Origin of the sequence: Brevundimonas sp. SORGH_AS_0993 (genome assembly GCF_030818545.1) — a bacterium.
Taxonomy (GTDB): Bacteria; Pseudomonadota; Alphaproteobacteria; order Caulobacterales; family Caulobacteraceae; genus Brevundimonas.
The window spans coordinates 2925487-2983157 of sequence record NZ_JAUTAH010000001.1 but is presented as its reverse complement, the minus strand read 5'-3'; the positions used below and the strand labels follow the sequence as shown (position 1 = coordinate 2983157).

Below are 57671 nucleotides of genomic sequence, written 5' to 3'. Positions count from 1 at the left end.
CGAGGCCGACGCTTTGGCGGCCCAGGGGCTCTATGCCGAAGCCTCCCACCTGCTGTTGCTGCGCAGCGTTCAGGACATCGAAAAGCGTCAGCCCCGCACCCTGCGCGCCTCCCTGACCACGCGCGAGATCGCGGGCCTGAAGGCCTTGCCGGAGGCCGCCCGTCCTGCCTTCGCCCAGATCGGCCGCGTCGTGGAGCGCAGCCTGTTCGGCGGCGCGCCGGTCGAGGCGAAGGACTTCGCCGCCTGTCGCCGGGCCTATGAGGCTTTCGCCCTGCCGGAAGGCTGGCGCGCATGAGCCGATCGAACAGGGCGGCCAGCGCCGCCTTCTCGCCCACCGTCATTCTCGTGGTTCTGCTGGTCGGGATGGTGTCCCTGGCCGGGATCGGCGTGCTGTCGGCCTATGCCCCTGAACTGAAGTCCGGCAACGACGGCGGGACACACGCGCTGTCCCGGTCGTCCGTCGGTTTCGGCGGCCTTACGGTGCTGCTACGCAATCTGGGCGCGCCCGTGCTGCTGAACCGCGGCGTGCTGACCGAAACCTCGGACGAAAGCCTGCTGGTTCTGACGCCGCGTCCAGACACCAAGCCCGAGCAGATCAAGGACATCAAACATTACGGCGCCACTCTGGTCGTTCTGCCGAAATGGAATGCGGCGCCCGATCCCAATCATCCGGGCTGGGTTCGCACGGCCGGCCTTATCCCCGCAGAGGCGGCGCTGTCGCCGCTGAACGCTGATCTGCGCAAGACCAGCAAGCTGACCACCCGTTCCGACAGGGCGCGTCTGGTTCTGCGCCGGCCCAACGGGAGCGCCTTAGGCGCGCCAGTAGAGACAATGCAGCTTCGCACCCTGGAGGGCCCCGACTGGATTCCCGTCGTCATCGACGATCAGGGGCGATCCGTGCTGGCGATGGATAGGAAAAGCCGCATCTATGTGCTGGCCGATCCCGATCTAATCAGCAACGGCGGACTGAAGACCCTGGCCGGCGCCCGCACGGCCCGCGACCTGATCGCGATCGTTCGGCCCAGCGGCGCGCCGGTAGTGTTCGACCTGACGCTGAACGGGTTCCAGCGGTCGCGCAATTTGCTGCGTCTGATGCTTGAACCGCCGCTGCTGGGTCTGACGCTGGTTCTTGCAGCCCTGGCGGCCCTGGCCGGATTTCACGCGGCGGTACGGTTCGGGGCGCCGAAGGATCGCAGTCGGATCATCGCTCTGGGCAAGCGCGGCCTGGCCGACAACACCGCCGGCCTGGTCCGTCTGGCCCGGCGCGAGCCGCACATGGCGGTTCCCTACGCCCAGATCATGCGCGCCGCCGTCGCCCGCGCCATCGGCGCGCCCCGCGCGCTCGACGACGCCGCTCTGGACGCCTTTCTGGACCGCGTCGGCCGCACCGTCGGCGCACAGCACGCTTATTCCGCCCTGGTCGAACAGGCCAGGGCGGCCAAGACGCCCGGCGATCTTATCAAGGTGGCCGCCGCCCTCTATCGCTGGAATCAGGAGATGACCCGTGGACGTCAATGAGGTGAAGGCGCTGGCCGCGCGCATTCGCACCGAGATCGCCAAGGCGGTCGTGGGGCAGGACGATGCAGTCGATCTGCTGCTGACCGCCCTGTTCGCCGGCGGCCATGTGCTGCTGGAAGGCCCGCCGGGCACGGCCAAGACCCTGCTGGCCCAAAGCTTCGCCCAGGCGGTCGGTCTGGACTACGGCCGCATCCAGTTCACGCCCGACCTGATGCCGGGAGACATCATCGGCTCCAACCTGTTCAACTTCCAGACGTCCAGCTTCACGCTGACGCGCGGGCCGATCTTCTGCGAACTCCTGCTGGCGGACGAGATCAACCGCACCCCGCCCAAGACCCAGGCGGCCCTCCTGGAGGCGATGCAGGAGCGCCAGATCACCATCGACGGCGATCCTCATGCGCTGAGCCCGCGCTTCACCGTCGTGGCCACCCAGAACCCGATCGAGCAGCAGGGCACCTATCCCTTGCCCGAAGCCCAACTGGACCGCTTCCTGTTCAAACATGTGCTCGACTACCCTTCGGTCGATCAGGAGCGCGCCATCATCGCCGCCCATGGTTCGCGCGCGGGTCAGATGCATCCCGACGCCCTGGGCGTGGCGAGGGCGGTCGACGCCGAAGCCATCAACGCCGCCGTCGATTCGGTCGCGGGCGTCCGTCTGACGGACGAGGTTGTCGGCTATATCGTCGGCCTGGTTCGGGCCACGCGGGTTTCGGCCGATGTGGAGACAGGCGCCTCCCCCCGCGCCGGCGCCATGCTGGCGGTCGCCGCCCGCGCCCGCGCGGCCTTGGACGGGCGCGACTATGTGATTCCGGACGACGTGAAGACCCTGGCCGTGCCGACCCTGCGCCACCGCCTTGTGCTGTCGCCCGCCGCCGAGATCGAGGGTCGACGGGTCGAACAGGTGTTGACGGGCCTGGTGGATCAGGTGGCGGCGCCTCGGTGATCTATCCCACGCGACGCGCAGTGACGGTCATGGCGGCGGGCGTTCCCGTCGCCCTGCTGTTCGGCGTGCTGACTCCGGCCGGCTGGCTGGCAGGGCCGATCTGGATTGCGGCCGTCGCGCTGTTCGCGGCGCTGGATGCGCTGATAGCCGGTTCGCGTGCGGGACTGAGCGTCGCCCCCCCCGAGCCCGTGCGGCCCGCCGTCGGGCGCCCCGGCCTGGTCGGATTGAGGCTGCGTTTCGCCCCCGCTGGCCCGGCCCCGAAAGCGGTCGAGGGCGCCCTGTCCGGCGAGGCGCGCCTGGGTCTGGACGGCGCCCCGCAGCGGTCCATGTTTCAGGCCCGAGAAGCGCGGCTGACCTTTCCTTTCACGCCGCACCGGCGGGGCGCGGCGACGATCGATGCCCTGTGGGTGCGCTGGCGCGGTCCTCTGGGCCTGGTCTGGAAGCAGAAGGTCTTCGACCTGGGCCTGGCGACGCGCGTCCTGACCGATTTCCAGGGTGTGCGGGACGAGGCCGTGCGTCTGTTCGCCCGCGACGCCCTGTTCGGCGCCAAGACCCAGTTGGAGATCGGCGAAGGATCTGAGTTCCAGGCCCTGCGCGACTACCAACCCGGCATGGACCGGCGCGCCATCGACTGGAAACAGTCCGCCCGTCACGCCGCCCTGTTGGCCAAGGAGTTCCGCACCGAGCGCAACCACAACGTCATCCTGGCGCTGGACTGCGGCCGCGCGGCCTGCGAGCCCGTGGGCGGCATGCCCCGCGTCGACCGTTTCATCCATGCGGGCCTTCTTCTGGCCTGTGCCTGTCTGCGCTCAGGCGACCGAACGGGCGTCTTCGCCTTCGATTCCCAGCCGCGCGTGTCCACCGGCGCCGTCGGCGGGATCAACGCCTTCAAAACCCTGCAGACGCTGGCCGGCCGCATCGACTATTCGACGAACGAGGCCAACTACACCTTGGCCATGGCGACCCTGTCGGGCCAGCTCCAGCGCCGATCGTTGATCGTGGTCTTCACCGACTTTACCGATTCGACCGCCGCCGAACTGATGATCGAATCGCTGGGCCGCCTGCTGCGTCGACACTTGGTTCTGTTCGTCGTGCTGCGCGACGAAGAATTGGAAGACCTGACCGCCGCAGAACCCACAACGCCCGAAGACGTGTCGCGCGCCGTCGTCGCCGGCGCCCTGTTGCGTGAGCGCGAGGCCGTCGTCGCCCGGCTGCGCCGCATGGGAGCGCACATCGTCGATGCGCCCGCCCGCCAGATTGGCCCGGCCGTCCTTAACGCCTACTTGGACCTGAAGCGGAGGGATCTGCTGTGAGCCGTCTGGAAACCGGCCTGCTGAAGAGCCAGCGCTTCCGCCGCGCGCGCGAGGACGACTGGCGACGGCTAGAGCGGCTGATGGACAAGGCCGAGAAGGGCTCGCTGTCGAAACTGACGGACGCCGAAATCCTGGCCGTCCCGACGCTCTATCGTTCAACCCTGTCGGCCCTGTCGGTGGCGCGCGAGACTTCGCTGGATCAGGGCCTGATCGACTATCTGGAGACGCTTTCTGCGCGCGCCTATTTCTTCGTTTATGGCTCTCGCTCGACGCTGCAGGATCGGTTGACTGCCTTCTTCCGCACGGATTGGCCTGCCGCCGTGCGTAATCTGTGGCGCGAGACCCTGGTGTCGACGGCCTTGATGCTGCTGGGCGCGCTGGCGGCGGCCTGGCTGGTATCGACCGAGCCCGAGTGGTTCTATGCCTTCGTGCCGGCCGAACTGAGCGGCGGGCGCGATCCGGCCGCCTCAACCGAAACATTGCGCGCGACGCTGGAAGGCGCGCACGACGCCAACGGCCTGTCGGTCTTCGCCGCCTTCCTGTTCACCCACAACGCCCAGATCGCGTTTCTGGCCTTCGCTCTGGGGTTCGCCCTGTGCCTGCCGACGGCGCTCTTGGTGCTTTATAATGGCGCGACTCTGGGGGCCTTCTTCACCCTGTTCGCCAGCCGGGGCCTGGGGGTAGAATTGGGCGGGTGGCTGTTGATCCACGGCGTGACCGAGGTGTTCGCCATCATTCTGGCTGGGGCTGCGGGCCTTCGCATCGGCTGGGCCATCGCCTTTCCAGGGCAGAGACGCCGGCTGGACGCGGTCATGGACGCGGGCCGCACGGCCGGTGCGGTCATGGGCGGCGTCGTGGTCATGCTGCTGCTCGCCGGGCTGCTGGAGGGCTTCGGGCGCCAGCTGATCGCCGACACGGCCCTGCGCTACATCGTGGCCGCCGCCACCGCCGTTCTCTGGGGCGCCTACTTCTACGCTCCACGCCGGGAGGCCGCCCGTGTCCGCTGATCGGGCCGCCCCCCGCACCGAACGCGCCTTCGTCACGCCCGAGGGCGTCGATCTGCGTCTGAACATCGGCGATGCGGGCCAGCGGGCCGGCGCCTTTCTGCTGGACGCCGCCATCATCATCGCCGTTCTGGTCGCCTTCACCCTGGCCGTCGTCTTCACCGGCATCGGCGCGGTCAGCGCGGCGGGGACCGCTGGCGCCGAGATGATGGCGGTGATCTGGCTGGTGGTCTTTTTCCTGCTGCGGAATTTCTATTTCACGGCTTTCGAACTGTCGGCGTCGGCGGCCACGCCCGGCAAGCGGATCATGGGTCTGCGTGTCGCCGCTCGCGACGGCGGGCGTCTGAAGGCGGAATCGGTCTTCGCCCGCAACGCCATGCGCGAACTGGAGGTCTTCCTGCCGATGTCCGTCCTGTTCGCACGGGCCAGCGAAGGCGGTGTGGACGGCTGGATCTATCTGCTGACCTTCATCTGGGCCGCGATCTTCGTCTTTTTCCCCCTGTTCAACCGCGACCGGCTGCGGGTGGGGGATCTGGTCGGCGGCACCTGGGTCGTGCGGACCCCGCGCCGCAAACTGACCCGCGACATGGCCGACGAAAGCGCGGGTCGGATGACGCACTACGCCTTCACCCCGGCTCAGGTCGACGCCTATGGCGCCAAGGAACTTCACGTCCTGGAATCGGTTCTGCGCCAGGGCGACCGCGCCAGCCTGCGAACGGTCGCCGAACGCATCATGATCAAGATCGGTTGGACGCGCGGCCCCTATGAGACCGACCGCGACTTCCTGACCGCCTATTACGCCGCCCTGCGCGGTCGACTGGAGCAAAAGCTGCTGATGGGCGTCAGACGCCGCGACAAGCACGACGTCTAATCGCCGCAGATCAATCGAAGATCGCCCTCAGATTGTCCGCGCCCACGCCTTCCTTGGCCGTCCGCAGCTCGTAATAGAGCGACGCCACGCCCGCTGACGCGACGACGGAAGACAGGATGTTCACAAGCGGCTGGGTGATCAGGTTGAACGCCAGGTTGGGCGTGCCTTGCATGAAGCTGCCGCCGGTGGCGACCCCCAGGCCGGCCACAGCGGCGCCGACGATCCAGGACAGGATTATGTAGATGACCAGCAAGCCGAACACCTGCCAGCGATAGCCGCGCGTCAGGTCACGACTGCGCTGCAGGCTTTCGAACACCCCGCGCTTCTCCATCACCAGCGCCGGCGCCGACACCGACCAGACGATCGACAGCAGAACGCCTGGCACGATCAGAAGAAGGTAGCCCAAGCCCGTCGCCAGACCCGCAGCGATGGCAAGGCCCAGCAGGGGCAGGAAGTACTGCACCCCCACGCCCAAGGCGTCCCGGAAGGTCACGCGCTTGCCGTTGAACCCGCCGACCGCCACCTTCACAACCATGCCTTGCAGCACAAAGACGCCGATCAGATACAGCACGATGCCGACCAAATAGACCACGACTCCGCCGATAACCGAAGAGGAAGACCGCTCTGTCGCCCCCGTCATGAAGCCGGCGCCGCCGAACGCGGTCAGCAGGCTCGGCACGCCGACCATGACGGCGGAAGCGCCGAAGCAGATGGCGGCGTTCTGTTTAACCGCTGTGAACGTTCTGGAGATCACCCCACCGAAGTCGAACTGGCCTCTGCCGCCGCCGGCCGAGGAGGGCGGGACATAGGCGGGGCGCATGGCGATGATGTCTTGGGCGCGACCGTCCGCGCCGGGCACGAAATCCACCCGTTGCCCCTGCTCTATGAAGGTCGCGCCACGCAGATCGGACGCCGCAAATCCGTAACGCACGCCGTCGTCTCCGGCGATCGTCCCCTCGCCCGTCGTCGCCTCGAATGTCAGAACCTCGCCGCGCACCGTCACCTCCGTCGATCGAGCGTAGGGTGTGGTTGTACAAGGCAAAGCTTGTTATCGCCAGCGGTCCCCGCGGGTCGCCACAAAGTGAAAAAAGCCCGCCGATCCTCGACCGGCGGGCCTTGCGTCGTCAAAACCGAAAAGGAGGGCGGCTAAGCTGGCTTTTCCTCGATCTCGGGGATGGGGTCCAGTTCGCCTTCCCACTTGGCGACCACGGCGGCGGCGACCGAGTTGCCGACCACATTGGTGGCCGACCGCCCCATGTCCAGCAGGTGATCGACGCCCAGAACGATGGCGATCCACGCCTCGGGCAGGCCGAAATAGGTCAGGGTCGCCATGATGACGACCAGCGAGGCGCGCGGCACCCCGGCGATGCCCTTGGACGTCACCATCAGCAGCAGCAGCATGAATATCTGCTGATGCAGGCTCAGATGCACGCCGTGCGCCTGCATGATGAACATGGTGGCGAAGGTGCAGTACAGCATCGACCCGTCCAGATTGAACGAATAACCCAGCGGAAGGACGAAGCTGACGATGCGGCGGCGCACGCCGACCTTGGGCAAGGAATCCAGGATGCGCGGATAGGCGGCCTCCGAACTCGCGGTCGAAAAGGCCAGCAGCGCCGGGGTGCGGATTTCCCGGAACAACGGAACGACCCGCTTGCCCAGCACCACGGCGCCGGCCAGGAACAGCAGCAACCACAGGGTGGCCATCGATCCATAGAAGCCCAGGACGAACTTGGCGTAAGTGGCCAGCATCTCCACCCCCTGGGTGGCGATGGTCGAGGCCAGGGCCGCGAAGATGGCGAAGGGCGCCAGCTTCATCACGAACTCCGTCACCTTCAGCATGATCGAGGCCGCCTGTTCGACCAGATGCAGCACCGCCGGCGCCTTGTCGTCCAGTGAGGCCACCGCCGTGCCGACGAAGACCGAGAAGACCACGATCTGCAGGATCTCGTTCTTGGCCATGGCGTCGAAGATGGAGGTCGGCACCAGATGGGCGATGAAGCCGTGCAGGGAAAAGGCGTCAGTGGACGCCGTCGTCGCGGCCGCGGCCGCTTCTGGCAGATGCATGCCCGAACCGGGGTGCAGCAGTTGCACCATGACCAGACCCAGCAGCAACGAAACCACCGAGGCGCCGATGAACCAGACCATGGTCTTGACGCCGATGCGGCCGACCGAGGCGGCGTCCTCCATATGGGCGATGCCCGCGACCAGGGTGGTGAACACCAGGGGGGCGATGATCATCTTGATCAGACGCAGGAAGATGTCGGTGACGAGATTCAGATTGCTCGCGGCGGCCTTGGCCTGTTCGGGCGACAGAAACTGATTCAGTCCCCAGCCCGCCAGAACCCCCAGAACCATCGCGCCGATGACGAAATAGGCGAACAATCGCTTCATGCAAAAATCGTCCCCGTTTCGACGCGGCGCGAAACCCGTGGCGCGTCATGAAAGAATGGGCGGCGAATACACGACTCCGCCGCCCCTTGAACATCTCTTCGTTCAGACCAGGCGAATCCCTGCCCCGCCTCAGAATTCCTTGCGGATCGTGGCGTACCACCAGCGGCCCCGGTTGGAGTGCAGACGGCCATCATAGCCGAATCGCTCATTGGCCAGCGGCGGCTCTTCGTTGGTGATGTTGCGGGCGCCGATCCGCAGCCGCGTCCCAGCCAGCGGACCATGCTCCAACTCGTACTGGACGTACAGATTGTGCGTCAACCAATGATCGACGACCCAATAGTTCTGCGATCCATCCGGATTCTTCTCGGCCATATAGGCCGAGGTGTCGAAGTAGTCGTCGACGTAGCTGGAATAAAGGCCCACGGTCCAGGCGTCCTTGCGCCAGGTCACGGTCGAAGTGATCTTCCACTCAGGCCGGCCGTTGCGACGCACCAGTTCTTCGACACCGCCCACTGCGACGCCGGAAATCACGCCGTCGCGCAGACCGTCCAGCAACAGCTGATAATCGGCGTTCGGTTCCTGATACATTTTCAGCCATTGGCTGGCGTTCAGCGTCCAGGTGAAACTGCCCAGCGGAGTACGACGCAGGCTGTAGTGCAGACGATAGTCCATGCCTTCAGACGTGCGCGGCTGAAGGTTCAGATAGACATCGTTGATCGAGAGCAGGTCGCCCACCGGCGCAAGGCCCGCCGCCTGCCCGTCCGCGATCTGCTGGGCGTCCGGCGCAGCCCGGACGACGTTCGGATTGGAACTGCCGATCTGGCGCAGATAGTAGTCCATGATCAGCTGGTTCGTGCCGCCGAAAATGCCCACCAGATCCTTCTGATCGATCCGCCAGTAGTCTGCGGTCGCGGTCAGGACGCCGTATTTCGACGGCCACAGCTTCGGCTCGAACACCACGCCGGCGGTGAAATTCTTCGAGCGTTCGGGATTGAGGTTCAGGTTTCCGGAGCGCCGCTCGACGCGGGATTCCGAAGTGCAGTATTCGTTGTTCGTCGTCAGCGTCGGGATCGCCACGATCTTCAGCTGCACGGCGCAGGCCGCATAATCACGCCGGGAGTTGGACCGCTCGAAATCGGGCTGGTGCAACTGCATCAGCGTTGGCGCACGGAAGCCCTTGGACCAGGCGCTTCGGAACATCAGCCACTCGGTCGGACGATAGGACACGGCGATCTTGGGCGCCCCGACCGTGCCGAACAGGGAATATTGCTCGACCCGGCCGGCCAGCTGAACGTCGATGGATCGGACCAACGGAACGTTCATCTCGGGCGACACCACGGGCACGGCCAGTTCCGCAAAGGCCGAATAGACGTTGCGCGCGCCCGAACTGTTGGGCGTGAAGGTCACGCCCATGATGTCGCTCTGGAAGGTCTGGCCGGTAAGGTCGGTGAAGTTGATCGTGCCGTTCAAACGGTCGTCGCGAGTCTCCTTGAAGGTCTCGCGGCGCGCCTCGACCCCGGCGGCCAGGCCAACATCCCCGCCGGGCAGTTGGAACAGATCCGGCCGCGACAGGTGGAAGTCCCATTGCATCAGCTCGGTGCGCGACGTGCGCCCCGCCTTGACCATGAAGCTGTTGATCGTGTCGGGATTGTTGACGGTGAAGTCGCCGTCCTTGGGACTGTTCAAATCTCCGCCCGCGAAGGGATTATAGGCGTCCGGCGTGGTCCGGTTGATGGCCGCCTGAAGGCCGGTCATGCTGACCGCATCCATGACGTCCTCGGTGCGGGACATCGAATACAGCAGCCCCGTCTCCCAGTCATAGCCGCGCCATTGGCCGCGCAAACCGCCGACAAAGCGGGTGGAGACGTTCTCCACATTCACCTCGCGGTTGCCCAGGTCGGCGAAGCGGAAATCCTGAACCTCCACCGCAGCGCCCGTGGTCGGCACCGAGGTCAGGCCCGGCAGGCGGGCCGTCACGCCCGCGGCGCCCAGCGGGTTCCAATAGGCTGTCCGCGACATCAGCACCCGCTGATAGTCCAGCGGCGCGTCCTGCTGGCGTTGCGACCAAGTCTCGGCCCAATAGTAGCCCGCCTCGCCGAACGCCTCGATCCCGTTGTCGAAGCGGTGATTCAGAAAGCCGAACAGATTGGCGCGTTCTACCGCCGAACCGATGGTGCGCATCGTGTCCAGGTCATAGCGCAGATTGGCGTCGTCGTTCGCGCCGCTGAGAGTCAGGACGCCGTCGTCGAAACAGGTGCCGGCGCGGAATCCATTGGCCACGCAGCCCGGATTGGTCGAGGGCTGGACATGAAAGGCGCCGGTCGAACTGGTCAGGCGGCGGCCGCTGACCGAAGCGGCGGTCTTGTCCAGCTGGTAGGTGTTCGGGTTCAGACGCAGCCCTTCGGCCCAGGCCGTGATCGTGCTGTAAGTGGTATAGTCCAACCCCGTCGCGCGATCCCCGAACCGAGAGGCGCGGCCTTCCACAGTAGCGTAGGGTCGCTCCCAGATGAACAAGGGGTCGCGGGTCAGATAGTCGCCCATGACCGAAATGTTGGTGCGGCCGTCGTTGAAGTTCCGGCCCGCCTGGAAATTGAAGGAGTATTCCTCCATCCCGCCTTCGTCGCGGCCCAGGCCGGCCTGGGCGGTGAAGCCCTCGAAGTTGCTGCGCAGGACAGTGTTCACCACGCCCGCGACCGCATCCGTGCCGAACAGGGCGGCGGCGCCGTCGGCCAGCACCTCCACACGCTGCACGCCCATCACGGGGATGGCGTTGGTGTTGACCGTCGTGACCGGCACGAAATTCTCGACCTGGGTGCCGGGGTGGTTCACCAGCCGGCGACCGTTCAGCAGGGCCAGGGTATTGCCGGTGCCCAGGCCGCGCAGATCGATGGAGGCCACGTCGCCGCGCGCATTGTTGATGCCGCCGTTGTCCGTGTCGGCGTCGTTGAAGTTCACGTCTCCTGCCTGGGAAATGGCGCGAAACAGGTCGTCGCCGTCCACCGCCCCCGCCGCGTCGATCTCGTCCCCGCCCAGGACCGTGACCGGCAGAGCTTCATTGATGCGGGTGCCCTTGATCCGGCTGCCGACCACGACCACGTCCTCTACCTGGGTCGCGCCGGCCGACGTAGGGCGCTGGCGTAGCACGAAGGTCGAACCTTCCCGGCTGACGACTTCCAGGTCCGTACCCTCGATCAGGCGGTCGACCGCCGTCGCCACATCCATCGCCCCCGTCAGGGGCCGCGAGCGGACGCCCGACAGGTGGCCGGTCGGCGCCGAAATCTGCACGCCGCCCTGGCGCGCCAGTTCCGTGATCGCCTGAGAGATCGGCTGGGCCGGCACATTGAAGGCGCGGCTCTGCGCCCACGCCCCGCCCGCCGCAAGCAGCAGCGCCATCCCCGCCGCGCCGCCCGCCAATCCCTGCTTCCAAGATATCGTCACGCCCGAACCCCCGTTCGTCTAAGTCGCCCGCCCCCGCGGGTCATGTCTGAGACGCAACGCCGTCGCATTTCCTCCAAATAAAAACGGCGGCCTATTCGACCGCCGCCCGAAGCTGGATTCGGCTGGGACGTCGCGGCCAGAAATTGCGGCCGGAAAATCGCGATTGTGTCAGACCCGCGCCAGAACGATCTGCTCGGCGTTCACATCGACCTTCAGGTCCAGGCTGCCCGCGGCGGCCTTGGCGAAGGCGACCGGATCGTTGGCGACGAACAACCCCGTTATCCTCAGGTCCGCCACGCCCGCGTCCGCCATGACGATGGGCGTGTCGCTGTAGCGCGCAAACTCCAGAGCCGCCTGCGACAAGGTTTCGTTTTCCAGCTGGATGCGGCCCCGCCGCCAGGCCAGTTCGCGGTCCGCATCCACTTCGCCGACGGATTGAGGACGCGCGCCCTCGCGCACCACCGCCTGGGTGTTGGCGGCCAGCTTCAGTCGATGGCCGACGTCGCCCTTGATCTCGACATCGCCGCCGAACGACACGACCTCCACTGGCTGGTCGCCTAAGCGACGCACCAGGAAGTTGGCCCCGTTTGCCATCACGGTGGTGTCGCCCGAACGGACGACGAAGGGCCGACCGACATCCGCGACCACGTTGAACAGGGCCTCTCCGGTCTTCAGCACCACCGTGCGGGCGCTTTGACCGTATCGGACGACGCCGGCGGACAGGGTGTTCACCGTCATGACCGAACCATCGTCCAGGGGCACGACCCGGGTTTCGCCCTTGCGCGTGCTGAACGGATCGGCGCTCTGCCGCAGCAGGGCCCAGGCGCCGACCCCGCCCAGGGCGGCCGGCACGCAGGCCGCGATCAGGGCGCGACGGTTCAGCTCCCCGCGCGGCTGGGACGACAGCGACAACGACCTCAGCGGCGTGCCGCCCGCCAGCCCGCCGGCCCGGCGACTGTGCACGGCCACGGCCCGCGCCCGCGCGAACGCGCCCAGGTGTCGGACATCGGCCGCCAGCCAGGCGTCAAGCCGCGTCCGATCCGCCGCCGGCAGCGGGCCGTCGTCGAGCCGCGCCGCCCAGAGGCAGGCGGTTTGATCAACGTCCTGGCTTTTCGGCTCGTCCATGCACACGTCCGTGTTTCTGTTTCACACCCCTAGACGTTGCAAGCCCTTCGAATCCTCCATTCGCATAAGCGGCCATCAACAGGGAAAATCCCTTGGCGATGTGTTTCTCGACGGTGCTTTCGGGATAGCCCGTCTGATGCGCGATCTCCTTTTGCGACAGGCCGGACACGCGGCTGAGCACGAACACCCTCTGGGTCTTTTCAGGCATCCGGCGGATGACGTCGCTCAGATGCTGCAGCGCGTTGCGGGCCATCAACTGGTCTTCGGGCGTGATCGTGTCCACGGCCGTCTCCAGCGCCTCGATATCCGCAAGAGACTGGATCGAAACCACATTCTTGCGTCGAAGCCGGCTGACCAGAACGGAATACGCGGTTCGGTAGAAATAGGCGCGGACATTGCCGATGCCTGCCACGTCCGGTGTCGTCACCAGCTTGGCGTAGGCCTCCTGCACGATGTCGTCGATGTCGAACTCGGCCTGACGGCTGCGACGCAGCCAGCCGCGCAGGCCCGCCTCATGCGGCATGACGTGGCTGGCCAGCCACTGCGCCCGTTCGTCCGATACCCCCATGCCTTGTCATGACATGGCAAAACAGACGGACTCAAGCCATCTGGTGAATTTCACCACCATCCGCCAACGTGGTGGAGGAAAATGGCGCGCATGCGCGTCCTGGATCGGGGTCGCGCAAATTGCGTCCCCGCCAGGAAAGGCCCACGTTGGGCGACGTTTCGCGCCGGCCCACCACAACGACCGCTTCAGGAGATCGCATGTCCCGTTCCATCGCCGGCCTCTCCGCCGGCTTGACCACCGGATTGGCGCTCCTGGCGCTGTCTTCCACCAGCACGCTGGCGCTGGAGGCGGCCGCCCCGCCGGTCGCCACGACGTCGGCGGCGCCGTCTTCCCACATCACAACCCCGCGCGAAGCCTTCGGCTTCGACATCGGGGCCGACTATCAGCTGGTGAACTACACCCAGTGGGAAGCCTATCTGAAGACCCTCGCCGGACAGTCCGACCGGATGAAGCTGGTGGAGATCGGCAAATCCTCAGAAGGCCGCACCCAGTACATCGCCATCGTCTCCACGCCCGAGAATCTGGCGCATCTGGACCGCTATCAAGAGATCGCCCGTCGCCTGGCCAAGGCCGAGGGCGTCAGCGAGGCCGAGGCCCGCGCCATGGCCGCAGAGGGCAAGGCTGTGGTCTGGATCGACGGCGGCCTGCACGCCACCGAAACCGTCCCGCCCCAGGCCCTGATCGCCACCGTCTATGAATGGCTGACCGCCCAGGATTTCGAGGCCCTGCGCGTCCTGAACGACACCATCATCCTGTTCGCGCCGCTGAACCCCGACGGAATGGAGCTGGTCTCCAACTGGTACATGCGAAACGCCGACCCGCGAAGGCGCGAGTTCGACTCCATTCCAGTCCTGTACCAGAAGTACGTCGGCCACGATAACAACCGCGACTACTATCTGTCGGCCATGACCGAGACGACCAACGTCAACCGGCAGTTCTTCCGCGAGTGGTTTCCGCAGATCATCTACAACCACCATCAGACGGCCCCGGCCGGCACCGTGGTGTTCATGCCGCCGTTCCGCGACCCCTTCAACTACAACTACGACCCCCTGATCATGAGCACCTTGTCCGAGGTCGGGGCGGCCATGCACAGCCGCCTGATCGAGGAGGGCAAGCCCGGCTCGACCATGCGCAGCGGTGCGAACTATTCCACCTGGAACAATGGGATGGAGCGGTCCGTCACCTATTTCCACAACGCTGTGGGCCTGCTGACCGAGATCACGGGTCATCCGACGCCCAGCCGCATCAGCCTGGTTCCCGACAACCAGTTGCCGCGTAACGACCTGCCCATGCCGATCGCGCCGCAGACCTGGCGTTTCGGTCAGTCCATCGCCTATTCCCAGTCGATCAACCGGGCCGTCCTCAACTACGCCTCGCGCAACAAGGACAGGCTGCTGTTCAACATCTGGCGCATGGGCCAGAACGCCATTGACAAGGGCAATACCGACACTTGGCGCATTACGCCCTCCGGGATCGAAGCGCTGGAGGCGGCGGCCGGCGACAACGCCCGTCGCATCGACCCCGCCCTTTACGAGCGTGTCCTGCATGCGCCGGAGCGGCGCGACCCGCGCGGCTACATCGTACCAGCCGATCAGGCCGACCTGCCGACCGCCGTGGCCTTCCTGAACAGCCTGATCAAGACCGGGGTGGACGTGGACCGCGCCACCCGCGCCTTCACCGTTCAGGGCAAGACCTATCCGGCCGGTTCCTATGTCGTGCGCACGGCCCAGGCCTATCGCCCGCACGTGCTGGACATGTTCGAGCCGCAGGATCACCCGCACGATCTGCAATATCCGGGCGGCCCGCCCAAGCTGCCCTATGACGCCACCGGCTACACCCTGGCTTTGCAGATGGGGGTGAAGTTCGACCGCATCCTGGACGGCTTCGACGCGCCGACCGAGCGGGTTCCCGACGTTATGGCGCCGCCGCCCGGCAGGATCGAAGGCTCCGGCCGCGCCGGCTGGCTGATCGACCACGCGCCAGTCAATGGCTACATCCTGTCCAACCGCCTGCTGGCGGCCGGCGTCCCGGTCTTCTGGCAAGCCGGCGAAACGCGGGCGGGCGCCGCCGCCTTGGCGCCCGGCGCCCTGTGGATCCCGGCCGACGACAAGGCACGCCCGATCGTGGAGGCGGCGGTGCGCGACCTGGGCCTGAACGCCTACGCCGCCGCGCGCGCGCCGGGCGGCGACAGGATCGCCCTGAAACCCGTGCGCATCGGCCTGGTGGATCGCTACGGCGGCTCGATGGCGTCCGGGTGGACCCGTTGGCTGCTAGAGCAGTACGAGTATCCGTTCCAGATCGTTTATCCGCAGCGCCTGGACGCCGGTGATCTGGCCAAGGATTTCGACGTCCTGGTCTTCGCCTCGGACATGATTCCCGCCGACCTTTCTGATCAGCGCGACCAGCCGGAGCCCGCGTCCATCCCGGCCGAGTATCGCCCCTGGCTGGGGACCATCAGCGCCGACAAGACCTATCCGCAGATCGACGCCTTCGTGCGCAGCGGCGGCAGCGTCGTGACCATCGGCTCGGCCCACCGTCTGGCGGCGGCCTTGGGGGCGCCGGTCCAGGACGTGCTGCTGGGCGCGAACGGCAAGCCGCCGGCCTCGACCGACTTCTTCATCCCCGGCGCCCTCTTGCGGACCGAGGTGGACAACCGCCGCCCCCTGGCCTTCGGCGTCACCGACCAGCTGGACGTCTTCTTTAACCGCAACACGGGCTTCCGCCATGCCGGGGACGGCGCATCCATCGTCCGCTATCCGGACCAGGTCGCGGTCTCCAGCGGCTGGGCCATCGGGCCGCAGAAGCTGTCGGGCGCCGATGCGGTGCTGGACCTGCCGCACGGCCAGGGGCGGATCATCGTCCTGGGACCGGACGTGGTGAACCGCGCTCAGGCGCGCGCCTCCACCCGCCTGCTGTTCAACGCTCTGTTCTACGGCCCGGCGGCCTCGCGCCGACCGTAAGTCTGCCACTCGCGGCGGGCGCCGGCCCGCCGCGACCAGGCCCAGCCTCAGCCGGCGTGGGCCTTCTGGGCCTTGGTCAGTTCGATCATCCCCTGGGCGGCGCCCATGTCCGGCACGATCTCGCCGGTGCGGTCAGAGATGGCGTCGAAGCGGGCGGCGACCTGTTCGGGCGCATCCGGGCCGGTGATGAAGTCGCCCTGGGTCAGGGTCACATAGGCCCGTTCGAAGCCCCCGGCGCCTGCCGCCAGGATGCAGCGCGTGGGCGCGTCCGCGCTGACCAGATACAATAGGCCCGGCGTCACCAGTTCCGGCCCCAGGGCCTCCAGCGGCAGAGCCGCGCCCAGGTCTTCGGTCATGCGGGTGTGGGCCGTGGGCGCCAGGCAGTTGACGCGGATGTCGTTCTTCTGGCCCTCGATGGCCAGGGTCTGCATCAGCCCGACCAGCGCCATCTTGGCCGCCCCATAGTTCGACTGGCCGAAATTGCCGTAGAGGCCCGAGGACGACGTCGTCATGACGATGCGCCCGTGGTTCTGGGCCCGCATGATCTCCCATACCGCCTTGGTGCAGTTGACCGCCCCCATCAGATGCACGTCCACGACGAAGCGGAAGTCCTCCAACTCCATCTTGGCGAAGGTCTTGTCCCGCAGAACACCGGCGTTGTTCACCAGGATGTCGATGCGGCCCCATTTGGCCATGGCGGCCTCCACCATGGCCTGAACAGCGGCGTAATCCGTGACGGAAGCGGCATTGGCCATCGCCTCGCCGCCCGCCGCGTCGATCTCGGCGACCACGGCTTCGGCCGCCGTCGCCGATCCGCCCGAGCCATCGCGCGCGCCGCCCAGATCGTTGACCACCACCCTGGCCCCCCGCGCCGCCAGCGCCAGGGCGTGTTCGCGCCCCAGACCGCCGCCCGCCCCCGTCACGATCGCCACCTGACCGTCAAACCGCATCGTCGTTCCTCCTGTGTCTTGGGGCGACAGGATCACCATGACCGTGCGTCAGGCAAGCCTGCCGCCCCAAGACACAGGAGGAAAACGGAAATGATCGGCCGCGCGAATTTCGCTCGCCGCCCAGGCCGACACCGGCCACTGTGGCGCGATGAACGACGCCGACGCCGCCTTCACGCCGTCGCCCCCGCGCGTGGGGCCCGGCTTCATCGCGGCCCTGACCTTGGCCTATATCGGCGGTTTCATCGGCTTCGTGCCGCTGCTGTCGTTGATCGTTCCGTTGCAGGCGCAGGCGCTGGCCTCGGGCGACAAGGTGGCCCTGCTCAGCCTCGTTTCCCTGTCGGGCGCAATGACGGCCAGCGTCGCCAATCTGGCGGCGGGCTGGGCCAGCGACCGGACGCGCAGCCGGTTCGGGCGGCGGCGTCCGTGGATTATCGCCGGTCTGGCAGGGGTGATCGTCGCCTATGGTCTGATCGCCTGGGCCCAGACGCCCACGGCCTTGCTGGCCGGGGCGGTCGCCTTCCAGCTGGCCTTCAACCTGATGTTCGCCCCGCTGAACGCCGTCCTGGCCGATGTCGTGCCCGATGTGCAGAAGGGCCGCGTCGCGGCTTTTCTGGGCCTTGGCCCGCCGATGGGGGCGGCCAGCGGTCTGTTGATCGCCCTGCCCCACGTCGGGGGCGCGACGACGCGCGTTGCGTTGCTGGCGGCCCTGGTCGTCGCCTGCATCCTTCCGCTTCTGTTGAGCTGGCGCGAACGGCCCTGGGCGCCGCCTCCACCTTCGGAAGCGTCAACCGACGAACCCAGGACACGCCTGTCGGCCGATTTCGGCTTCACCTGGGCCTCGCGGTTTTTGATGCAGATCGCTGCCAGCGTGGTGAACGCCTTCATGTTGTTCTACCTGGCCGACTACGCCCTTTACGGCGAGCGGTTTCCCGGGTCGACCGTCGAGAGCGGGCTGGCGCGGCTGATCGCCTTTTCGACCCTGCTGATCGTCGTATCGGGTTTCGTCGGCGGCTTGGCGTCGGATCGGTATCGACGGTGCCGCCTGTTCATCGTCCTGTCGGCCGTGCTGGTGGCGACGGGTCTGGGGGTGTTCGCCCTGTGGCCCCAGTGGCCGGGTCCGCTGATCGGCTACGCCTTCTACGGCGTGGGCCTGGGCCTCTATACGACGGTGGACGTGGCCTTGGTGGCGCAGGTTCTGCCGTCGCGCCGTCATACGGCGCGCGACCTGGGGATCATGAACCTGACCAACACCCTGCCCGCCGTCCTGGCCCCGCTTCTGGCCTTGGTCGCCCTGGGCCCCGACCGCCAGGGCTGGCCGCTGTTGATGGCCCTGTCGGCCGCAATCGCCCTAGCCGGCGGCTTGGCCGTGCTGGGCGTCCGGCGAGTCAGGTAAGCGTTGTCAATTTCGGAGGCTTGGGGCTAGGCTGCCAATCGAAGGAGCCTGCCGATGCGACCGTTCCCTGTTTCCCGCGCCCTGGTGCGGCTGGCGCTTCTGGCGCTCGCCCCCCTGTCGTTGATCTCCCTGTCGTTGGTTTCCGTGGCGCCCGCCTGGGCCGCAGCGCCGGCGGCCGTGACTGCCGCCCAGAACCCCACCGCGCGCGAGGCCGCCGACGCCATGGGCAAGGGCTTCAACCTGGGCCAGATGTTCGACAACACCCAGCATCCCGCGACACTGGCGACGGCCCGGCCCAAGATCGACGCCTATTATGCGCGCGGCTTCCGCGTCGTGCGCATCCCCGTCACCTGGACCGAAGACGTCGATGGCTCGACCCTGGCCGACCCCCAGACCGGGCGCGTCGATCGCAATGCGCCACGCCTGAAGGCGTTGAAGGCGGTCGTCGATTACGCCCTGGCCCAGCCCGGCCTCTACGTCGTGCTGAACGTTCACCACGAAAAGCGGCTGAAGCAGGACGGCCGCGCCGACGTTCTGGAACAGCTATGGACCGACATCGCCGACCTCTTCGGCGACCGCGACCACCGACTGATCTTCGAAATCCTTAACGAGCCCCATCTGGAGGGCGGCACGCCCATGGCGCCGGAAATGGTGCGTGAGATGTCGGGTCGCGCCTATCAGCGCATCCGCGCGCGCGACGCCCGCCGCATCGTGGTGATCGGCGGCAATCAGTGGTTCGGCGCCGACGAAATGGCCCGCACCTGGCCCGATCTGAAGGCGGTCGGCGACGGGGCCGACCCCTATGTCATGGCCACCTTCCACCACTACAATCCCTGGACCTTCGCCGGCGACAATCAGGGCGACTACGCCGATCCCTGGACTGAGGAGGATATGCAAAAGCCCATGCAGACCATGGCCGACTGGGCCACGACCGTGGGCAAGGGCATGCCGGTCTTCATCGGCGAATGGGGCGTGGGCTGGCACAGCACGCTGGCGACCATGAACTGCAACAATGTGCGCCTGTGGTATGCGCGTTTCCACGCCGCCCACGCCGCACCGATGCATATGCCCACCGCCGTCTGGGACGACGGCGGCTGGTTCCAGTTGTTCGACCACGCCCGTAACCGCTTCGGCGACAATCTGGTCGACTGCATCGGCGGCGAATGCGCCTGGTCGGGAACCGAGCGTTTCAACCCCGACTGCTACTGACCCGCTTCAATGCCAGTCGCCGCCGCCGATAGGCGCGCCCGGCGGCACGGGCTGGGCGACGGGCAAGGTCTCACCGAGGGCTTTCAATCCCTCGACCGGGCCGGTCAGGGCCTGAGCCAGATAGGCGCATTGGGCCGTCTCGTTCCGATCCCCTCGGCATCGTTTCAACTGATCGCCAAATCGGTTGGCGGCGTCGCGCACCACGCCTTGAGCCGTGGAGGACAGGTCCTTGCCCTGCATCAGGGCGGCCAGATAGGCGGCGTAACGGGCGCGGGCCACACGACGCAGTTCAGCCTGACGCGGGCCGAGGGCGCCGCCCGGCCCCACGGTCACGGCGATGCGGTCCAGCGTCTCTTGCAGACCCAGTTGCGAAGGGTCGCGGCGCTGCTGCTCCACCAGCCGGTTCAGTCGCTCGGGCGCCAAAAGAGTCTCATAAACCGGCTCCGTCGCGGCCCCAGCCGCCGACGACGGATCGAACACCGCATCGGTGCGCCCCTCGAACAGCTCGATATCGGTCTGGCGATCCGGCACGCCCGATTGGGCCGACGACAACAGGTCGATTACCCGATCCGGCAGGTCCAGGGTCTCGGGCGACAGGGCCAACATGAGCGCGTCCAGCGCCGCGCGCTGCCGCTCGGCCGAAACCGGATCGGCCTGCTCGCGCCCGTCGCCGCTGACGGAATAGGCATAGTCCACGCCCCCGATCTGACGCCCCACCGCCGTCGTCTGATAGCGGTGATACAGATAGATCGGCACGATCACGCGGCGCAGATCGGCCGCCGGCGCCCCGGCCGGCAGATTGTTCAGGCCGAATCGCGACAGGGCGATGCGACGCACCGCCAGGGTGTTGGCGAACTCTGCGGTCACGTCCGCGCCGTTGTCCCACATGGCGCCATAGGGCTGGAGGCTGCCCAGCGGCCGTGTGTCGGTGTCGTTGACGAAGCGATAGCCCCGCGCTTGGCTGTCCGCCGCCAGGGCCAGGCGGCGCGCCTGCGGGTCCTGCCCCGGCGCATCCCCATACAACCAGTCGACAACGAACCGATCCCAGGCGCCGACGCCGGTGGTGTAGACCCGGCTGAAGTCCAGACGGTCTCCGTCCGCGATCACCCAGGGCGCCGGATAGTCCATGACCGAGGCTCGCCCCTCGAACGTCGAGGCGGCGAAGTTATGGGCGATGCCCAGGGCGTGGCCGATCTCATGCGCCGACAGCTGGCGCAGGCGCTGATAGGCCAGACGGTCGGGGTCGTCCTCGGCCCCTGTCCCGCTGCGGTCGGCGCCGACCAGACCTTCGAAGATCATCTTGTCCTGGCGGTCGCGTAGGGAGCCCAGTTGCACCACCCCACGCACGATCTCGCCGGTGCGCGGATCGTTGACGCTGGTTCCGGTCGACCAGCCGCGCGTCTCGCGGTGGACCCACGACACGATGTTGTAGCGAGCGTCCATCGGATTGACGCCTTCGGGCAGAAGCTCGACCCGGAAGGCGTCGATGTAGCCGGCCCGGTCGAACGCCTGGGTCCACCAGTTTCCCCCCTCGATCAGGGCTTGGCGGATGGCGGGCGGCGCCGCGCGGTCCACATAGAAGACGATGGGTTTCCTGACCGGGGACCGGGCGGCGGTCGGGTCGGTCTTCTCCAGACGGAAACGTCGGGCCAGGCGCGTGACGACGGGATGGTCCAGGTCGGCGGCGAAGTCCGTCACCACGATCTGCGCCGAGGTGCCGGAGCGCGGATCGTGCGGCACGGGCTGGAAGCCGTCGTCCGGCAGGCGGATGAAAGAGTGATGCACCCCCAACGTCACCGCCCGCGTCTCGGGCGAGACACGCGACAGGTCGGCGCCCGGCTCGTCGCTGGTGAAGGTCTGGACCGTCTCGAACTCGACGTTCTCGGGGAAAACCAGCGTCTGGCCCGCGTCGATGAAGCTCAGCGTCGGCGCAGGCTTGAACGTCCCCAGGCGGGCGCGTTTGAGACGGCCGACGGCGTTGACCGCATCCCGCTCCAGAAACCCGGACAGATCGAAGGTGATTGCTCCGTCCACCCCCGTCTCGATCACTTCGCCGGACCAGACCACGGGCGCGGCGAAAGAGGCGGCGACGGCGTTCACCTGATCCGCATCGGCGTCTTCGGCGCGGAAGCGGTTGTTCTCGAACACGGCGAAGACGCGATTGCCGACCTTGCGAAAGACCACCACCTGGGACTGGCCCAGGCCCGACCTGTCCAACCCCGCCCCATCCAGGCCCAGCCCCGCCGACAGCCCCGGCTGATAGAGATATCGGCCCAGCACCCCATCGGGGCCTGGCGCGGGCAGACGCACCGTCACCTTGCCCTTTTGCGGATCGGTCCGCACGGCGAACAGGCCGCTACGCCAGGCCGCCGACGCCTCGGAGACGGCCGATGACGGGGCAGGCGTCGTCGACTGCGCCGCCGCCGGCTCGCCCGCGCCGATCAGAACCAGACCGGCGGCGCCCGCCATCAGAATCCCACGCATCCTCGCCCTCCCCTTCGTTTCGGCCGACCTCAGCGCACGCCCAGGGCCAGGGCGTCCGGCCGGCGCGTATCGGCGGCCCCCAGGAAGCGGTCGCCCTCGATCATGATCGACTGCGTGCTGCCCATGGTCATGGACGGTCGAACCGTATGGCCCCGCGCGCGCAGCAACCGCTCCACATCGGGCGAGAATCCGCCCTCAAGCTCCAGCGGGCTGTCGCCTCCGCCCTGGTTCAGGCGCGGCCGCATGGCGGCCTCGGCGATGTTCAGGTCGTGGTCGATGACGTTAGAGATCAGTTGGACCATGGTGGCGATGATGTAGCCGCCGCCCGGCGTGCCCGTGACCAGCCAGGGCTTGTCGTCCTTGAACACGATCATCGGGGTGATGGTGGAACCCAGACGCTTGCCGGGCGCAGGCGAGTTGGGCTGGCCCCGCGTACCCCAGGCGAAGTTGTCCAGATTGTTGTTCAGCAGGATTCCGGTCCCCTCCGGGGCGACATGCGCGCCATAGGAGTTGGACAGGGTGTAGGTGTTCGAGACGGCATTGCCCCGGTCGTCCGCCACCGAAAAGTGGGTCGTGTCCTTGCTCTCGAACGGATAGGGATTGCCCTCGGGAATGTCGGCGCCGCTCAGCGACCGATCCAGCGAAATCAACTTCACCCGCTCGGCGGCGTAGCCCTTGCTGGCAAGGCCGTGGGCCGGCGCGTTCCACTGGGGCGCCCCGCCGATCAGCCGACGATCGGACGAGGTGATCTTCATCGCCTCGGCGATCAGATGAAGACTGTCGACGCTGCCCCATCCCATGGCCTTCAGGTCGAAATGCTCCAGAAGGTTCAGCGCCTCGGCGACGCTGACGCCCGAGGCGGTCGGCGGCATATAGGCGATGCGATCGCCCCGATAGCTGCCCCAGATCGGTTCGGACACGTCGGCGCGATAGGCGGCCATGTCGGCCAGGGTGATGACGCCGCCGTGGGCCTGTATGCCCGCCACGATCTGACGGGCCAGATCGCCCTTATAGAATTCGTCGGCCCCACCGCGGGCGACCTTGCGCAGGCTCTCGGCCAAAAGCGGCTGGCGGAAGACTTCGCCTGCCCGATAGGGGGCGCCGTCCGGCTTCAGATAGGCCTCGCGCGCGCCCGGATCGTTGGCCAGAACCCGCGCCCGGCCGGCTGTGGCGTCCGCCTCGCCGTCCGACAGGACATAACCGTCCTCGGCCAGGCGGATGGCCGGCGCGATCAGGTCGGCCCAGGGCATGGAGCCGAAGCGCCGGTGCGCCTCCCACATGCCCATGACCGTGCCGGGCACGGCGACATTGATGAAGCCCGAGGGTTTGGAGCGGTCGAACTTGCCGTCAGACCCCAGCAGCAAGTCCGGCGTCGTCGCCGCAGGGGCCACGCCGTAGTAGTTTATGGCGATGTCCTGGGCCGGCCGATCCGCCGTCGCGGCCATATGCACGACCATATAGCCCGAGCCGCCGATATTGCCGGCGCGGGGCAGGGTCACGGCCTCCGCGAAGGCCACCGCGATGGCCGAATCCACCGCATTGCCGCCCCGCCGCAGCACGTCCACCCCGACCCGCGTGGCCGGATCGCTTTGGCTGACCACCATGCCGCCGCGACCGACGACCGGACTGTGAATCTGGCCGTAGCTGACAATGTCGCCGCCGCTGCCTGTCGCGGGACGAACCGGGGTAGAGACCTCTTGGGCGAAGGCCGGCCAGCCCGCCAGAAGCGCAGCGACAGCGACCGCCGCAAACCGCATTTGTGAACGCACGAACAACTCCCCACGACAAGCCAGCCGCCGGCCGGCAGCCAGAACACTACACCTTATCAGCGATAGCATTGCGCCAAGGCCGGATTCAACCCGCACAACTTGTGATTATATTGCTCAGAATATGCAACATATGTAAATTTTCACCTCGAATGGTTGACGCCGCCATTGTGGCGGTTTCTAGTCTTCTCTGCGGCCATTCGTCTGTGCGCGTCCTTCCCGGAAGCGGAAGGCAGCGATCTCACGCCGCATGAACATCGGGGGACACCGAGTTCGATGATCAGTAACCGGGGATACCAAGACCATGCGTACAACCTTCGCTCACCACAGTCTTAGGACGACCATGTTGGCCACGACGGCCCTGTTCGGGGCCGCCACCGCCGCCGTCGCGCAGGAGGCGGTCGACCCGCAGCCCGCCGAAGTCGAAGAGGTCGTGGTGGTCGGCTCTCAGATCCGGGGCGCCAAGGTGACGGCGGCCCTGCCCGTGACCGTCATCGGCGAAGAGCAGATCCTGGCGACCGCAGCCTCCTCCGGCGACGAACTTCTGCGCTCCATCCCGCAAATGGGCGACGTGACCTTCAACGCCAGCTACCTGCCGGCTTCGTCCAACTCGGCGCGCGGCGACACGGGATCGGTCAACCTGAGGAACCTGGGCATCGGCAACACCCTGGTCCTGCTGAACGGCCGGCGCGTCGTGGGCCATCCGACGTCTCAGGCGAACGAGCATTTGGTGCCGGTCCTGACCTACAACACCAACGCAATTCCGGTTTCGGGCCTGAAGCGTCTGGAGGTGCTGCGCGACGGCGCGGCCGCCATCTATGGCGCGGACGCCGTGGCCGGGGTGGTCAACACCGTCCTGCGCGACGACATGACCGACTGGACCGTCTCCAGCCAGTACGGCGGGGCCGAGGGCACGGGCCTGCGCGAGTTCAACTTCTCGCTCTACGGCGGGCAGGACATCGCCGAGGGACGCGGCAACGTCTCGGCCTTCTTCAACTACGACCACCGCAGCGAATTGACCACGCTGGAGCAGCCCTACACGGCCTCGGACGACAAGCGCCCGCTGTTCGCCGGGACCGGGTTCGAGAACAATTCCGGCTTGAACGGCCTGTCGTCCCTGACGCCCTGGGGCCAGTTCACCCTGGCCAGCGGCTCGGCCAGCTATGGCGCCGTGACTGGGTTCACCACCTTCACCATCCAGCCATCGACCCTTTCAGGATGCGCCGCTGCCTTGGCCAACGGCCTGTGCCTCAAGAAGACGACCAACATCGATCCGTCCCTGTTGGCCGACACGGCTCAGGAAAACCTGACCGTCATTCCCGAGGTCGACCGCTACAACCTGTTCCTGACCGGCCGCTACAAGATCAACGACGCAGTGGAATTCTTTGGTGAACTGGGCGGTTATCGGGCCCAGTCCCATGCCCGTCAGGCGCCGATCAACACCCTGTCGTCGGTGGTCATGACCATTCCAGGGACCAACTATTACAACCCGTTCCAGCGCGACGTTCGTCTGACCGGCTACCGCTTCAACGACCTTGGGCCGATCAACGTCGACGTCACCAATGAACAGTACCGCATTCTGGGCGGCCTGCGCGGCGACTGGCGCGGCTGGCGCTGGGAATCGGCGCTGGTCTGGTCCGAGGCCTCGGCCAAGGACGTGTCGGACAACATCTCGACCACGCGGCTGGCCGAATGGGCGGCCAAATCGACGCCCGACGCCTACAACTTCTTCAACGGCGGCGACCCGGCCAGTCCGCGTTTCGGCGATTCCACCCCGTCCAACCAGGCGGCGCTGGACGCCATCCGCGTGGACATGGTGCGAAAGACCAAGACGGAGCTGGGCCTGTGGGACTTCAAGATCTCGCGCCCCGACGTCTTCCAGCTTCCGGGCGGCCCCGTCGGCATGGCCGCAGGGATCGAGTTCCGCACCGAGAGCCAGCTGGACGACCGCGACAGCCGCATCGACGGCACGATCCGCTACACCGACAAGTCGGGCGCGACCTATAGCGACCTGATCAACTCGTCCGAGAACCCCGACACCTACGGCGAACGCGACGTCTTCTCGGCCTATCTGGAGGTCGCCGCCCCGCTCGTCTCGCCCGAGATGAACATTCCGCTGGTGCATAATCTGGAGGTCCAGCTGGCGGGCCGGTTCGAGAACTATTCGGACTTCGGCGACGTGGCCAAGCCCAAGATCGCCGGCGCCTGGGACATCGTGGACGGGTTCCGCATCCGCGCCTCCTGGGCCCAGGGCTTCCGCGCGCCCAACCTGGAGCAGATCAACGCCACCGTGATCACGCGGTCCAACAGCTCCAACGACTACATCTATTGCGAGGCCCTGCTGCGTCGCGGCGCCATCACCAATATGAACCAGTGCGGCGCCAGCACAGTGTCGCAGATTCCCAACACCTTCGCCGACAAGGCCAACGCCACCCAGACCCACGTCCGCAAGCTGACGGCCGAGCGGCGGTCGGGCAATCCGAACCTTCAGCCCGAAGAGTCCGAAACCACCTCGGTCGGCGTGGTGATCCAGCCGCGCTTCCTGCCCGAGCAACTGGGGGAGTTCACCGTCACGGCGGACCTGTGGAAGGTCGAACAGACCGGCATGGTCGGCCTGTTCCGGGGGCAGAACGCCCTGATCCTGGACTATCTGCTGCGCAAGAGCGGCGGCTCAAACCCCAATGTCATACGCGCCGATCCGACGGCGGCGGACCAGGCCATCTTCGCCGGCACCGGCCTGACCCCGGTGGGCGAAGTGCAGTACATCACCGACGCCTACAGCAACCAGCAGCCCCAGACGGTCGAGGGGCTGGACCTGGGCGTGATGTGGAACCTGCGCGGCACGCGGGTCGGGGATTTCAGCCTGAACCTGAACGTCTCGCACCTGATCAAATACTATCTCGAAATGTCGCCGGGCATGCAGGATCTGCAGGCCGCGCGCGACGCCGGCTCCATCCCCGCCTCCATCACATTCGGCGGCCGGATGGGCGACCTGATCGACGACCAGGGCCGGCCGGAATGGAAGTGGTCGCTGTCGGGAAGCTGGCGCTATCAAAACCTGACGGTGGGCGCCTTCAGCCAGTATATCTCGTCCATGTACGACAGCAGCCTGGTCAATTCGACCGGCGACTACTGGACGATCGATTCGACGCTGACGGCCAACCTGTATGCCGAATATCAGTTCGATCAGGGCGCCCTGTCCGACACCTCGATCCGGCTGGGCGTGCGCAATCTCAGCGACGAACAGCCGCCCCTGTCGGCGGGAGGCTATCTCGGCACCGTGTATCAGCCCTACGGCCGCTACTGGTACGTCAACTTCCGCAAGACCTTCTAACCCTGCCCGACGGGCGGAGGGTCGCCCCTCCGCCCGTTACTTTTTCAGTCGCTTATCGGAGTTCCCCATGAAGCCCGTTTCGATGCGCGCCCTGGCCTTGGCTACGGCCCTGGCCGGTTTCAGCCTGCCGGCCGCCGCCGCAGAGCTGTCGCCCCAGGCCCGCGCCCAGATCCTGTCCACCGTCGAGCGCAACGAACCGGCCCTGGACCATGCGGCGCTGGAAATCTGGAAGTTCGCGGAGCTGGGCTATCAGGAGACGCAAAGCACCGCCCTGCTCCAGGGTCAGTTGCGCGATGCGGGCTTCACCGTCACGCCGGGGATCGCCGGAGAGCCGACCGCCTTCCTGGCCCGCTACAAGACCGGCGACGGCCCGGTCATCGCGGTGCTGGCCGAATACGACGCCCTGCCCGGCCTGTCCCAGACCCTCAGCCCGGTGCAGCAGTCAGCCGGCGCCCCGGCCGGGCACGGCTGCGGGCATAACCTGTTCGGCGCCGCCTCGGTCCAGGCCGCCATCGCGGTCAAGGACTGGATGGCCGCCAACAACATCAAGGGCGAACTGCGCGTCTATGGCACGCCCGCCGAAGAGGGCGGATCGGGCAAGGTCTATATGGTCCGCGACGGCCTGTTCGACGAAGTGGACGTCGCCGTCCACTGGCACCCCGGCGACGTCAACAGCGCCCGCCAGGGCGACACCATGGCCAATGTCTCGGGCAAGTTCCGCTTCTACGGCACGGCCGCCCACGCCGCCGCCGCGCCGGACAAGGGCCGATCGGCCCTGGACGCGGTCGAGGCCATGAACGCCATGGTCAATCTGATGCGCGAACACGTGCCCGACCGCACCCGCATCCACTATGTCATCACCGACGGCGGGCGAGCGCCGAACGTCGTCCCGGCCTATGCCGAAAGCTACTACTACGTCCGCCACACCGATCCCCAGATCGTCCGCGACGTGCTGGAGCGGGTGAAGAAGGCCGCCGACGGCGCCGCGCTGGGCACCGGCACGCGGGTCGAGTTCGAGGCCATCGGCGGCGTCTATTCCATGCTGCCGAACGAGGCCCTGATGACCGTCATGGACCGCAATCTGCGCGCCGTCGGCGGCATCGCCTGGACGCCCGAGGAGATCGCCCTGGCCGCAGAGATCCAGAAGACCCTGACCTCCAGGCCGCCGCTGTCCAGCGTGGGCGAAATCCAGCCGGCGGTGATCGGCGGCGACTTTGGCGGCTCGACCGACGTGTCGGACGTCTCCTGGGTCACGCCGACGGTCGGCCTGTCGACCGCGACATTCGTGCCGGGATCGGCGGGCCACAGTTGGCAGAACGTAGTGGCCGCCGGGTCGTCCATCGGCCTGAAGGGCGCGCACCTGGCCGCCAAGACTCTGGCCCTGACCACCGCCGAACTGTTCCAGAGCCCGGAGACCGTCGCCGCCGCCAGGGCCGAATTCGAAGGTCGCCGCGGCCCCGACTTCCAGTACCGCGCCCTGCTGGGCGACCGCGCGCCAGCTCTCAATTACAGAGACTGATCGGCTCCGACGAGGCTTCAGGCTGATTGAAGCCGGCAGTGCGACCGTTTATAGTGAGACTAAGTCCCAAAAAGTGGACAAACTATAGATGGGAAGGAAACGCGCGTGTCAGGATTGGTCGGACAACGCAGCTTGTTGCTCGGCACAGCCGCGGCGCTCCTGGCGGCGCCTTGGTGTGCAACGGCCGAGACCGTGCGCCTGGAGTCCCTGGACAGATCCGTGATCGCCGCACCGGCCAGCGAAGGCGGCGTGTTGGTGCAGTGGCGACTGAGAGCGACGGATGCGGCGAACGCGCGTTTCGACGTGTTCAAGAACGGTGTGAAGGTGGCTCGGACTGTGCCGGCCGAAGCGACGGATTGGCGCGATGCGAACGGCGACGCCCAGGCGCGTTATACGGTGCAGTTGGCCGGTGATGGGGATCAGGCCCCAGCGCTGAACCTGAACGACGGCTATCTCACAATCCCCCTGGATCGGCCTGCGGGCGGCGTAACGCCCGACGGCGTCACCTATGAATACGAGGCCAACGACGGGACGGTGGGCGATCTGGACGGCGACGGCCGTTACGAGATCGTGCTGAAGTGGCAACCGACGAACGCCAAGGACAACGCCTTCGCCGGTTTCACCGGCCCGACCCTGGTGGACGCCTATACGTTGGACGGGCGGCGGCTGTGGCGGATCGACCTGGGGCGCAACATCCGTTCCGGCGCCCACTACACCCAGATGATCGTTCAGGATTTCGACGGCGACGGCCGGGCCGAGATCGCGCTGAAGACGGCGGACGGAACGGTCGATGGAACCGGCCGCATCCTCGGCGACGGCCAGGCCGACTGGAGGGAGACGGGCGGAGAGATCACCAGCCACGACCGCACGGGCGCCGAACGCAAGGCCGACGGAACCCTGGCGGCGGGCCTGACCGGGCGCATCCTGACCGGGCCGGAGTTCATCACCGTCTTCGACGGCCGCACCGGCGCGGCCCTGGCCAGCGCGCCCTATGTCCCCTCTCGCGGCCGATCCGGCGATACGGCCAGCGCCGACGAACTGGCCGCAATATGGGGCGACGGTTACGGCAACCGATCCGAACGTTATCTAGGCGGCGCGGCCTATCTGGATGGGCGGCTGCCCAGCATCGTCATGGCGCGCGGCTATTACGGACGCACCGTGGTCGCCGCCTGGGATTGGCGCGACGGTCGGCTGAGCCAGCGCTGGGTGTTCGACAGCGACCGGGCGCCCGAAGGTTACGCCGGTCAGGGCAATCATCAGTTCAGCGTGGCGGACATCGACGGCGACGGCCGCCAGGAGATTGTCTATGGCGCCATGGCGCTGGACGACGACGGAACGCCGCTGTGGACCACGCGCGCTGGGCCACGGCGACGCCATGCATGTCAGCGATCTGGACCCGACGCGGCCGGGGCTGGAGAAGTTCGGCGTCCACGAGAACGTCGGCGGCAACGGCGGCGTCGGCTCGGCCATGGTGGACACCCGCACCGGAGAAATCCTGTGGCGCACGCCTGGCCAGCACGACGTCGGGCGCGGCGTGGCCCTCGACATCGATCCCCGCTATCCGGGCGCCGAGGTCTGGGCGTCGAACAGCAACGACCTCTATGCCGCCGACGGCCGGGTCATCTCTCCCACCCGCCCGCAACAGATGAATTTCGCCATCTGGTGGGACGGCGACGCCCTGCGTGAACTGCTGGACGGGACCCGCATCTTCAAATGGGACTGGGAGAACCCGCGGTCCGTCCCCCTGCTGACCGCCGAGGGCGCGGCCTCGAACAACGGCACCAAGGCGAACCCTGTTCTGGTCGCCGACATCCTGGGCGACTGGCGCGAAGAGGTGGTCTGGCGCACGGCGGACAGTTCGGCCCTGCGGATCTATGTGACCCCGCACCCGACCGCGATCCGCCACGTCACCTTGATGCACGACGCGCAGTATCGGTCACAGGTGTCGGGCCAGAACTCGGCTTACAATCAGCCGTCGCATCCCAGTTTCGCCTTCGATCCGGCTCCGCCTGCGGAACGCGGTCGATGAGGGCGAACCGACGCGGGATTCTTTTGGCCGCCGCCGGCCTGGCCGGATGCGCGGCCCTGCCCCGGCCCGGCGCCCGGCGCCTTTACACCGACGATTTCCGCCACGGTATGGATCGGTGGCTGGTCGAACTGGAGCAGGGACAGGGAACCGTGCGCGCCGCCGACGGGGCGATGACCTTCGATGTGCCCAAGGGGGCCACCGCCTGGTTCCGGCCTGAACTGACCTCGCCGGTCGAAATCCGCTTCAAGGCCGAAGCCGTGTTCGCCGGCGGCGCCCATGACCGGGTCAGCGATCTGAACTGCTTCTGGATGGCCGATGATCCGCGCAGTCCCGGCGATCTGCTCGCACGCCCCCGGTCGGGGGCCTTCGCCGACTATGACACGCTGCGGACCTATTATGTCGGGCTGGGCGGCAACTCGAACACCTCATCGCGTTTCCGCCGCTATGTCGGGAACGGAGAAAGGCCGCTGCTGCCCCAGCACGACCTGTCGGCGCCGGAAGACCTGATCGTCGCCAATCGCCCCTACCACATCCGCCTGATCGCGGACGGATCGCGCATCGAATACTGGCGCGACGACCGGCGCATGTTCGCCCTGAACGATCCCGCCCCCTATCGCCGCGGATGGTTCGGCCTGCGCACCACCTGGAATCACATGACCGTCCGGGACTTCTCGGTCTGGACCGTCGCCTAGTTTGAGGAAGCCGATGAAGAAGCACGCCCTGATCCTGGCGTTGGCCCTGGCGGCCCTCGCCCCCAGCGCCCAGGCGCAAAGCCACTGGGCGCGAAGCTGGAACGCCTCGCCCCTGGCCGCCGCACCCGACCGCCGCCCTCCGACGCTGAAGGATGTCACCGTGCGTCAGGTGGTTCGCGTCAGCGCGGGCGGCGACCGCTTCCGGCTGCGGCTGTCCAACGAATACGGCTCGACCGCCGCGCGGATCGGACGGGTGCGGATCGTGCAGCTGGCCGACGACGGAAAGCCCGTGCCCGGCACGGCGCGCGACCTGACCTTTGACGGCGCGGCTGGCGCCCTGCTGGCCCCGGAAGCGCCCCTGCTCAGCGATCCAGTCGATCTGGCCCTGCCTGCGCTAAGCCGCCTGTCGATCAGCCTTTATCTGCCCGATGAGGTCGCCGATCCCACCATCCACCTGCTGGGCCTGTCTTCGGCCTGGGTCGCGCCTGGCGACCAGACGGCGGCCGACCAGTTGACCGATCCGACCCTGGTGACGCAGCGCCTTCTGATCTCGGGCGTCGATGTGGAGCGGGCCGAGGCTGGTCGGGTGATCGTGACCTTGGGCGATTCCATCACCGACGGCGCCAACGGCACACGCGACGCCGACCAGCGCTGGCCCGACCTGCTGGCGCGCCGTCTGCAGGCGGCGGGCCTGACCTCGGTGGCGGTCGCCAATGCCGGGATTTCCGGCAACCGAATCCTGAAGCCAAAGCCCGGCCTGGGTGTCGCCGCCCTGGCCCGGTTCGACCGCGACGTGCTGGCCGTGCCCGGCGCGACCGACGTGATCGTGCTGGAGGGCGTCAATGACTTCGGCATGGCCTGGCGCGACCACGACCCTCAACCGCCGACCCCGGCGGACCTGATCGCCGGTTACCGCCAGATGATCGCCCGCGCCCATGCGGCCGGCCTGAAGATCAGGCTGGCGACCATCCTGCCCTACAAGGACGCCAACTATTGGTCCAAACAGGGCGAGGCGACGCGCCAGGCCCTGAACGCCTGGATTCGCACCAGCGGAGAGGCGGACGGCGTCATCGACTTCGACGCCGTGATGCGCGATCCGGCCGAGCCGCTGAAACTGGCCGCCGCCTACGACAGCGGCGACCATCTGCACCCCAACGATGCGGGCTTCCGCGCCATGGCCGACGCCATCGACCTGACGCCCTATCGCTGAACCCGAATGGCGGCCTGACGCGGATCAGGCCGCCAGCATCTCGCGGGTCATGCCGGCGACGGACTTGGCCCCGGTCAGGGTCATGGCGACGCGCATTTCCTTTTCGAACAGGTCCAGCAGGTTCTCGACGCCCGCCTGACCGTTCGCCGCCAGCGCATAGACGAAGGCCCGGCCCAGCAGGACCACGTCGGCGCCCAGCGAGATCGCCCGCACCACGTCCAGACCGTTGCGAACCCCGGAATCGGCCAGGATCGTCAGATCGCCCTGCACCGCCTCGGCGATGGCCGGCAGGGCGCGGGCCGAGGACAACACCCCGTCCAGCTGACGCCCGCCATGGTTCGACACCACGATCCCGTCGGCGCCGAAACTGACGGCGTCGCGGGCGTCCTGCGGATCAAGCACGCCCTTGATGATCATCGGCCCGTCCCAGAAGTCGCGGATCCACTGCAGGTCCTTCCACGAGATCGACGGATCGAAGTTGTTCGCCAGCCAGCCGATATAGTCGGCCAGGCCCGTCGGCTTGCCCAGATAGGCCGAGACATTGCCCAGATCGTGCGGCGTGCCGCGCAGACCCACGTCGAAGGCCCACATCGGATGGGTCATGGCCTGGATCATGCGTCGCAACGATGCGTTCGGCCCGCTCATGCCCGAATGGGCGTCGCGGTATCGGGCGCCGGGGGTCGGCATGTCGACGGTGAAGACCAGGGTCTTCACCCCCGCCGCCTTCGCCCGCTCCAGCGCGTTCTTCATGAAGCCCCGGTCGCGCAGCACATAGAGCTGGAACCACATGGGCCGATCGATGGCTTGCGCCACCTCCTCGATCGGGCAGACCGAGACGGTGGAAAGGGTGAAGGGCACCCCGCGCGAGGCCGCCGCCCGGGCCGCCTGCACCTCGCCGCGCCGTGCGTACATCCCCGTCAGTCCCACCGGCGCCAGCACGACGGGCAGGCGCAGCGTCTCATCGAACAGCTTTGTCTCAAGGCTGAGGCTGGTCATATCCTGGAGCACGCGCTGGCGCAGGGCGATGGCCTGCCAGTCCTCGACATTGCGGCGCAGGGTCTGCTCCGCATAGGCGCCGCCATCGATATAGTGGAACAGGAAGGGCGGCAGCCTGCGCCGCGCGGCCTCGCGATAGTCGCTGGGGGACGAGATGATCATGGCCGCGTCTTACTGGAAGTTGGCGAAGGCCCCGCCGTCGACCAGCAGGGCGGCGCCGGACATATAGCTGGCCATGTCCGAGGACAGGAAGGCCACGACCGAGGCGATGTCCTCCGGCCGACCCAGCCGACCCAGCGGAATGCGGCCTTCCATATATTCGCGCTTCGCCGGATCGGCGAGGTCGTCCTTGTTGATGTCGGTGGCGATGGTGCCGGGCAGCACCGAATTGCAGCGGATGCCGTGTTTGCCCAGCGCGACGGCGCAGGACTGCATCAGGCTGTGAACGCCAGCCTTGGTCGGGGTGTAATGGGTCTGCATCTCGCCGCCGACCAAGGCCGAGATCGAGCTGATCGCCACGATGGCGCCGCCCCTTCCCTCGGAATCTTGGCCCTGCTTGACCATCTGGTTCGCCGCCGCCTGCACCATGAAATAGGCGCCGTGCAGATTGACCTCCATCGTCCGCCGCAGGGTCTCGACCGGCATGTCGAGGAAGGCGTGGAACGGGCAGATGCCGGCGTTTGAGACGAAGACGTCCACCCGGCCCAGGGCCTGAACGGCGGCGGCGACGAACTGCGTCGCGCTGTCCGGCTGGGCCACGTCGCCGTCGACGGCGATCGCGCGGCGGCCCAGGGCCTCGATGTCGGCGACCACCTCGGCGGCGGCGGCCTCATCCCGGAAGGTGTTGATCGCGACGTCGGCGCCCTGGCGCGCGGCCTCTATCGCCGTCGCCCGCCCGATGCCCCGCGACGCCCCGGTGATCAGGACGACCTTGTTTTCAAGCAGCATGAGGGCTCCGGCGATTGTTCGGTTTCAGGTTTTGGGCGACCAGCCCAGGTCGGCGCTGATGGCGTCGGCGGCTTCAGTGACGGTTTTGGTCAGTTCGGTCATCCGCGCATCGGACATATATTGCGCGGCGGAGGAGACGCTGAGGGCGGCGACGATGTGCCCGTCCACCGCGCGGATCGGCGCGGCGACACAGCGGATCTGGTCCTCGTTCTCCTCCAAGTCGAAGGCGTAACCCTTTTGAGCGTAGGCGTGCATCCGCTCCAGCCAGACGGCGCGGGCCGCCGAATCGAACGTGGCTCCCGGCTCGGCGTAGAAGTCGATCCAGTCCGCCTCGGTCTTGTCCAGGATCAGCGCCTTGCCCAGGCCCGTCGAGGCGATGGGGTGCCGCTCGCCCAGGCGCGAACCGATGTTGATCCGCCTGCGTCCCGCGACCTTGTCCAGATACAGTGCATAACGCCCGTCCAGCACGCCCAGATGCACGGTGTCGTCCGTCGCCGCCGACAGTTGCTCCAGCCAGGGTCGGGCCACGCGCGGCAGATGCATCTGCTGACTGGCGGCATGGCCCAGCTCCAGCAGTTTGGGACCGAGGCTGTAGCCCTCGCGCGGACGGAACGACAGCAGCCGCCGCTCGACCAGGGCCGAGGCCAGACGGTGGGTGGTGCTGCGCGTCAGGTCCAGCTTTTCGGATAGCTCGGCCAGTGGCAGGGAGCCGTCGATCAGGGCGTCGATCACGTCCAGACCGCGCAGCAGGGTCTGGCTGCCGGACGCCTTGGCGCCGACCTCTTCATCCCCATCGACCTGTGCGGTCTTGATTGACGGCGTTCGTCCCATTTCGTAATCCTCATTCTCAGAATGTAGCAAAACGCGCAAGTCGCTCCGCCACACGAGCCTGACTTTGACGCCATGCACGGAGGAACGCTAGTGAAATCCCGCATTATGGGAGCGAATTGCCAAGCTTTGGTGATGACGCGATGAGCCGCCTGCCCCGCATCAAACATGTGCGCGCCTTCGTCGTGAAGAACGACGGGACCGGGGGCGGCGCCGACTATCACGACCAGGGCGACGGCCATTGGATCGACGACCACATCGCCACCCCGATGGCCAAATATCCCGAGTACCGCCAGAGCCGCCGCAGCTTCGGCATCAACGTCCTGGGCACCCTGGTCGTGGAGATCGAGGCCGAGAACGGCGTGGTCGGCTTCGCCGTGACCACCGGCGGCGAACCGGCGGCCTATATCGTCGAGAAACACCTGGCCCGCTTCCTGGAAGGCCGCGATCCGTCCGAGGTCGAGAAGATCTGGGACCAGATGTATTTCTCCACCCAGTATTACGGCCGCAAGGGTCTGGTGGTGAACGCCATCTCCGGCGTCGATCTGGCGCTGTGGGACCTGTTGGGCCGGCTGCGTCAGGAGCCGGTCTTCGCCATGCTGGGCGGGGCGGTGCGCGACGAACTGACCTTCTACGCCACCGGCGCGCGGCCCGACAAAGCCAAGGAACTGGGCTTCATCGGCGGGAAGATGCCCCTGCACCACGGTCCGGCCGAAGGCGAAGAGGGCCTGCACAAGAATCTGGCCGAGCTGGAGGCCATGCGCAACGCCTGCGGCGACGACTTCTGGCTGATGTTCGACTGCTGGATGGCGCTGGACCTGAACTACGCCACCCGTCTGGCCCACGAGGCCCACAAACTGGGTCTGAAGTGGATCGAGGAGGCCCTCAGCCCCGACGACTACTGGGGCTATCAGGCGCTGAAGAAGAATGCGCCCAAGGGGATGCTGGTCACGACCGGCGAGCATGAGGCCACCCGCTGGGGCTTCCGCATGCTGTTGGAAATGGAATGCTGCGACATCATCCAGCCGGACGTGGGTTGGTGCGGCGGCGTGACCGAACTGATCAAGATCTCCGCCATGGCCGACGCCAAGGGCGTGCTGATGATCCCGCACGGGTCGTCGGTCTATTCCTACCACTTCGTGGTGACGCGCCATAACAGCCCGTTCGCCGAGTTCCTGATGATGGCCCCCGGCGCCGACGAGGTCGTGCCCATGTTCCATCCGCAGCTGATCGGCGAGCCGGTTCCCGTGAACGGCCGCCTGAAGGTTCCCGACACCCCCGGTTTCGGCGTCGAGCTGAACCGCGACATCGCCCTGCACCGCCCTTACGCGCGTTAAGACGAAAGCCCCTCCTCCACCATGAAACTGCTGCGTTACGGCCCCAAGGGCCAGGAAAAGCCGGGCACACTGGACGCCGAAGGGCGCATCCGCGACCTGTCGGGCGTCGTCGCCGACATCACCCCGGATCAACTGCACGGCCCGGCGCTCGACGCCCTGAAGGCCATCGACCCGGCTGCGCTTCCGCTGGTCGAGGGCCAGCCGCGTTACGGCGTGCCGGTCAACGGCAGCCGCAAATTCATCGCCATCGGCCTGAACTTCGCCGACCACGCGGCGGAATCCAACCTGCCGATCCCCGAGGAGCCGGTCGTCTTCACCAAGGCCATCACCTGCCTGAACGGGCCGAACGACGACGTGGTGATCCCGCGCGGTTCGCAGAAGACCGACTGGGAGGTCGAGCTGGGCGTCGTCATCGGCAAGCCCGCCTCCTATGTGACCAAGGAGCAGGCCCTGGACCACGTCGCGGGCTATGTGCTGATCAACGACGTGTCCGAGCGCGCCTATCAGACCGAGCGCGGCGGCACCTGGGACAAGGGCAAGGGCTGCGACACCTTCGGCCCGGTCGGCCCGTGGATCGTGACCGCAGACGAAGTCGGCGACGTCCAGAACCTGGACATGTGGCTGGATCTGAACGGCCAGCGGATGCAGACCGGCAACACCAAAACCATGATCTTCGGCGTCGCCGAGATCGTCTCCTATCTGTCGGAGTTCATGACGCTGGAGCCCGGCGACCTGATCACCACCGGCACGCCCCCCGGCGTGGGCCTGGGCCAGAAACCGCCGCTGTATCTGAAACCCGGCGACACGGTCCGCCTGGGCATCGAAAAGCTGGGCGAACAAGGCCAGACCTTCGTGGAGTGGACCCGATGAACGCCTATCGGGATCGTTTCGCGGGCCGCGCCGCCGTGATCACCGGCGGCGCCTCGGGCCTGGGCAAGGCCGCCGCCGCCCGCATCGTCGCCGAGGGCGGAAAGGTCGCCCTGTGGGACCTGAACGCCGACGCCCTGAAGGCTGCGGCCGAAGAGGTGGGCGCCAGCCACGTCGTGGCCCTGGACGTCGCCGACGCGGACGCCGTCGCCGCAGCGGCCGAGCAGTCGCATCAGGCGCTGGGCCGTATCGACGTCCTGATCGCCTCGGCCGGCATCACCGGCGCCACGGTTCCGGTGCAGGACTTCCCACTCGACAGCTGGCGTCGCGTCGTGGACATCAATCTGAACGGCGTCTTCTATTGCTGCCGCGCCATCGTGCCCCTGATGCTGGCCAACGGCTATGGCCGGATCGTCAACGTCGCCTCGGTCGCGGGCAAGGAGGGCAATCCCAACGCCAGCGCCTATTCCGCCTCCAAGGCCGGGGTCATCGGCTTCACCAAGTCGTTGGGCAAGGAACTGGCCGGCAAGGGCGTCATCGCCAACAGCCTGACCCCCGCCACCTTCGAAAGCCCGATCCTGGAGCAGTTGCCGCAGAGCCAGGTCGACTACATGCGCTCCAAAATCCCCATGGGCCGCCTGGGCGAAGTCGAGGAAAGCGCCGCCATGGTCTGCTTCATGGCGTCCGAAGAATGCAGCTTCACCACCGCCTCGACGTTCGACACGTCCGGCGGTCGGACAACCTACTAGGGGCAGGCGACATGGGCGGCTGGATTTTCGGACGCCTGAACGCCCGTTTCGTTGCGGGCGCGGCCTGTGTCGCGCTGACCGTCTGCGGCCTGTTCGGCCCCCTGCCGTGGAGCCTAGCCCAGGCGCAGGCGGTCGATGCGCCTATCAGCCTCGGTCAGGACGACCTGCTCCAGACCCGGCGCTACGCCCTGCGGCCAGGCGACGACGACACGTCCCTGACCCTTTTCGCCCCGCAGAACGGGCGACGCAGCGGCGCGGCCGTCATCATCGCGCCCGGCGGCGGCTATGTGGGTCTGGCCGGAAATCTGGAGGGACGCCAGGTCGCCGACTGGTTCGCCGCGCGCGGCGTGACTGCCTTCGTCCTCCAATATCGCTACGGCGCGCGACACCCCCTGCCCCAACCCATCGAAGACGGCGAGCGCGCGGTGCGGTTCGTCCGCGCCAACGCCCGGGCCATGGGCCTCGATCCCGACCGCATCGGCCTGATGGGCTTTTCGGCCGGGGGCCACCTGGCCGCCATGACGGTCGGTCTGTCCGACGCCGGCGACCCCGCCGCAGTCGACGCGGTGGAGCGCGTGTCCAGCCGGCCGGACTTTCTGGTTCTGGCCTATCCCTGGCTGGAGGCGACGACCATTAACGCCGAGGGCGGCTCCGAATACTGCCGCTTCGCCGCCCGCGCCCACTGGGACTGCAGACCTGCGGACTTCGCCGCCTACACGCCCTTGCCGGACATGGTCGCCAAGGCGCCGCCGACCTTCATCTATCACACCACCGACGACGCCTTGACGCCTGTGCGGGGTTCGGTCGCCCTGTATTCGGCCCTGGCGACGGCCGGAAAGGACGTGGAGATGCATCTCTTCGCCCATGGTTCGCACGGATCGGGAATGGGCGGCGCGGACCCCGCCCTGAGCCTTTGGCCGCAGGCCCTGGAGGCCTGGCTGCGGGCGCGCGGCTATTTCAGCAAGGAGGCGCAGCCCGCGTCATGACGTCCGATCTTCGCATCGTCGATCCCCACGTCCACCTGTGGGACCTGTCACGCGCGCGCTACGGCTGGCTGCAGGACGATCCCCTGCCGAACAATCCGGCCGGCGACATGACCGCCATCGCCCATCGGAACTATCTGCTGGACGACTATCTGGCCGACACGGCCGGCTGGCGGGTGGACAAGATCGTCCACGTCGAGGCCGGCCAGCCGATCGGTCAGCAGTTGGGCGAGACCGACTGGCTTCAGGCCATGGCCGATCGAAACGGCTATCCCCACGGCATCGTCGCCGGCGCCGATCTGCTGGACCCCGATCTGGACGCCCTGCTGGAGGCCCACGCCGCGCGCGCCAACGTGCGGGGCGTTCGCCAGATCGTCTGCTGGCATGCCGATCCGCTGAAGACCTACACCGACCGCGATCTTCTGGCCGATCCGCAATGGGTCGCCGGCTTCGCGCGGCTGGCGCAACACGGCCTGTCGTTCGATCTTCAGCTCTATCCGTCGCAGATGGCGACGGCGGCCGTCATCGCCGCGCGCCATCCCGACATTCCGATGATCATCAATCACGCCGGCCTGCCGACAGACCGCGACGCAGAGGGCCTGGCCTTATGGCGTCAGGGCTTGCGTCTTCTGGCGGCCAATCCCCACGTCTCGATCAAGATTTCGGGCCTGGGCATCACCGACCGCGCCTGGACGATCGAGAGCCTGCGCCCCATCGTTCTGGAGTGCATCGACGCTTTTGGAACCAAGCGCGCCATGTTCGCCTCGGACTTCCCCGTGGAAAGCGTCCACGGCGGTTTCGGCGACTTCTACGCCGCCTTCGACGCCATCACGGCCGACTTCTCAGCCGAGGAACGGGATCGCCTGTTCGCGGCCAACGCCGAAGGGATCTACCGCCTCTGACACGGCCGCTGGGCGGCGGTCAGGGCGTGTAGCCCAGACGCGCCGCCGCCTCTTCCAGACTGTCGCCGATCAGGGCCAGGTTCTCGATGGCCGCCAGGCTCCACTGGGCGGCGTCGTTGGTCGAGACCTGCGGGTCCTCGTGGATCGGGCGCAGCACCTCGGTCCCGCCGACCGTGTCTCCACGCGCGCCCAGCAGGGCGCGCAGCTTGGCCGGATCCTTGCCCAGGAACTCGCTCCAGGCGCGCTGGGCCAGGGCCGCGTCCCGCTCCTCGTGCGCGGCGTAGGCGGTCAGGCGCGAGTGGGCCTCGGTCAGCGACCGCCCGGGCGGGACCTGGCCCAGCAAGCCCGAAATCTCCTCCGGCGAGGCGTTGTAATAGCGGCAGTACTCCAGCCACGCGCGGCGATAGGAGGGCACGTCCAGAAGGTCCAGAAGCTCGGCGTTCATCTCCGCCACGCCGAAGACGGCGTTCAGGTGCGACACGGCGACATAGTCGCCCTGCCCCTGATAACGGCCGGTGGCCAGGTCGAACGGCGCCTCGCCGGCGAACCAGCGGCGCTTCAGCCCACCGATGGTGGTCATGCCGTTGACGATGCGGTCGCGCCAGCGCCGGTCGCCCGTCCGCTCCCACTCCGTCAGCCAGGCGGCGATGAAGGCGCCCCAGCTGGTGCCAAAGCCCGACACCACCTGCCCCTCCGGCACGGCGCGCCCCGGCGCGGGCGGCAGCTTGCGCGAGATGTCGACGTTCTGAAGCGCATGGTCCGAGGTGTTCAGTTCGCGCATCAGGTCGCCGACCCGCTCGTCCGCCGTCAGGAAGTAATAGATACGGCGATAGGCGACGTTCGAGACGCGCGGCTGCTTGGACGAATCCGACCAGTGCTGAACACCGTGGCGCGTGCCGAAGCCCTTGAACCGGCCCAGGTGATAGACGTCCACCTCGCCCGTGTGGCGTGTCATGGCCTCGGCCAGCCTGAACACATCGGCGCGCCCGGTGCGAAGATAGCTGGTCCACAGCCACAGATCGGTCGAAAGCTCGGAATTGTCCCAGGCGTATCCGCCTACGTCATAGCGCCACATGTGACGATCCGGGTCATAGGTGTGCATCACGTCGCCATAGGACCAGAAGCCGTACCAGCGTCGCTGATCGACCTCGCGGACATAGTGATCCAGCAGATGGGTCAGCCGGCCTTCCAGCGCCGCCCGGATCGGCGTCGATGTATCGGGCAAGGACCAGTCGCCGAACACGCCCGCCGCATGCAGCCGCGCCGGCTCGACCGTCAGGCGCGCAGGATCCGCGACCTGACGGGCCATGGCGGAGAAGACATCGTGCGACGGCGTGGCGCCCAGCGCCCACAGGGTCAGTTCCGAGGTGCGGGCGATGCCGTGCGCGTCATCCCACCCGGCCTCGTAATCCTCATAGGTGATGTCCAGGCCGACCAGTTCCTCGGCCGTCGTGTCCATGCCGTTGGCGCTGCGATAGGGGCGCAGGTCCATGGCCGGGGCTTCGGGCGACCACATCCAGGCCGTCAGTTGCGCCGTGTCGGTGTGAGCGTTGCGGATGTCCAGGGCGACCGGCGCGCGTTGCCAGAAGTCCTTCAGGCCCAGGGCCACCCCGCCCGAGGCGCCGCCGACATAGGCCAGGCCCCGGCTGCGCCTGCCCGCATTGGAATCGATCCAGGCGTGCCCCTCGCTGGTCCGCTTGCGCAGGGTGAAGCCGTCGGGCGACAGCTGGCTGAAGGCGAAGTCGCCCCACTCCGGCACCCACTGCAGGCCGTCGTTCTTCAGAATGTCGGGCAGGTCGGCGAAGGCCACCGCCCGGCCCTCGATCTGGGCCTGGCGCACCGCGGCGGTGGGATTGGCGCGGGTGCGCAGGCCCGTCAGGGTGCGGACCGCCTCGCCCCACACGCCCTCGCCCTCTCCGGCGAAACGGATGTGGCGGTTATAGCTGGCGTCCGTCATCGGCGCATCGGCGACGACGCCCAGGCCGCGAATGAAGTCTGTCTTCGGATCGCCGTCAAAGATGAAGCTGTGGACGATCCGCACGGCGTCCGACCCGGCGTAGAAATACAGCCGCACCGACACCGGCAGCCATTCGCGCGTCCCGTCCGTATGGACGCCGTCCAGCTTGATCACCGCCCGCACCGGGCCGGACTGCTCGACCTCGGCCTGACGGATGCGCACGCCATAGCGGGAGGACTTGACCGCCCCACCCGCCTCCAGTTCGGGCTTGTCCTGCGACAGGGCGACCAGCGACAGCTTGCCGACCACGGGCCGACCCGCGCGCGTGGCGCCGGAAATCAGGGCGTCGCCCGACTTGGGCACTCGCCATTCCAGGTCGCCGACCGTGACGACGATCTGCTGCCCCTGATCGGCCGCCCGAACCGGCTGCGCCGGCGCGGCCGGGGCGCCGGGAACCAGCGTCAGACTGTCCAGCGCCGCATCGCCCGTCACGGCGTGGGCCGACCATTTCAGCGAGCCGTCGGGCCAATAGGCGATGGGCCAGGACTGGGCGGGGGTTGCACGGCCCGATCCATCGCGGATGCTGAACGCCTGATTGGGACGAAGCACGCCGCGCGGCCACGGCACGCCGAAGGTGGTTCCGTCCAGATAGCCGGGCTTGTCGCCATCCAGCCAGCGCAGCGGGGTGGCGGGCGCGGCCCGGCGCGGCGCGGCGATCGCGGCTCCCGACATGGCCTGGGCCGCCGCGAGGGCGCCGGCGCCCATGAGCAGGTGACGCCGAGAAGGTTGGAACGCCATGGTCAACTCCCGCCGCCCCAGCGGCGATTATACTCTGAAAGAAAAACGGCCGCCGCCCGCTGGGGCGACGGCCGTGATCGCCGTGACGATCAGTATTTGTAGGTCGCGCCCAGGAAGAAGCGACGGCCCGAATACCCCCTGTTGATAAGGCGGATATCGCCAGCGAAGGACGACTCGTCCTCCTCGGTCAGGTTCTTGCCTTCCGCGAACAGCGTCAGCCCCTTCAGGCCCGGCTTCCACGAAATCTTGCCGTCCAGATAGCCGGTCGGCTCCTTGATGATCGGATTGCCCGACTGATCGGCCGCCGTGACCAGATACCGCGAGCGATAGTTGTAGGCGAGACGGGCGTTGATCGGACCGCGCTCGTACCACAGCGTCGCATTGTAGCTGTTGCTGGACAGGCCAGGATAGGGCAGCGGCGATCCATCCAACTGGCTGAAGACGCCCACGTCCGAAGCTTCCTGATAGGTGTAGTTCACGTCGGCGCCGAAGCCCGACAGAAGCCCTGGCAGGAAGGTGAAGGCGGTCTTGGCGGTAAGCTCAATGCCCGAAATCTTGGCGCCTTTGCCGTTGATGTAGCTGTTGTACGAATACAGCACGCCATCGCCGAATACGTCCCGCAGACCCAGGTTGGTGCGTGCCGGAACGTAGAAGCTCTGGATATCCTTGTAGAAGAAGCCAGCCGAAAACTGCGTGTCACGGTTGGGATACCATTCAACGGAAAGATCGTACTGAGCCGCCTCATAAGGATTCAGATCCGGATTGCCCGCCGAGCAGCTGTCCGGTCCATCTTCTGACGTGTTGTCGTTGGCATAGTTGATGGTGCAGGTCATGTTCGGCACCAAAAAGTTATACAGCGGCCGCGCCATCAACTGGGCATAACCGACACGCATGCTCAGTACATTGTCAATCAGCCAAGCGTTGACGTTAAAGCTGGGAAGCCACTTCGTATACTCGCGGGTCTGCTCAACAAGAGTGTTGGACACGACCGCTGTTGTAGGTGTACCTGGGGTCCCAGGAGAAGTGCCTGTTGCAGGAGTGCCGCCGACCAGGCGCGTCTCATTACGGATATACTTGCCGAATGTCTGAGTCTGGGTATGCACCCGACGAAGGCCCAGATTCCCGACTAGGTCCAAGCCGAAGATCGGCAACGCCCAATCCAGCCGGACATACTGAGCATCTGTCTTCTCCCTCATTCCAGTGGGAATCTGGTCGTAGGTCTTACCGTCGTTTGCGACGCCCGAATAAAGGTTGTCCAGATTGAAGTGGCTGGTGTCCAAATGTTGGGCGATAGCGTTGAAATTTGGATAAAGCCAGTTCGCCGGCAGAGCGCCGCCTCCATAGTGGAAATCCGACGGCAGCGGCGTCATGGCCGAGGCGAAGACCGAATTCGAGAACGCGCGCGACCAGGTCTCGGTCGTAGACCAATAGTTGGTTTGATAAGTATTACCGTAAGTCGCAGCTGTCTGATCGGCCGTCGCACTATCTATAACACGCGCCGTCGAGTTGATCGAGTTGGAGTAGATGACGATGTTGTCAATTTCAGATGCCAGATTGGCCCCTGGACTGATGATAAATCCGCCGTAGTCGTAACCCTTGTTTTCCAAGCTTGAGTATCGACCACCAAACTTGATATTAGTCAGTAACGTCGTTCTCGGATCGAAATCGACATCCAGTTTATACTGATCTTCTTTTGCAGCCTGCTGCGACGGACGATACTGAATTTGGTACTGGCTGACAGCCGATAGATCCGAAGGTGAATAACCTTGAGCAAAGGTGAAAGTCGGCGCAGACGTCCCGGGCTCCAGGCTGACGACCAAGCCGGGGGTGTTGAAACCGACCGAGACATTGTTTGTCTCATTCAGGGTATCGGTTTTGGCGTTGGCCCCCAAGAAGTCGACCTTGAAGCGGTCGTTGTGCCATTTCAGGCCGTAGGTGATGTATTCGGAGGTGCTCTCCGACCGGAAGTCGCGCGACGAGATGCTGAACGCGCCTTCGCCGCCCCGCCCGGCAGTATTCACGCAGTTGCCGACGGTGTATTTAATGACGTTGTGGTTGGCATCGACCACCACGCCCGGGACGTTCTGGGCCGTCGCGGCGCTAACGCGCGAACAGTTCGCACCCGTGTAGTTTAGACGATCCAGAGATGTGAAGTCGGTGCCGTAGTTGATGTCGTTCAACTGCTGCGTCCGCTTGTTCGTCTGATAGGTGACGAAACCGCGCAGATTGTCCGTGAACTTGTATTCTGCCGTGAACTCGCCAGACGTGCGCTCATCGTCGCGGGTCCAGACGCGATAACGCGGGATACGCGGGTTGTAATCATACCATTGGCTTTGGCAGGCTGTGCGCGCCGCCGTTGTGGTCATAAGACTAGCGTCTGGCGTCGTGATGGTGGCGCAGGCCGCCTCGCTGTTGATCCCGGCGAAATAGTCATTCACCACACGACTATAAGTCGGATTGTAGAAGGTGACCGTCTTGTCCGGCGAATTATCGAAGTCCCCCAACCGCGCCCACGAGTGATCGTCGTAGAAGTCGCCCCGCGTCAAAACATTGTCGTAGGTGACGTTGGCCATCAGGCCCAGACGGCCGTCAAGCAGTTGCGTCGCACCGAACAAGCTGGCGCGAGGCTTCCAGTCCGGCAGGGTGTCCAGCTTCTGTCCCGCCAGGGTCATGGAGAAGGTGGGCTTGCGGAAATCCAGGGGCTTGCGCGTCTGGACCGAGACCGTGCCGCCGATGGCGCCTTCGGTCATGTCGGCGGTGAAGCCCTTGAACACGTCGATCGACTTGACGATCTCGGCCGGCAGTTCGCGGAAGTCGTTGGACCGGCCGCCGCCGCCATAGACGTTCAGATTGCCCGCCGTGGACAGAACGCTGACGCCGTTGATCTCGACCCGGTTCAGGTCCGGCTCGACGCCGCGGATGGAGACGGCGTTGCCTTCGCCGAAGTCACGCGACAGCTGAACGCCGGTGACGCGGCCCAGGGCCTCGCCGACGTTCTTGTCGGGAAACTGGCCGATGTCGTCGGCGACGATGGAGTCCGAAACGGTGCTGGCCGAACGCTTGCGGTTCATGGCCGACTGCAGGCTGGAGCGCGTGCCGACGACGACGACTTCATCGACGGTGGACACCGGAGCGTCCGTCGCCTGAGTTTGCGTCGCCTGCTGCGCGTTCGCGACGCCGGCGGACGCCAGCATAAGAGCGGCGGCGCCGGCGGTGTACATGAAGCGGCGAGCCCATCGCCCGTTCGACTGTGTCGTCACTGAATTCCTCCTCCGGCCCTGCGGCCTTATTGTTCGAACGACGCCTTCGCGACCGCCTCCCTGGCGGCCTTGATTTCGAAGGCTGAGGTGCGAGCGTCATTCACGCCCGTCAGATCATCTGCAGTTGGCGTTGGCGGCGACGTCGATGGACGTCCGCCCCGCTGACGCGGCCTTTATGTTTCCCTCCGGCAAGCGGTCCTTTGCGGACTCATCTTCTTGTTATGACGCATTCATAACATCATCAGCGCTTTGTGCCAAATATGAAATTCTTATTTCATATTGTGGGAACATAGAACGCCCACGATATAAAATCGTTTTACGTCAGCCGGTTACGGCCCCACAGGCGGTCATATCGCCAGCCGGTCAGACTTTCGACTATGGTCTTGGCCTCAGGACTTGACGGCTCGGTTTCGCCGTCTCGCAGACGGTCGATCTCGTTCATCAGAACGGCGTGACTGGGCTGATCCAGCCGGAACGACCAGGACAGGATCGCGCCCGCCGCCATGACCAGCATCGGCCCGAACACCAGCAGACAGGCGACCGTGGCGACCGCGCCCGGCGTCTGGGTCACGGCGACGCCCGCCGCCCCGGCCTTGGGTGACACATAGCCCCCTGTCTCGATGATCCAGCCCGTCAGGATGATGGCGCCCGATTGGGCCACCTTGCGCACCAGGGTCATCACCCCGGCGAAGATGCCCTCGCGCCGCTGACCCGTGACCGCCTCGTCCACGTCCGGCAGATAGTTATAGACCGACCAGGGCACAAAGTTCAGCGTGCCGCGCCCCAGCCCCGCCAGGACGATCGGTCCCAGCAGCCAGAAGGCGGCGCCCAGATTGAACCCGCCCGAGACCGGATTGATCAGGGCGAACAGATCCTGCCCTCCGACGGTCGGCCGGACGAAATAGAAGACCAGCAGCAGCACCAGGGCGCTGGTGAAGAAGCCCGCCGCGATCCGATAGGCGATGACCGGGCCGATGCGGATGACCAGATGGATGGCGACCATCACCGAAAGCAGTTGGGCGACATACATCACCGTCATCATCTGCGAGATCATCACCGTGGCGCCCAGCATGACCGTGGCCACGAAGATCGGAAACGCGGTGTTGAAGATGTCCTGCGAGATATAGCCGCCCAGATAGATCGACAGATGCTGGCGGAAAGCGCGGATGCGCAGCGTCGAGAACAGGTCGCGGAACATGTTGACCGGGATCAGGGCCGCCCGGCGCAGGTTAAGCGGCTCGGCCTTCATCGCCTTTTCGTCGGCCGTGAACGGCCGCTCCCAGGTGAAGATCACCACCAGGATCACCACGGCGCTGAACAACAGGCCGAAGATGGTCGCCATGATCAGGAAGGTCTGGGCCGAATCCTTGCCGCCGAAGTTGTTGATGATCAGGGTCGGCAGATAGGAGGCCAGGATGGCCGAGCTTTGGGCCACAAGCATCCGCGCGCCGGCGAACTTGGCCTTCTCCTTGTAATCCTTGGTCATCTCGGCCGCGAGCGTTTCCCACGGAATGAGAAACATCGTGTACAGCAGCTCGAAGAAGATGAAGGTCGTCAGGTAATAGACGAAGGTCTGGCCGCTGATGAAGATCAGGGCGAAGCTGGGCAGCAGGGGAATGGTGATCAGGAGGAAGATCTTCCTCCGTCCCACCGTCCTGCCGATCCAGGTGTGTCGCAGATTGTCGGACACATAGCCGATCAGCGGACAGGTGATGGCCTCCAGCAGGCGCGGCAGGCCCAGGATCAAGCCCGCCTCGACCGGCGTCAGGTCGCAGAAGGTCGTGAAGAAGTAGAACAGCCAGCCGGTGATGACGGCCTGCGCCCCCGCCCCCAGCATGTCGCCGGAGCCCCAGCCCCAGTAGTTATACCAGCGCGGGACGCGGGGGGACGATTGCGTGGACGTCATCTCGACTTCTCCAGACCGCGCCGCGTCAGATGTACTGGCGCAGGAATTCACCCAGGCACAGGATCGCCAGGGACTGGCCGTAGGGCATGGAGGTCAGAGGAATGTCCCTGTAGCCCTGCAGATCGTCGAAGACCGGCGTGCCGAACGACACCTGCTGCAGTTCGCCGTCGTCCGAGATGTTGGCCAGGACCCCCTTGACGGCCTTCAGCGCCATCGGGGCGTATTCGGCGCTGATGTAGCGTTTGCGGACCGCCTTCAGGATTCCGTAGGCGAAGCCGGCGGTGGCCGAGGCCTCCAGATAGCTGTCGTGATCCGGGATCAGGGTGCGCCACAGACCGCTTTCGTCCTGATGCTGGGCCAGGGCCTTCACCTGGGCCTCCAGCGTCTCGATCAGGAAGCGACGCAGGCTGTCCTCGGGCGGCAGGTCCAGCAGTTCGATGAACTCCGGAATGGCGATCGTGACCCAGCAATTGCCGCGCGCCCACAGGGCGTCGGCGAAGTTGTGCCGTCCCAGGAAGGTCCAGCCGTGGAACCACAGGCCGGTCTTGCGGTCGAACAGATATTTGATGTGGATGAGGAACTGCTTCTTGGCCTCCTCGACATAGTGCGGGCGGTCCAGCACCAGGCCGATCTTGGCCAGCGGCAGGACGCTCATCATCAAGGTGTCGTCCCAGAGCTCCTGCGGGTTCTCGTCGTTGAAGACGATGTGCTGGAAGCCGTCCTCCTCGGTCCGGGGCAGGCCGTCCATCAGCCATTCCGCCCAGGTGTCGAGGTAGGGAATGAAGGTCTGGTCGCCCGTCTGTTCGTACAGATAGGCCAGGGTCAGGAAGGGCGAGACGGTGTTGATGTTCTTGGTCGGCGTCCCGGCGGCGAACCGGTCGCGGAACCAGTTCAGCATGATATCCAGCGCGGCCGGATCATTGGTCTGCTCATACAGCTTGTAGATGCCGTAGAGGCCGATGCCGTGGGTCCATTCCCAGTCGTTCCAACCCTTGGTGTCGATCACCCGGCCGTCTTCCAGACGCAGCAGGAACTCGCCGGTGTCGTCCTTGATGTTCACCAGATTGTCCATCAGGCGCGCGATGGCGTCGCGGACGTCGGCGTAAGGCAGGTCGTGGATCAGGTTCGGCATTGCGGATTCCCAAGGCGCCGAGGCGCCGTCATTCACATCAGGGCGGAGATGAACAGGCAGGGATTTCCATGGGCGCGACAGCGACAAGCCGTCTCACGCGCCCTTGGCCTCCCCGACAGTTTCCAACCCTATTCCCGAAAACGGCGCCTAGCAACGCCGTCCCATTTCTTATATGCCACTCTCATTATGTGAGCATAAATGCCCCGTCAAGAACGGCGCTGAGACTCTGTTAAAGCCTTCGGGGCGGCCCGTTCTTCGAAGATGGGACGTCGCGATCAACCTGCGCGAGGCCAAGGACCATGTCCGATCCCATGTACGACAAGATTTATCAGGCGACCCATCCGGACATGATGGAAGGCGCGACGAACCAGCAGTTGCGCGACCGCTATCTGGTCGGCGGCCTGTTCACGCCGGACAAGGTCAGCCTGAACTATTCGCACAATGAGCGGATGGTGCTGGGCGGGGCCATGCCGGTCTCAGGCGCCCTGAGCCTGCCCACCCATTCCGAGCCGCCGTCCCTGGCGGGCAAGCCCTTCCTGCACGCGCGCGAACTGGGCGTGGTCAACATCGGCGGCGCCGGTTCGATCACCGTCGACGGCGAAACCGTCGAACTGGCCTTCCGCGATGGTCTGTATGTGCCGATGGGATCGAGCGAAGTGACCTTCGCCTCCAAGAACGCGGCCGAACCGGCCAAATTCTACCTGATCGCCATGCCGGCCCACGCCCGCTACGACCTGACGAAAATCTCGATCGACGAGGCCGTGCCGCTGGAGATGGGGTCGCTGGAGACGTCGAACGAGCGGACCATCTATCAGTATATCGTCCCTGCGAAGGTGAAGTCCTGCCAACTGCTGCTGGGCGTGACGGTGCTGAAGCCCGGCTCGGTGTGGAACACCATGCCGCCGCACCTGCACGACCGTCGTTCGGAGGCCTATCTCTACTTCGGCCTGGGCGAGAACGACCGCGTCTTCCACTTCATGGGCGAGCCGGACAACGCGCGCCACATCGTCATGGCCGATGGCGAGGCGGTGATCAGCCCGCCGTGGTCGATCCACATGGGTTCGGGCACCTCCAACTACACCTTCATCTGGGGCATGGGCGGCGAGAACCTGGACTACACCGACATGTGCAAGCTCGACATCTGCCAGCTGCGCTGATCGGGACAGGGGAGAAAACACCAATGAGCAATCCGTTTGATCTGACCGGCAAGGTGGCGCTGGTCACGGGCGGCAACACGGGTCTGGGTCAGGGCATCGCCCTGGCCCTGGCCGAGGCGGGGGCCGACATCGTCTCGGTCGCCCTGTCCGATTCCGACGACACGGTCGCCCAGGTGAAGGCCATGGGCCGCCGCGCCCACGCCATCAGCGCCGACCTGACCTCCATCGCGCCGGTCGAGCGCGTGCTGGCCGAGGCGCTGGAGGCGATGGGCCGCGTGGACATCCTGGTCAACAACGCCGGTCTGATCCGCCGCGCCGACGCGGTGGACTTCACCGAGGCCGACTGGGACCTGGTGATGAACATCAACCTGAAGACCGTCTTCTTCATGAGCCAGGCGGTCGCCCGCCTGTTCATCAAGCAAGGCGACGGCGGCAAGATCATCAACATCGCCTCCATGCTGTCCTTCCAGGGCGGCATCCGCGTGCCGTCCTACACCGCGTCCAAGTCGGGCGTGGCGGGCCTGACCAAGCTGATGGCCAACGAATGGGCGCCGCACGGCATCACCGCCAACGCCATCGCCCCCGGCTATTTCGCCACGGCCAACACCCAGGCCCTACGCGAGGACCCGGTGCGTTCGGCCGAGATCCTAGGCCGCATCCCCGCCGGTCGCTGGGGCCAGCCGTCGGACCTGGGGGGCGCCGCCGTCTTCCTGGCCAGCCGCGCCTCCGACTATGTCCAGGGCGCCATTTTGCCGGTCGACGGCGGCTGGCAGGCGCGCTGAGACACGGCTAGCGTTCGCATATGACCCAGGCTCCATCTCCTCGCCGCATCCTCTGCTTCGGCGAGATGCTGCTGCGGCTTTCGCCGAACCAGAACGAGCTGCTGCTGCAGTCCCCCGCCCTGACCGTGCGTCCGGGCGGGGCCGAGGCCAATGTCGCGGTGTCCCTGGCCCAGTTCGGCGTCCCGACGCGCATGGCCACCGTCCTGCCCGACAACGCCCTGGGCCGCGCCGCCCGCGATGCGGTGCGCCAGCACGGCGTCGACACCGCGCCCATCGTCTTCACGCCCGGCCGGATGGGGCTGTATTTCCTGACGCCGGGCGCGGTGCGGCGTCCGTCCGAAGTGCTCTATGACCGCGCTGGTTCGGCCTTCGTCGAACAGGTGAACAAGGTCTTCGACTGGGACCGGCTGCTGGACGGCGTCGAATGGCTGCACGCCTCGGGCGTCACGCCCGCGACCGGCCCGAACGGCTCAGCCGCCGCCGTCGCCCTGATCGATGCCGCCGTCCGAAAGGGCGTCAAGGTCAGCTATGACGGCAACTTCCGCGGCAAGCTATGGGAACAGTGGGACGGCGATCCGCACGCGACCCTGGGCCGGATGCTGGCGGGAGCCACGATCGCCTTCGCCGACGACCGCGACTTCGCCCTGGTGCTGAAGACGACCTTCGACAGCCCCGACCCGGGCGAACGTCGCCGTCGGGCCGCCGCCGCCGCCTTCGCCGCCTTCCCCCGACTGGAGCGCATCGCCTGCACCCAGCGGGTTCAGGACAGCGTCACCGACCATGCGTTGTCGGCGGTGATGCTGACCCGTGATGGGGACAATGTGATCGAGACCCTGGCGCCCGCCCTGCACATGACAGGCGTTGTGGACCGCGTCGGCGGCGGCGACGCCTTCGCCGCCGGCGTACTGTTCGGTCTGTGGAGCGGCTGGCCCGATCAGCAGGCCCTGGACTTCGGGCTGGCCGCCGCCGGCCTGAAACACTCCATCCCCGGCGACTTCAACCTGGTCTCCGCCGAAGACGTCCACGCCGCCATGGGCGACGGCGGGTTCGATATCCGGCGATAGGCCGAACCCTGACAAGGAAAGACCCGCGATGCTGACGGCGATCCTCATGGCGGCGGCGATCTCGACCTGGCGGTTCGATCTGGCGGCCCAGCCGACCGCGCCGGACCGGATCGCGGTTCAGCCTAGCCAGACCTATCAGCCGAACGCCTATGGGTTCGAGCCGGGCGGCGCATCGGACGGCTATCTGTTTTCCGTTGCCGTGCCCGAAGGCGTCTATCGCGTCACCATCCGCTTCGGCGGCGCCCAGGCGGGGCGCACCACGGTCAAGGCCGAGGCCCGCCGGTTGATGGTGCGCGATGTCGTCACCGCCCCCGGCGCCTACCAGACGCGCAGCTTCCTGGTCCATGTGCGCGGCCCCGCCCTGCCCCCGCCGCCGGCCAATGCGCCGGGCGGAACGGCCGTGGTCCTGACGCCTCAGGAACTGGCCTCGCGCACCTGGGACGACCGGCTGACGCTGGAGTTTCTGGATCGCCCGCAGGTGGCGGCCATCGACATCGAGCCGGTCGAGGCGCCGGTGGTCTATCTGGCGGGCGATTCCACCGTCACCGACCAGCCGTCGGAACCTGCGGCCAGCTGGGGCCAGATGCTGCCCGCCCTGCTGACGCCCGATGTCGCGGTGGCCAACTACGCCCAGTCGGGAGAGACGCTGAAATCCTTCCTCAGCGAGCTGCGCCTGGCCAAGATCCTGACCACGCTGAAGGCCGGGGACTGGCTGCTGATCCAGTTCGGCCACAACGACCAGAAGACCCAGTGGCCTCAGACCTACGCCGATCCCGAGACGACCTATCCGGCCTATCTGAAGGTCTTCATCGCCGAGGCGAAGCGACGCGGCGCCCATCCCATCCTGGTGACCTCGCCCGAGCGTCGCAACTTCCGTGACGGACGCATCCAGGATACGCTGGGCGCCTATGCCGAGGCCGCACGTCGGGTCGCGCGCGAGGAGGACGTGCCGCTGATCGACCTGAACGACGCCTCGCGTCGCATCTATGAGGCCCTGGGTCCCGATCAGGCGGCGCGCCTGTTCAACGACGGCGGGGCGGACCACACCCATCACGACAATGCGGGCGCCTGGCTGCTGGCCCACGCCGTGGCCGCCCAGATCGCGGAAAAGGCGCCCGATCTCGCGGCCCATGTCGCGCCGAACTTCCGCCGCTTCACGCCCGACACGCCGCCGATGGCCGAGACCGCCATCGCGCCCAGCCTGACCGCCAGCCGCGAGCGCCCGCGCGGCGATTGACCGCGCCCCAGCCGATTTGACGGGCGCGATGCGACGCACTACCAAATGATGAAACAGAATACCGAATAATCGGAACTGGAGGAATCATGAGTTCGCTTCACGCCTTCCGCATGCAGCTGAAGCCCGGCGCGGTCCAGGAATACAAGGCGCGTCACGACGCCATCTGGCCCGAACTGGCCGAACTGCTGACCGCCAGAGGCGTCAGCGACTATTCGATCTTCCTGGACGAAGAGACCCTGTCGCTGTTCGCGGTTCTGCGCCGCGCGGACGACCATACGCTGGACGACCTGCCCAACCATCCCCTGATGCGCAAATGGTGGACGCACATGGCGCCGCTGATGGAGGTCGAGCCGGGCGACAAGCCGCGCGAATGGCCCCTGCAACTGATGTTCCATCAAGCCTGATGCGCGCGCTTCTCCTCGCGGCCGCCGTCGCCGCCGCCCCGCTGGTTCAGGCCTCCGCCGCCGTCGCCCAGACGGCCCAGGCCACCGCCGACTTCGCCGCCCCGGCCCAGACCTTCGGCCGCGTCTCCTATGACGCCCGCTCCCTGATGATCGACGGCAAGCGCCTGGTCATCTGGTCCAGCGAAATGCATCCCTTCCGTCTGCCCAGCCCCGAGCTGTGGCGCGATGTGCTGCAGAAGATGAAGGCCAGCGGATTCAACACCGTCGCCTTCTACTTCGACTGGGGCTACCACAGCCCCAAACAGGGGGTTTACGACTTCACCGGCATCCGCGACCTCGACCTGTTGCTGAAGATGTCGGAGGAAGAGGGCCTCTATGTCATTGTCCGGCCCGGCCCCTACGCCAATGCCGAGCTGACGCGCGGCGGCTTCCCTGGCTGGCTGGTCAATCAGCGCGCGCCGTCGCGCACGGATTCGCCTGAGTATCTGGCCGCCGCCGACGAGTGGATGACCCACATCAACGCCATCATCGCCCGCCATCAGATCAACGGCGACGGCCGGGGCAACCAGGGCTCGGTCATCCTCTATCAGATCGAGAACGAACTGGCGGTCACGACGCCCGCCCATCGGCGCTACATGGACCATCTATACGCCAAGGCGCGGGCGGACGGCATCAATGTGCCGATCTTCCATAACGACCAGGGCCGCAACGGCTATTGGGCGCCCGAGAACTCGCCGGTCGACAAGGTGGTGCATGGTCCGGTCGATCTGTACGCCTTCGACGGCTATCCCGGCGGCACCTGCACCGTCGGCGGCCAGACGACGCGCGGCGCGGCGGCGCCCGACTGGGGCTTCTATGGTCCCGGCGGGGCCAAGGGCGGCGCCTCAGCCTCGCCCTCCACGCCCGGCTTCATGGCCGAGATCGGCGGCGGCTGGTTCGACTACTGGGGCTCCAACGGCGGCTACGAATGCAACGCCCGCCAGCGCGGCGAGCGGTTCCAGCGCGTCTTCTACGGCGTGAACCTGGCCAACGGCATTTCGCTGCAGAGCATCTATGTCGGCTTCGGCGGCACCAGCTGGGGTTGGCTGGCGGCGCCCGTGGTCTTCACCAGCTACGACTATGGCGCGGCCATCTCCGAGGCGCGCGACCTGCGGCCCAAGGCCGAGGAGATGAAACAGCTGGCGGGCCTGCTGGAGTCGGTTCCCGATCTGGCCGGGATGATCCCCGCCGGGCCGGTCGAGATCTCGTCGCCGAACATCCAAGTCTATCATAACCGCAGCCCGGAGACAGACGCCCGCTTCCTGCTGGTCACGCACAAGCCGTCGAACGGCCAGACCAACGACGACTTCACCGTCACGGCCGACCTGCCCGACGGCCGTTATGTCGTGCCGATGACGCTGAACGGCTTCGACGCCAAATGGCTGGTCGCCGGGGTCGATCTGGCCGGTCAGCGGCTGGTCTATTCGACGTCCGAGGTTCAGGCGGTTCTGCCGTCGGCGCGCCAGCCGGTTGTCCTGATGTATGGCCGCAAGGACGAGCCGGGTCAGACCATGCTGCGCTTCGCCTCGGCCCCGACGGTGACGGTGCTGGAGGGGCAGGTCCGTTCCGCCTTCGATCCGGCGACCGGCGACCTGAAGCTGGACTACGCCCATCAGGGTCTGGCCCGCGTGAAGATCAGCGGCGGCGGTCGGCCCGACCTGCTTCTGCTGATCGGCGAAGAGAAGGAGGCCGCGCGCTTCTGGCGTCAGGGCGAGGTGCTGGTGCGGGGTCCCGCGTTGCTGCGTCATGCCCGCATCGAGCGCGGACAACTGCTGCTGACCGGCGACACCAACGCCGAAACGCCGCTGGAGCTGTGGTCGTCGGCCCCCGTCCGTTCGGTCCGCTGGAACGGCGCGACGGTCGCCACGCGCACCACGGCCTCTGGCGGGCTGGAGGCGCGCACCGCCCTGCCCGGCCCGGCCGATTTCGCCCTGCCCGTTCTGACGAACTGGCGCGCGGCTCCCGGATCGCCCGAGGCCAAGCCGGACTTCGACGACCGCGACTGGCAGGCGATCGACAACCGCGCCTACGCCAGCAACACCCTGCGCCCCGACGGCCAGCCGAACATGCTTATGGACGCCTACGGCTTCCACGAGGGCGACGTCTGGTATCGCGGCCGGTTCGAAGGCGGGCCGAACGCCGAGACGATCGAACTGTTCTATGGCGCGGGCGGCGCCGGGATGCTGCAACTATTCCTGGACGGCGAACTGGTCGGTCAGGACGAACTGCCCACCGGAATGCCGCGCCCGATCACCACCGGCATGGCGCGCTTCACCCTGCCCGCCGCCGCGCGCACGCCGGGACCGCACGTCCTGTCGGTGATGGTCCGCAACAACGGCCACAACTGGAACCTGGACGCCAACGACTTCCACAAGGAAGCGCGCGGCCTGGTCTCGGTCTCGGTCGGCCCGCGCGCCGGCCCCGGCTTCTCGGTGCCCGTCGCCTGGAAGATCCAGGGCCGTCAGGGCGGCGAGGACTTCACCGACACCGTGCGCGGCGTCGCCAACAACGGCGGCCTGTTCGGCGAGCGCAATGGCTGGCACCTGCCGCAGTTCGACGATACGGCCTGGAGCGCCGCAACGGTGGGTCAGGCCCTACAGCCGGGCGTGACCTGGTATCGCACCGGCTTCGACCTGAATGTGCCCCAGGGTCAGGACGCCTCCATCGGCCTGGCGTTCGGCGACATCGACAAGCCGCGCTCGGACCGGGCCTATCGCGTCCTCATCTTCGTCAACGGCTGGCACATGGGCCAGTTCATCGCCAACGTCGGGCCGCAGCGGGTCTTCACCCTGCCCGAGGGCATACTGAATGCGCGGGGCCATAACACCATCGCCCTGGCCGTCTCCACCGACGGGGCGCCGGGCAATGTGCTGGAGGACGTGCGCCTGATCACCCAGCGCAATGTGCGCGGCGGTGTTCAGACCACGACGGAAGGGGGGCGGCGATGACCGCACCTCGCCTGCCGCGTCGGGCCCTGCTGGCGTTAGGCGCGGGGGCCGTCATTGCGCCCGCCGTCGCCCGCGCACAAACCATCTCCGCCGTCTCCGCCCCGTTCGAGGTTCGACCTCTATGGCCCGGCGCCGCGCCGGGCGGCGAGGCGGTGACGGTTCAGGAACAGGTCGTCCTGCGCAATCCGAACGGCGATCCAAACGACACGGCTTTCGTCCATGTGCGCGATCCGTGGATCATGCTGCGTCGCCCCACGCGGCCCAATGGCGCGGCCATCCTGATGATCCCCGGCGGCGGCTATCAGCGCGTCGCCGTCAGCAAGGCGGGCGGCCCCATCGACGCGCGCCTGGCCGAGATGGGCTACACCGTCTTCGTCATGGATTACCGCCTGCCCGGCGACGGCTGGGCCGCCGGTCCCGCCGTCGCCCTTCAGGACGCCCAGCGCGCCATCCGCATCGTGCGCTCGCGCGCGGTCGAACTGGGTTTCGACCCCAATCGCGTGGCGGTGGCGGGCTTCTCGGCCGGCGGCCATGTGGCGGGCATGCTAACGACGCGATTCGCCCAGGACGCCTATGCGCCCATCGACGCCATCGACCGCCTGCCGACCCGGCCTGATTTCGCCGGATTGATGTTCCCGGTCGTCACCCTGATGCCGC

41 protein-coding genes and 1 pseudogene (2 of these 42 only partly in view) are annotated in these 57671 nt (G+C 66.8%); 27 read left to right on the top strand and 15 right to left on the bottom strand.

What is annotated here, in order from left to right; all coding sequences use genetic code 11:
• The 6 genes in view from QE389_RS14585 to QE389_RS14560 are tightly spaced (each overlapping or abutting the next) and all read left to right on the top strand, a layout consistent with a single transcriptional unit that may run on beyond the window.
• Positions 1–295, top strand: partial view of a DUF4129 domain-containing protein gene (locus tag QE389_RS14585; RefSeq protein ID WP_307368825.1) — the 3' portion only. The gene continues 332 nt to the left of window position 1, outside the view; the window shows 295 of its 627 coding nt (coding positions 333–627); its start codon lies beyond the left edge, outside the window; the stop codon is at positions 293–295.
• Positions 292–1518, top strand: a complete 1227-nt coding sequence (locus QE389_RS14580; RefSeq protein WP_307368823.1) for a DUF4350 domain-containing protein — start codon at positions 292–294, stop codon at positions 1516–1518. Before QE389_RS14585 ends, QE389_RS14580 begins: the two co-directional genes overlap by 4 nt.
• Entirely contained in the window at positions 1505–2461 is a 957-nt protein-coding gene (locus tag QE389_RS14575; protein ID WP_307368821.1) for a MoxR family ATPase, read from the top strand. The genes QE389_RS14580 and QE389_RS14575 overlap by 14 nt, the downstream gene beginning before the upstream one ends.
• Positions 2458–3774 (top strand): DUF58 domain-containing protein, encoded by a 1317-nt coding sequence (locus QE389_RS14570; protein ID WP_307368819.1) that lies wholly within the window; start codon positions 2458–2460, stop codon positions 3772–3774. The genes QE389_RS14575 and QE389_RS14570 overlap by 4 nt, the downstream gene beginning before the upstream one ends.
• Positions 3771–4781: a stage II sporulation protein M gene (locus QE389_RS14565; protein WP_307368817.1), complete on the top strand. Its 1011-nt coding sequence runs from the start codon at positions 3771–3773 to the stop codon at positions 4779–4781. Before QE389_RS14570 ends, QE389_RS14565 begins: the two co-directional genes overlap by 4 nt.
• Positions 4771–5649, top strand: coding sequence for an RDD family protein (locus QE389_RS14560; RefSeq protein ID WP_307368816.1), 879 nt, complete (start codon positions 4771–4773; stop codon positions 5647–5649). The genes QE389_RS14565 and QE389_RS14560 overlap by 11 nt, the downstream gene beginning before the upstream one ends.
• 10 nt (positions 5650–5659) lie before the next feature.
• Here QE389_RS14560 and QE389_RS14555 read toward each other — a convergent pair whose 3' ends face one another.
• The 5 genes from QE389_RS14555 to QE389_RS14535 form a co-directional block, all read right to left on the bottom strand.
• Complete coding sequence (locus QE389_RS14555; RefSeq protein ID WP_307368813.1) at positions 5660–6646, bottom strand: YciC family protein; 987 nt, start codon at positions 6644–6646, stop codon at positions 5660–5662.
• Between the two features lie 149 nt (positions 6647–6795).
• On the bottom strand, positions 6796–8043 hold the full coding sequence (locus QE389_RS14550) for a dicarboxylate/amino acid:cation symporter (RefSeq protein WP_307368810.1): 1248 nt from the start codon (positions 8041–8043) through the stop codon (positions 6796–6798).
• 129 nt (positions 8044–8172) lie between these two features.
• Positions 8173–11481, bottom strand: coding sequence for a TonB-dependent receptor (locus QE389_RS14545; RefSeq protein ID WP_307368808.1), 3309 nt, complete (start codon positions 11479–11481; stop codon positions 8173–8175).
• A gap of 168 nt (positions 11482–11649) precedes the next feature.
• The gene (locus QE389_RS14540; RefSeq protein WP_307368806.1) at positions 11650–12606 is read right to left on the bottom strand and encodes a FecR domain-containing protein; all 957 of its coding nucleotides are present in this window, start codon (positions 12604–12606) and stop codon (positions 11650–11652) included.
• Entirely contained in the window at positions 12578–13174 is a 597-nt protein-coding gene (locus tag QE389_RS14535) for an RNA polymerase sigma factor (protein ID WP_307368804.1), read from the bottom strand. The genes QE389_RS14540 and QE389_RS14535 overlap by 29 nt, the downstream gene beginning before the upstream one ends.
• Before the next feature lie 197 nt (positions 13175–13371).
• On the opposite strand from QE389_RS14535, the gene QE389_RS14530 reads away from it, so the two are divergent.
• Positions 13372–16134, top strand: a complete 2763-nt coding sequence (locus tag QE389_RS14530; RefSeq protein ID WP_307368802.1) for a M14 metallopeptidase family protein — start codon at positions 13372–13374, stop codon at positions 16132–16134.
• Between the two features lie 47 nt (positions 16135–16181).
• Here the strand turns inward: QE389_RS14530 and QE389_RS14525 are convergent, their stop codons facing one another.
• The gene (locus tag QE389_RS14525; RefSeq protein WP_307368800.1) at positions 16182–17084 is read right to left on the bottom strand and encodes an SDR family NAD(P)-dependent oxidoreductase; all 903 of its coding nucleotides are present in this window, start codon (positions 17082–17084) and stop codon (positions 16182–16184) included.
• A gap of 148 nt (positions 17085–17232) precedes the next feature.
• On the opposite strand from QE389_RS14525, the gene QE389_RS14520 reads away from it, so the two are divergent.
• Positions 17233–18477, top strand: a complete 1245-nt coding sequence (locus QE389_RS14520) for an MFS transporter (RefSeq protein WP_307368798.1) — start codon at positions 17233–17235, stop codon at positions 18475–18477.
• 54 nt (positions 18478–18531) lie between these two features.
• Positions 18532–19686, top strand: coding sequence for a glycoside hydrolase family 5 protein (locus tag QE389_RS14515; RefSeq protein WP_307368796.1), 1155 nt, complete (start codon positions 18532–18534; stop codon positions 19684–19686).
• Positions 19687–19692: 6 nt separating this feature from the next.
• On the opposite strand, the gene QE389_RS14510 is transcribed toward QE389_RS14515, so the two are convergent.
• On the bottom strand, positions 19693–22170 hold the full coding sequence (locus tag QE389_RS14510) for a zinc-dependent metalloprotease (RefSeq protein WP_307368795.1): 2478 nt from the start codon (positions 22168–22170) through the stop codon (positions 19693–19695).
• 29 nt (positions 22171–22199) lie between these two features.
• Positions 22200–23939, bottom strand: a complete 1740-nt coding sequence (ggt, locus tag QE389_RS14505) for a gamma-glutamyltransferase (protein ID WP_307368790.1) — start codon at positions 23937–23939, stop codon at positions 22200–22202.
• 340 nt (positions 23940–24279) lie between these two features.
• Here ggt and QE389_RS14500 point away from each other — a divergent pair, with 340 nt between their 5' ends.
• From QE389_RS14500 to QE389_RS14475, 6 genes and pseudogenes are all read left to right on the top strand, one after another.
• Positions 24280–27270 carry a TonB-dependent receptor domain-containing protein gene (locus QE389_RS14500; RefSeq protein ID WP_307368788.1) on the top strand — a complete coding sequence of 997 codons (2991 nt, stop codon included), beginning with the start codon at positions 24280–24282 and terminating at the stop codon, positions 27268–27270.
• A 67-nt stretch (positions 27271–27337) separates the two neighbouring features.
• Positions 27338–28789: an amidohydrolase gene (locus QE389_RS14495; RefSeq protein WP_307368785.1), complete on the top strand. Its 1452-nt coding sequence runs from the start codon at positions 27338–27340 to the stop codon at positions 28787–28789.
• A 105-nt stretch (positions 28790–28894) separates the two neighbouring features.
• Positions 28895–30100, top strand: a pseudogene (locus QE389_RS14490) (hypothetical protein); the annotation flags it as partial.
• Positions 30096–30818 (top strand): hypothetical protein, encoded by a 723-nt coding sequence (locus QE389_RS14730; RefSeq protein WP_373458324.1) that lies wholly within the window; start codon positions 30096–30098, stop codon positions 30816–30818. The pseudogene QE389_RS14490 and the gene QE389_RS14730, both read left to right, overlap by 5 nt.
• A complete protein-coding gene (locus QE389_RS14480; RefSeq protein WP_307368778.1) occupies positions 30815–31510 on the top strand; it encodes a DUF6250 domain-containing protein in 696 nt (231 codons plus the stop codon). Before QE389_RS14730 ends, QE389_RS14480 begins: the two co-directional genes overlap by 4 nt.
• A gap of 13 nt (positions 31511–31523) precedes the next feature.
• Positions 31524–32720, top strand: coding sequence for an SGNH/GDSL hydrolase family protein (locus tag QE389_RS14475; RefSeq protein WP_307368775.1), 1197 nt, complete (start codon positions 31524–31526; stop codon positions 32718–32720).
• A 24-nt stretch (positions 32721–32744) separates the two neighbouring features.
• Here the strand turns inward: QE389_RS14475 and lldD are convergent, their stop codons facing one another.
• Genes lldD through QE389_RS14460 form a run of 3 tightly spaced genes read right to left on the bottom strand, consistent with a single transcriptional unit; the run spans position 32745 to position 35495 of the window.
• Complete coding sequence (gene lldD, locus QE389_RS14470; protein ID WP_307368773.1) at positions 32745–33878, bottom strand: FMN-dependent L-lactate dehydrogenase LldD; 1134 nt, start codon at positions 33876–33878, stop codon at positions 32745–32747.
• 9 nt (positions 33879–33887) lie between these two features.
• The gene (locus tag QE389_RS14465; protein WP_307368769.1) at positions 33888–34664 is read right to left on the bottom strand and encodes an SDR family NAD(P)-dependent oxidoreductase; all 777 of its coding nucleotides are present in this window, start codon (positions 34662–34664) and stop codon (positions 33888–33890) included.
• A gap of 24 nt (positions 34665–34688) precedes the next feature.
• Positions 34689–35495, bottom strand: coding sequence for an IclR family transcriptional regulator (locus QE389_RS14460; RefSeq protein ID WP_307368767.1), 807 nt, complete (start codon positions 35493–35495; stop codon positions 34689–34691).
• Between the two features lie 140 nt (positions 35496–35635).
• Between QE389_RS14460 and rhmD the strand changes: the two genes are divergently transcribed.
• Genes rhmD through QE389_RS14435 form a run of 5 tightly spaced genes read left to right on the top strand, consistent with a single transcriptional unit; the run spans position 35636 to position 40330 of the window.
• A complete protein-coding gene (gene rhmD, locus QE389_RS14455) occupies positions 35636–36829 on the top strand; it encodes an L-rhamnonate dehydratase (RefSeq protein ID WP_307368764.1) in 1194 nt (397 codons plus the stop codon).
• Between the two features lie 21 nt (positions 36830–36850).
• Positions 36851–37699, top strand: coding sequence for a fumarylacetoacetate hydrolase family protein (locus QE389_RS14450; protein ID WP_307368762.1), 849 nt, complete (start codon positions 36851–36853; stop codon positions 37697–37699).
• Complete coding sequence (locus tag QE389_RS14445) at positions 37696–38445, top strand: SDR family NAD(P)-dependent oxidoreductase (RefSeq protein ID WP_307368761.1); 750 nt, start codon at positions 37696–37698, stop codon at positions 38443–38445. Before QE389_RS14450 ends, QE389_RS14445 begins: the two co-directional genes overlap by 4 nt.
• Positions 38446–38456: 11 nt before the next feature.
• Positions 38457–39431, top strand: a complete 975-nt coding sequence (locus QE389_RS14440; protein ID WP_307368759.1) for an alpha/beta hydrolase — start codon at positions 38457–38459, stop codon at positions 39429–39431.
• On the top strand, positions 39428–40330 hold the full coding sequence (locus QE389_RS14435) for an amidohydrolase (protein ID WP_307368756.1): 903 nt from the start codon (positions 39428–39430) through the stop codon (positions 40328–40330). The genes QE389_RS14440 and QE389_RS14435 overlap by 4 nt, the downstream gene beginning before the upstream one ends.
• 19 nt (positions 40331–40349) lie before the next feature.
• Here QE389_RS14435 and QE389_RS14430 read toward each other — a convergent pair whose 3' ends face one another.
• From QE389_RS14430 to QE389_RS14415, 4 genes are all read right to left on the bottom strand, one after another.
• The gene (locus QE389_RS14430) at positions 40350–43085 is read right to left on the bottom strand and encodes a Tat pathway signal sequence domain protein (RefSeq protein WP_307368753.1); all 2736 of its coding nucleotides are present in this window, start codon (positions 43083–43085) and stop codon (positions 40350–40352) included.
• An 89-nt stretch (positions 43086–43174) separates the two neighbouring features.
• A complete protein-coding gene (locus tag QE389_RS14425; protein WP_307368751.1) occupies positions 43175–46306 on the bottom strand; it encodes a TonB-dependent receptor in 3132 nt (1043 codons plus the stop codon).
• Positions 46307–46661: 355 nt separating this feature from the next.
• Positions 46662–48251 (bottom strand): MFS transporter, encoded by a 1590-nt coding sequence (locus QE389_RS14420; protein ID WP_307368748.1) that lies wholly within the window; start codon positions 48249–48251, stop codon positions 46662–46664.
• Between the two features lie 25 nt (positions 48252–48276).
• Positions 48277–49383 carry a glycoside hydrolase family 105 protein gene (locus tag QE389_RS14415; RefSeq protein ID WP_307368746.1) on the bottom strand — a complete coding sequence of 369 codons (1107 nt, stop codon included), beginning with the start codon at positions 49381–49383 and terminating at the stop codon, positions 48277–48279.
• Positions 49384–49694: 311 nt separating this feature from the next.
• Here QE389_RS14415 and kduI point away from each other — a divergent pair, with 311 nt between their 5' ends.
• From kduI to QE389_RS14380, 7 genes are all read left to right on the top strand, one after another.
• Entirely contained in the window at positions 49695–50540 is an 846-nt protein-coding gene (gene kduI, locus QE389_RS14410) for a 5-dehydro-4-deoxy-D-glucuronate isomerase (RefSeq protein WP_307368743.1), read from the top strand.
• A 23-nt stretch (positions 50541–50563) separates the two neighbouring features.
• Positions 50564–51322, top strand: coding sequence for a 2-dehydro-3-deoxy-D-gluconate 5-dehydrogenase KduD (gene kduD / locus QE389_RS14405; protein ID WP_307368742.1), 759 nt, complete (start codon positions 50564–50566; stop codon positions 51320–51322).
• Positions 51323–51342: 20 nt separating this feature from the next.
• Positions 51343–52386: a sugar kinase gene (locus QE389_RS14400; protein ID WP_307368738.1), complete on the top strand. Its 1044-nt coding sequence runs from the start codon at positions 51343–51345 to the stop codon at positions 52384–52386.
• 28 nt (positions 52387–52414) lie between these two features.
• Entirely contained in the window at positions 52415–53623 is a 1209-nt protein-coding gene (locus QE389_RS14395) for a rhamnogalacturonan acetylesterase (RefSeq protein WP_307368736.1), read from the top strand.
• An 86-nt stretch (positions 53624–53709) separates the two neighbouring features.
• A complete protein-coding gene (locus QE389_RS14390; RefSeq protein ID WP_307368735.1) occupies positions 53710–54027 on the top strand; it encodes an L-rhamnose mutarotase in 318 nt (105 codons plus the stop codon).
• Positions 54027–57014, top strand: coding sequence for a beta-galactosidase (locus tag QE389_RS14385; RefSeq protein WP_307368732.1), 2988 nt, complete (start codon positions 54027–54029; stop codon positions 57012–57014). The genes QE389_RS14390 and QE389_RS14385 overlap by 1 nt, the downstream gene beginning before the upstream one ends.
• Positions 57011–57671: the 5' portion of an alpha/beta hydrolase gene (locus QE389_RS14380; RefSeq protein ID WP_307368730.1), read on the top strand. Its footprint extends 320 nt past the window's final position; only the first 661 of its 981 coding nucleotides appear in the window; it begins with the start codon at positions 57011–57013; its stop codon lies off the right edge, out of view. The genes QE389_RS14385 and QE389_RS14380 overlap by 4 nt, the downstream gene beginning before the upstream one ends.

What these genes read in the sequence shown, in the direction of transcription:
- QE389_RS14580 (WP_307368823.1), top strand. Translation starts at nt 292, where the DNA reads ATGAGCCGATCGAACAGGGCGGCCAGCGCCGCCTTCTCGCCCACCGTC.
- QE389_RS14550 (WP_307368810.1), bottom strand. Translation starts at nt 8,043, where the DNA reads ATGAAGCGATTGTTCGCCTATTTCGTCATCGGCGCGATGGTTCTGGGG.
- QE389_RS14540 (WP_307368806.1), bottom strand. Translation starts at nt 12,606, where the DNA reads ATGGACGAGCCGAAAAGCCAGGACGTTGATCAAACCGCCTGCCTCTGG.
- QE389_RS14535 (WP_307368804.1), bottom strand. Translation starts at nt 13,174, where the DNA reads ATGGGGGTATCGGACGAACGGGCGCAGTGGCTGGCCAGCCACGTCATG.
- QE389_RS14530 (WP_307368802.1), top strand. Translation starts at nt 13,372, where the DNA reads ATGTCCCGTTCCATCGCCGGCCTCTCCGCCGGCTTGACCACCGGATTG.
- QE389_RS14525 (WP_307368800.1), bottom strand. Translation starts at nt 17,084, where the DNA reads ATGCGGTTTGACGGTCAGGTGGCGATCGTGACGGGGGCGGGCGGCGGT.
- QE389_RS14520 (WP_307368798.1), top strand. Translation starts at nt 17,233, where the DNA reads ATGAACGACGCCGACGCCGCCTTCACGCCGTCGCCCCCGCGCGTGGGG.
- QE389_RS14515 (WP_307368796.1), top strand. Translation starts at nt 18,532, where the DNA reads ATGCGACCGTTCCCTGTTTCCCGCGCCCTGGTGCGGCTGGCGCTTCTG.
- QE389_RS14510 (WP_307368795.1), bottom strand. Translation starts at nt 22,170, where the DNA reads ATGCGTGGGATTCTGATGGCGGGCGCCGCCGGTCTGGTTCTGATCGGC.
- QE389_RS14500 (WP_307368788.1), top strand. Translation starts at nt 24,280, where the DNA reads ATGTTGGCCACGACGGCCCTGTTCGGGGCCGCCACCGCCGCCGTCGCG.
- QE389_RS14495 (WP_307368785.1), top strand. Translation starts at nt 27,338, where the DNA reads ATGAAGCCCGTTTCGATGCGCGCCCTGGCCTTGGCTACGGCCCTGGCC.
- QE389_RS14730 (WP_373458324.1), top strand. Translation starts at nt 30,096, where the DNA reads ATGGCGCCATGGCGCTGGACGACGACGGAACGCCGCTGTGGACCACGC.
- QE389_RS14480 (WP_307368778.1), top strand. Translation starts at nt 30,815, where the DNA reads ATGAGGGCGAACCGACGCGGGATTCTTTTGGCCGCCGCCGGCCTGGCC.
- QE389_RS14475 (WP_307368775.1), top strand. Translation starts at nt 31,524, where the DNA reads ATGAAGAAGCACGCCCTGATCCTGGCGTTGGCCCTGGCGGCCCTCGCC.
- lldD (WP_307368773.1), bottom strand. Translation starts at nt 33,878, where the DNA reads ATGATCATCTCGTCCCCCAGCGACTATCGCGAGGCCGCGCGGCGCAGG.
- QE389_RS14465 (WP_307368769.1), bottom strand. Translation starts at nt 34,664, where the DNA reads ATGCTGCTTGAAAACAAGGTCGTCCTGATCACCGGGGCGTCGCGGGGC.
- QE389_RS14460 (WP_307368767.1), bottom strand. Translation starts at nt 35,495, where the DNA reads ATGGGACGAACGCCGTCAATCAAGACCGCACAGGTCGATGGGGATGAA.
- rhmD (WP_307368764.1), top strand. Translation starts at nt 35,636, where the DNA reads ATGAGCCGCCTGCCCCGCATCAAACATGTGCGCGCCTTCGTCGTGAAG.
- QE389_RS14450 (WP_307368762.1), top strand. Translation starts at nt 36,851, where the DNA reads ATGAAACTGCTGCGTTACGGCCCCAAGGGCCAGGAAAAGCCGGGCACA.
- QE389_RS14445 (WP_307368761.1), top strand. Translation starts at nt 37,696, where the DNA reads ATGAACGCCTATCGGGATCGTTTCGCGGGCCGCGCCGCCGTGATCACC.
- QE389_RS14440 (WP_307368759.1), top strand. Translation starts at nt 38,457, where the DNA reads ATGGGCGGCTGGATTTTCGGACGCCTGAACGCCCGTTTCGTTGCGGGC.
- QE389_RS14435 (WP_307368756.1), top strand. Translation starts at nt 39,428, where the DNA reads ATGACGTCCGATCTTCGCATCGTCGATCCCCACGTCCACCTGTGGGAC.
- QE389_RS14430 (WP_307368753.1), bottom strand. Translation starts at nt 43,085, where the DNA reads ATGGCGTTCCAACCTTCTCGGCGTCACCTGCTCATGGGCGCCGGCGCC.
- QE389_RS14425 (WP_307368751.1), bottom strand. Translation starts at nt 46,306, where the DNA reads ATGTACACCGCCGGCGCCGCCGCTCTTATGCTGGCGTCCGCCGGCGTC.
- QE389_RS14420 (WP_307368748.1), bottom strand. Translation starts at nt 48,251, where the DNA reads ATGACGTCCACGCAATCGTCCCCCCGCGTCCCGCGCTGGTATAACTAC.
- QE389_RS14415 (WP_307368746.1), bottom strand. Translation starts at nt 49,383, where the DNA reads ATGCCGAACCTGATCCACGACCTGCCTTACGCCGACGTCCGCGACGCC.
- kduI (WP_307368743.1), top strand. Translation starts at nt 49,695, where the DNA reads ATGTACGACAAGATTTATCAGGCGACCCATCCGGACATGATGGAAGGC.
- kduD (WP_307368742.1), top strand. Translation starts at nt 50,564, where the DNA reads ATGAGCAATCCGTTTGATCTGACCGGCAAGGTGGCGCTGGTCACGGGC.
- QE389_RS14400 (WP_307368738.1), top strand. Translation starts at nt 51,343, where the DNA reads ATGACCCAGGCTCCATCTCCTCGCCGCATCCTCTGCTTCGGCGAGATG.
- QE389_RS14395 (WP_307368736.1), top strand. Translation starts at nt 52,415, where the DNA reads ATGCTGACGGCGATCCTCATGGCGGCGGCGATCTCGACCTGGCGGTTC.
- QE389_RS14390 (WP_307368735.1), top strand. Translation starts at nt 53,710, where the DNA reads ATGAGTTCGCTTCACGCCTTCCGCATGCAGCTGAAGCCCGGCGCGGTC.
- QE389_RS14385 (WP_307368732.1), top strand. Translation starts at nt 54,027, where the DNA reads ATGCGCGCGCTTCTCCTCGCGGCCGCCGTCGCCGCCGCCCCGCTGGTT.